Consider the following 57671-nt stretch of genomic DNA (forward strand, 5'->3'; position numbering starts at 1 on the left):
TGTTTTTTAAACTCTTTCTTTCGCCTCAGGTACGTTTTCTTTATCACCCGACGACAGTTAAATATATTACTCGCTTTAATCCTTTTAGTCAAATAATATTTTATGTTCGATTTTTTACTGATACACCAGGTGGTGTTGTAATATTTTTTTACTCTTCTAGTTCGATCTTTTGGTATTTTTTTCATTGTATTAGCATTCTTTAAATGAGATAGTTCAGCTTTTATCAATTTTTTTGTTAAATAGTTGCAAAAAAAATCCAAAATTTTTTTGAATATTTTTTTAAAGCAAACAAAAAAGTGATCATAATGATCACTTCTTCAGAAATTATTTTTCATCATAAGTAGCAGGATCAACATCAAGTAGCGGACTTCTTTCAGCGGTAAAGACTATATCAAGCTTGTACATCGCTCTTGAAGCAATAGTATAAACTAGCTGCGTTTCATCAAGCTTATGATAAGTATCTTTAGATGCATCCCACATTACAACAGCATCAAATTCAAGCCCTTTAGCAAGATATGATGGCACAACTAAATCACCTGGAACAAGGCGTTGGTTAGCTGTTGCAATTAAAGTAGCCTTTTGCCCTTTTTCTTTAAGCATTTCAGAAACATACTTAGCTCCTGCTAAATCTTTAGTAATAATTGCAGTTGTAAATTTATGACTGTCATTATCCTTCAAGATTTCTTGAAGTGCGGCGATAGCTTCTTCGTCTGTCTTTCTTGCCCAGATTGCAGGTTTAGGACCTTGACGGTTAAAAGATTCAACCTTTTCACCTTCTCGCAAAATTTGCTTGGTGAAGTCAGTAATTTGTTTAGTTGAACGATATGATTTAGTAAGTTGAACGACTTCAGTCTTTTTAGGATCGAACAAACCAGAAATCTGTTTAAGCAAACTACGGCTTTCATCCTTAGTAAAGATTGCTTGGTTCAAATCTCCCAGCATTGTAAATTTAGCTCTAGGGAAATTGTATTTAAGGTATGCAATTTGGAAAGCAGTATAATCCTGAATTTCATCAATAAAGGTATAGCGCATTTCATAATTTGTGCAACGGCCAGTGATTAAATCGTAAAGGTAAAGATAAGCAGAAACATCATTCATACGAATTTCCTTATTTCTAAATGAATCCTTCACCATTTCAATATGCTTAGTCCATTCATCTTCAGTGATATTCCACTTGGATAAATCTGTCATCTTAGGAACTGCACGCAAAAAGCTCAAGTATTGTGCACGCATATTAATGAAATTATTGTGGCGAATTCTTTGGAACACCGGTTGAAGTTGCTTAAAGACAATCTTGCGTCCTAAGAATTTCTCTTCATCTGCTTGAGAATCAAATTCTTGATCCGGATAATCATAAAGTTCGTTAAGTTGCTCCTTACTCAAACTTTCAATTGCCTGAGAAACCCACTTTTTCTTAACTTCAGGTGCAATCTTACGATTAAGCATCTTAATTAATTCTTCACGAGTTGCATCGATTCGGTTAGCCAACTTGTAATTTTCATTAAATGAGTAGTAGATTTCACGAATTTTTTCTTTTTCAAAATATGGCTTCTTCTTATCGCGGAAGTAAATATTCTTAAAAATCATGCCACGCTTATTAAGGTGCTTGGCATAGCGAGTTACTAAGTTGAAGAAATTAACAGAATCCTTGAAACTACTGATATTAGTATCAGCAGTTTGATCTTCAAATTGCTTAAATAGATTTTCGACCTTCATCCCTGGAAGACGACGAGAAACAAATTGCCAATAAGTCATCTGAACCATATTTTGCTCACCCATTTCAGGTAAAACATTCTTAATATAGTCATTAAATAATTGGTTCGGGCTGAACATAATCACATCGCTAGAAGTTAAATTACCGCGATAACGATACAAAAGAAAGGCAATTCTTTGCAAAATGGCACTAGTTTTACCAGAACCTGCGGCACCTTGAACAAACAAAAGATCTGATGAAGTATTACGAATGATCTTGTTTTGTTCTTGTTGAATCGTGGTTACGATTGATTTCATCTGAGTACTTGATTTTTCAGATAAAACTTCTAAAAGCATCTGATCACCAATTGATTCATTGGTATCAAACATGTTGACGATCTTCCCATCCTTAATCATGAATTGACGCTTTTTAGTCATATCAACGGTGATTTCACCTTCAGGAGAATTATATGAAACCTCACCTAATTTTCCATCATAATAAATAGAAGAAATTGGCGCACGCCAGTCATAAATTAAGAAATGATCATTTTCATCCGCAAATGAGCCCAGGCCAATGTAAATTGTTTCCGGTTCTGCGGCTTCATTTTCTTTAAAATCTACTCTTGCAAAATATGGACTCTTTTCTAGTCTTTCAATTGTTTCGAGTTGTTTAGCAGAATGTTGCCAGTCATGTTCGCGCTCACTCAAAAGTTGTTGTTGCTGGTGAATTGACAATGCTGTTTCCATTGATGTGGAGTAGCCATCATAGTCTAACTTAACATCATCAAAGAAGTGTGAGTTAAGATCTCTTGCTTCCTTAGAAACATTTTTAATTGATTTTTTCAATTTCTTTTCACGATCAGTGATCATTTTCATAATATGATCGAGATGTTCTTGTTCGTACTTTTTATCGCTAATTTCTTTAGCCAAAATAGTCACCTACTTTTAAAACATGATCTATTAATCTAAAATATAATCTATTAATTTTACCACGGATTAAGAATTGGTTATACTTTTATCTTTTAAAACAAAATAATATACTTTTCTCTTTCAAAAGACTAAAATACTTAGGCATATTTGAAAGACATCGGAGTTGATAAGTTATATGAAAGGATTCTTTCGCTTTTTGCGGAATATAATTTTCCTCGGAATTATTGCATTCGGTATTTGGAGTTATAAAACCGATTCTAATTTCCAAACCGCCACTAATAATGCAATGGCAACTCTTGGGCAAAGAATTACCCAGATAGTTTCTACTGGAAAAATTAATGTTCCTAATCTCAAAGATAATGATCCAAATCAAAATTCGAATGAGAAAGACGCTAATGCAAACAATACGAATACTCGGACTTGGTCTAAGCCTGAGGCTACAGTATATATAGATATTTCGAACAATCCAACTTTAAGAAGTGCAACTGTTGATGCCATTAATGTGTGGAATCGAACTGGTGCATTTACCTTTAAAGAAATTCAAAATAAAGATAAAGCTAACATCACAGTAAGTGTCATGGATGATAGCGGAACAAGCGCAGCTGGTTTAACAACTGAATCGTATAATCCGGTTACCGGACGTCTATATCATGCTAAAGTACAATTAAATCGTTACTACCTTCAAAATCCTTGGTATGGCTATGATCAAAACCGGATTGTTAATACGGCCGAACATGAATTAGGACATGCAATCGGCCTTAATCACACAAAGTCTGTATCGGTAATGTATCCCAAAGGCTCAATGTACACGATCCAGCCCCAGGACATCAAAGATGTAAAAAAACTTTATCACGAGAAATAATAATTTAAACCAATAAGCTATTTCGTTTAGAATATAGTTGTTGGTTTTTTATTTAGGAGAAGATTATGAAGAAAATATATATCGTTCGCCATGGACAAACTTACATTAATCGCTACAATAAAATGCAAGGTTGGTGTGATACCCCATTAACAGAGCCTGGAATTGAGGGTGCGGATCAAGCAGGTGTCGCTTTAAAGGATGTACCTTTTGATATTGCTATTTCAAGTGATCTTAAACGAGCAAGTGATACTTGTGAGCTTATTATGAAGCACAATGTTAATAAAAATGAATTACAACATATTACTACCCCATTCTTCCGTGAAGAATTTTATGGCTATTTCGAAGGTATGGACTCTGAAATGGCTTGGCGTATGATTGGTGGTGGTCATGGCTATGCTACTAGACAAGAAATGTTTGCACATGAAAATATCGACACTATTAAGGATTGGATTAAGGAAGTCGACCCATATCATGATGCAGAAAATGCGGAAGAATACTGGGCTCGAATTGAAAAAGGTTTCGATTTAATTGGGCAACTTGATGGTGCTGAAAATATTTTACTTGTAACTCACGGCTTCACTATTAGAAGTATCTGGGCAAAATATGGTGATAACATTCCACTTGTTCCTGGTCCTAAAAATTCATCAATTACTACTGCAACGATGAGTGATAAAGGTGAAATTAAGATCACTGCTTATAATCAAATGCATTTATAAAAACAAAAAATCTTCCCAGTAGGGAAGATTTTTTTAGTTTATCTATTCTTTTGTAAAACAATACCTTCATAGAGCTTAACTGTAATTAAGTAGTAAATCAGGTAAAGCGCAAGGAAAATTCCAAATGGAATCCAAATCTTATCATATGGATTTGGTAAAAGCGACTTGAAGAATTGAAGTCCAAACAAGACATCAATAATTCCAAGCACTGCAGGAAGAGCAAACAAGACACCAATTTCTTTTCTAATTGAAGATTTTAAAAGCTTACCTTGTGTCCCTATTTTCCAAAGCATCTTATATCTTGGCTTGTCGCTATTAGCACCTGACAATACCTTGAACATCAATGTTGAAGCAAGCATTGCAAGAAAGGCTAAACCTAAGAAAAAGCCCATGAATTCAAACCCGGAAGCAATGCTTGAAACTAAACGGTAGCCGGCAGTTTTATTGTTGCTGATCATCATATCTGCATATTTATTACCTGCTAAAAATGGCTTAACTGCTGCATTTTGAAGTTTTTCAATATTATTGAAATTGCTTCTAAAGTTATTAACTTGAAGTAATTCAGTATGACCTTCCTTGACCTTAATTGCATTATATTGCTTTTGAGAAACCATTTTTACATCAGCTGATAAATATGGAGTAAGCCATGCAAGTTGAATTTTTTCTTCGGAATAATGCTTAGCACCCGGCTTTAATTGATCAGTACTAATACTTAAAGTTTTGTATTTAATTTGACCATCTTTTTGATAACTATGTTGATACTTTAAATTAGCATTTTTAATTTCATTCTTAGAAACATAAATCAAGCCGCCAGTATCTTTAGTTTTCTTATTTAACACATACTTATAATCCAAGCCATTAATCGACTTTACTGAAACCTTCTTAAGGTCTCGATTCACTTCAGGAGTTCTCTTGTAAATCACTACATCGTAGTAGTTTGCATCAAGTGACTGATCCGCAACTCCATTAAAGTTAAGACCAACGGTAATCGCACCAAGAGCTAATGCAAAGAGCAGTGAAATTACCGACAAAATACGAGTGTAATCAGTTAATCTAAACTTGAGTTGCCCCAAAGTAAATGAATTAAGTTTCTTATACTTAAAGTTTTTATTCTTTCTAAGCAAATTCACCATAGCGGTGAAGAATGAATCAAAGACAAAGAATGAACCAATTACGATAGTAAAGAAGCCAATAGTAATGGAATTAGTTTTTAATTGCACATAATTCCCCATCGCCCAGTATCCGGTTGCCAAAAGTCCAAGACCTAAAATTGCTTCAATTAACTTCCAAGTTTTGTTCATCCGTAATTTAACTGGTTTTTGATCTTCATGAAGAAGTTGAATCACATTAGTTTTAACAAGCTTGTGGCGGTTCCAAAGTGCAGCTAAGAAGAATAAAATTGCAAAAAATAATAATGTCCATAACATGGCTGGAATATAAAAACCAACAAACTTGTGAATTTGAAGCCCTAATTGGCTAATCAATAGTTGTGAAACTCCTTGAGTTAAAACAATTCCGATTAATTCACCAATAACTAGTGATAAGACTCCAACAACAAGAGTTTCAAGAAAGATCAAACGACCTATCTTGCTATTTCTTGCACCCAGGATCATATACATCCCATAGTCTTTTTTTCTCATACTAAGCAAAAAGCTGTTGGCATAAACAATATAAACTAACGTAATTAATGAAAGAAGCACAATTCCAAAACCAAAAGTCAATTGAACAATTTGAAATGAAATTTTAAGTGCACCCTTCAAGAATTCTGGATTAGTAGCAATCGCCATGAACATGTAAAAAATTGCACTGGCAAGTGTTAAACCGGAAAAAAGTACCGCATAGTCTTTAAAGCGGCTCTTCAATCCAGTTAAGGATAATTTCCAAAGCATATAAATCTCCTCTCTAATCCTAACGTCTACCTAATTCAGCGATAATTTCTTGGTAGAATTCTTCGCCTGTTTTATTATCTTTTTTAAGTTCTTTACCAATTTGACCATCTTTAATAAATAAAATTCGATTTGCATATGATGCAGAATATGGATCGTGGGTAACCATTAAAATTGAAACGTGATCATTTTTGTTTAAATCTTTCATCGTTTCAAGAAGTTCAGTTGCGGATTTTGAATCAAGCGCACCAGTTGGTTCATCCCCATAAAGAATAGCTGGGTTATGCACAAGTGCACGGGCCGAAGCAACACGCTGCTTTTGACCACCAGAAATTTCTCCTGGATATTTATCCAAAATTTGGCTAATACCTAAGCGACTAGCAATTTCTTCTACCTTGTCGCCAATTTCACGCGCCTTCACATTTTGAAGTGACAATGGCAAAGCAATGTTTTCGCGATTGGTCAAGTTTTCAAGTAAGTTGAAATCTTGGAAAATAAAACCAATTTCTTTACCGCGGAAATCGGCCATCTTATTCTTCTTAAGCTTAGTAATGTCTTGATTATTTACAAGCACGCTACCACTAGTTGGAGTATCTAATGTGGATAAAATGTTCAAAAGCGTAGTCTTACCAGAACCGGAAGCACCCATGATGCCGACAAATTCACCTTTTTCCACAGAAAAAGTCACGCCTTTTAAGGCTTGGTATTGCTTTTCACCTTTTTTGCCGTAAGTTTTGGTTAATTGATCAACCTTTAAAATTTCAATCATAAGTATCCCTCTCATTTTTGTATTACTGTATCATTTATATAATACGCTAATATGATCATAGAAATTTGTCAACAAATTATTTAGTTAAATCACCGATTTTGTTAAAATTAAAGGCAAAGGATGGAAATTATGGCAACAATTAACTTCGATTATTTACAAGATTCACAGACTTTTAGTGATCAAAAAGAAGCGGCAGACCGCCTGGTTAAGCTATATTTGATTGACGATGCTCGAGATGTAATTTTGAACAGTCGATTATTTTTAGAAACTACTATTAAGAAAGTCTTTAATTTAGAAAATCTCGATAAATACTACCCATTAAAAGAAGGCGAGCGTCGAAATTTACGCAATGACACCCAATATTTGCGCGAAAAGCTCGACTTTCCATTGGTAATCTTCAATTTAATGGATGAAGTTCGCCGAATGGGTAATGACGCAGCGCATGATCCCAATTATAAATTTACCAATAATCAAGCTTGGCACTGCCTCATGGATGTGCATGATATCTTGGTTTTCCTAATTAATTCATATGAAAATCAAAATTTAGCTTACATGCGACCAGACATTGCAATGGATGCAGCTGAAAATAAAAACGACCGCTTTCGTAAACGTCAAAAATCCCAAACAAAGACTGATCTTAAAACAGAAAATGTCAACATGGCAAAAGAAGTTTTAGCACATAAAAAGAAAAAACGTGGTTTTAAATCAAGAATCAAACATTTATTTAAACATTAAAAATAGCAGAAGTACCTTCACGGCTACTTCTGCTATTTCTTTATTTTTCTTTTTTACCCAAAGATTTAATCAACTGTTTGTCCCCAACTTTGTGGAAAATTGCATCATGATAGTTGATAACTTTACGGTATTTCTTTTTCTTATACGTGTACTTATACACAAGTTGATAATCAACTTCACTATAATTTTTACCTGCAGGTAAAATTTGTGTCACTTGAACTTCAAGTTTTAAATGTGACTTATCTTTATTAAACAGCTTAATTGCTTTTTGCAAGGCCTTATAGTCTGCATTTTCTTTGCCAGTTTCAAAAGCATCTTCGACTGTCTTAGTATAATTCTCAGTTAAAACCTTTTCTGCCTCATTTTCATCAATTAATCCTGGCCAGTGCGGATTTACAACGTAGTCACCTTCAACATCCTGGTAAACATCGTCTTTTTGATTACCATTATAAGCTGGAAAATTACCGTAATCACTTACGGTGTCATCACTTTTACTAAATTCACTCTCAATTGAACTAGATAAATCTTTTACCTTGTATGATTTAATCGGTTTTCCATCATAACTAGACCTTACATACAATTCCATATTTTGGGACAAAGGATAATTCTTAAAAATTGCTCGTCCATCTTTGTCTAACTTTTTGACTTTACGGTCATTGATATAAACTTCACCATTAGGCACACTGTAAACTTGGAAAGTTCCAGTCTTAATTGTCATGTTGATTGTCTTATCAGACCAAATATTAGTAACTGAGTCAGCCTTTAAATCACGATCCTGAACTTTGGTACTTACAGCAATGTGATATCTACCAGGAAAGACCATCCCTAACCCTTGGTAAAAGTTCTGATCGCCGCCTTCCATCTTACCTAAACTTCGACCATTAACGCTCAAAAATGAATTAGGATGATTGGTTTCAACTTGTGGACGGTAAACCTTTACTCTTAAAACATACTTAGGAAAAATCAAAAAGTGGCTACCACTTTGAATTAACCAAATCTGTCCACCATCCTTTCCTGACTTTAAATTACTTTTCAATTCTTTAACCGCATTTTTATTCTCTTTAAAGTAAGACTGCAGCGGCTTCAAACTTTCATTTGTTACCTTCATATCAGGATTAGCTGCAGAAACATAAGAACTAATATTAACATTAGGCCTTTGTAGATTCTGAACTAATCGATCAATCTGCTTATCTTTTTGATAGTAAAAATCTCCATAAGCATAAAAAATTCCGCCGAAAACGATCAAAAATGCGACCACAATTAACGTTTTATGCTTATTACTTCTTTCAACTTTATTTTTTGCCATTATTTATCCCCAAAATTTTCCCGGTAATAACAAAAGCCAGATCGTTGCAATGATACTTAAGATAATTACTAACCAGCGCAAAACTTCAATTATTAAGTTTAGATCAGTAATTCCTGCATGTACTTTAACTTGACGACCATAATAATATTGATTTACTAGCTCATAAAACTGTCCCATATCATAACCATATTTTGCAAAGTAATCATCAGGGTCAGTCTGATTAGTATTACCCAAGTATTGACTAACTTCGCTATGTGACCAAATTGTACCTAAACCACCGGGTTTATTTTTGGCTGCATCTTCTTTAGCTAAATCTTTTCGAGCATTCGACCAATTTTTCTGAGTAATTGTTACTCTAGAAGGCTTCAAATTATATTCATGAAGCAGTCCTGCCACATAAATTGCGGCCGTATTAACTTCTTTAGCAAAATTTTCCACATCATCTACTTCACAGAGATCAACCTGAAGATAACGTCTATTAGCAGCCTCCCCAGCTCCTGTTGTAGCATTCTTAGAAAGTTGTACAACTTGATTTTGATCTACTACAGCATTAAATGAAATTTTCTTATCTTTTTGTACCCTTTGCAGCTGCTGAGTAAGATTTTTTGAACTGGAGTGAATCACCACACCTTCAGGTCTGGCTTGTCGATATTTAAGATTCGTTTGATAATTAAGCTTACTAATTTTCGCTTGGGTAAAATGATTACTGCTTATATAAGTATTGATATTAGGAATAATTTTAAAATTCAGGCTGACAATTGCGAGTAATACCACAATTCCCAGTAGTCCATAACGAGTTTTGGGATGCGTGCGTAAATAATGGTTTCGCTCAACCCGAGTTTTTCTAAAGCGTCTTTCACTCATATTTTTACTCTTATTCTTACATAATTTGTTTAATCTTTAATAAAAAAACCGTTACCTTAATAGTAACGGAATTTAACTTAATTACAAATTATATTCTTCATAGCTAACTTATGATTCCTTAGCCGCAATTCCATGTTCAGTCTTAACCCATGAGTTTTCATTATGAATCCAGCGCCAATAAGCAATTACTAAGCTGAAAAATAAAACTAGATAGATATATGAAACAATAAAAACAATTGCGAGCAATAAGAAAAAATTAGGTGTCGGCTCATTAAAATGCTTTAAGTCACAGTAATAAACGATTAACTCAATCACGCCACATAAGCATGAAATTACTAAAATTAATCCTAGTAAAGCCATAATTTCTAAACCGTTAATTTTATCAATGTTCATGATTGCATCAGTAATAGTTAAAACTGACATGGTCAGGATAACCAAGTCTGCCATCATACTAAACCAAGGTTGAGCTAAGAAATAGTAGATTCCTAACTTTTGGGTTTTAGAAATCTCCTTGCTGTGAATTACTTGTGGCAAATAGCGTAAACAATCCAGATCTCCTTGTGCCCAACGTCCGCGCTGTCTGATAAACTTTTTAACCGAAGTGAGGGCCTCTTGATAAACATAAGTATCAGTCATGTAATCAACAGTGATACCAACTGCCATTAATCGAATCGTCAGTTCATAATCATCAAGTAGCGCCTGGCCCCAAGGATGAACACCAACTTTTTCCATAACTGGAGTCAAACGAAAAAATTGACCGTTTCCACTCAAGCCAACAGTTCTGGTATACATCCGCATAATTTGCGCCATATGATTAACACTAAAAAATTCCACATCTTGAAAGATCTGGAGAATGTTTTTAAAGTGAGGATACATCTTGACCCTCATTTGTGTAATCGTACCACCATCTGTGAAATAATTATTCAAACAATCGAGTGCATTGTTTGCAAGTTGTGCATCTGCATCAATTACCCCAATAATGGTTTTATCGGGATTTTGATTTTCCTGCTTAATATTAGCCCGAATATAATCAAGACCAAAGTTTAGCACATCTCCCTTACCTGTATGGGCATTGGGTTCAAATCTTCTCAATAAATGAAGATGCGGATTTCTTACCTGCTCGATTTGTTCAACTGAATTATCACTGCTACAGTCATCTACAACTACGACTTCAACTCTTTCAAATTGCAATACTTTCTTTAAAGTACGGACAATAATCGCCCCTTCGTTATAACAAGGAATGATTATATAGTATTTTAATTCTGGATCTACTGCTTTTATTTTTTGATTTCCAGCAAAATACCGCTTATCTAACGGATAAGAAAAGGAACGGAAAATTACTGTTGCCAAAAAATAAAAAAGAAAGACTGTTAGCACTATGACCCACGCAATTGTAAAGGTCGATCTAAAGATTAAGTTAATCACTTTTGGATCCTTCTACGGAAAAGCATCCAAAATAAAAAACTAGTCAATAAACTAACAGCAACTAAAGTCGTTAAAATTGTACAAAACGAACTAACTTGCCAAACTGCAAAAATATTCATCTGATAATCTCTCTTTCTTAAAATTCTGTTATGTTTAAGAAAATTATAGGATAACAATAGTTATTTTACAATATATAACTCAAAATTATCATCAAACTAATATCTTAGCATTAATTTCACGATATTTTAAAATTAGTTATTCAGTAGATTATAAGTTAGATACTGTATTTCACTTTCTCCACATTTCTTACCATTTTTGTTATATCCTAGAAACATGATGAAAAAGAAATATATTTATTTAACCATATTAAGCTGTGGATTATTACTCCTAAGTGCTTGTGCAAAAAATGTCAGAACTCCACAAACTGAAGATAAAAGCAGCATTAAAGTAAAGAAAAACTCGCAAAAAACTAAGCCAGATAAACTAATGCAGCGAGTTAAAAAGATGTCGCTCAACGAAAAAATTGGACAATTATATTTTGTCCACAGTAGTGGCAATTTTGAGCAGGAAAGGCAAGCTATAAAAAAATATCAGCTTGGCGGAATTACCCTTTTTGGTCCAGATTTTCAAAAGCGGACCCACCAGCAATTTCTTGACCAAATCAGTCAGTATCAAACTGTTTCAAAAACCGGTTTACTAGTTGCGACAGATCAAGAAGGTGGAACCGTTTCTCGTTTGAACTCCAATAAGGAAATTAGTGACCGAGCCTATCCAAGTCCACGTGAAGTTTATCAACATGGTGGACTAACCGCTGTGGAAAAGGAATACAGTGATGTGGCAGCTATTTTGCGGAAAAATGGCATCAACATGAATTTTGCGCCGGTAGCTGATGTTGCCAAAAACAAAAGCAGTTTCATCTACGATAGGACTGTTAGTCAAGATTATAATGAGACTGCCAAGTATGTAGCTGCAAGCGTAAAAGCAATTCAAAATAAAAAGGTGGCGGCTACCTTGAAGCACTTCCCTGGTTACGGGGATGCAAGTGATACTCATACTGGCTTTGCCCAAATTAATAAGTCTTTCACTGCTTATAAAAATGAAGATTTGCTTCCTTTCCAAGCTGGAATCAAGGCTGGTGCTGATGGAATTATGGTTTCCCACATTGTTATCAACAGCTTCGATCCAAAAATACCAGCATCTCTGTCACCAAAAATTCACAACTACTTACGCAAACAAATGCACTATCACGGCCTAATCATAACTGATGATCTTCAAATGGGTGCCATTACTCAATTTGCGGAAAAGTATCATACAAATGCGGATGTCTTAGCTCTTAAGGCTGGTAATGACGTAATCCTCGGTGGAAATCCACAAACTGGTATCCCGCTTATTGAGCAGGCTGTTAAGAAAAAGCAGATTTCTAAAAAGCAAATTGACCAATCAGTTTACCGAATTTTGAAATTAAAAGAAAAATTAGGAATTCTAAAGTAACAAAAAAACTTCGATCTTCCCGACTAAAGGAAAATCGAAGTTTTTTCATATTAATATAAGTGCAAAGCTGAACCGAATTGACCAAGTACAGTACTGAAAATCAATATAGTCATAATTGCACCAGTAATGAATTGGAGTACGAGGAATAAAAGATAACCGTACAACTTATCATGAACTGGGTTGGGATCACCTACAACTACTACAGTTAGGGCCATTCCAAATAGTGCAACTGAAAGCCAGATCATAATTGTGGACATTACCACACCACCAGGTCCAGCAAGAAGCATGAAGACGAAGTAAACAACAATGAAAATTGCTGAAAGGTTGCTGGTTTGAACAATGTGATTAGTAAGTTGCAAGAAATTTTTATTTTGGTTGTAGATAACCTTGTATGAAAGGTAAGCTGCACCGATCCAAGCTGCTTGAGTTAAAAGCAAGAAGAAAATCAATTCAAGCGCCATTCCGAAGGTGAATCTTGAAGTACTACCAGCAAAATCTTGACCCAAGATTGAACTAGTTGCTCTTTGAGAACCGATGAATAATCCCAAAGCTACTAGAATATCTTCAGCAAGTAAAGTGATCCAGCCGTACCACTTATCTGCGTTTTGTTCAGCGAAGGGATGCTTCCATGAATTAACAAACCATTGCCACATGTTGTTAACATCAAAGCTCTTCATTGATTGAGCAAAGTCTTGACCAAGACCGGCTACTTGTGATTGAGAATCAATTTTTTCAGTAGCCTGTTCTGAACGCTTAGGTGCGTTAGTTTGTGCAACTGATTCTTCTGATCTAGTTACAGTTTGGGTAATTTCAACTTCTTCTACAGGAACATTGCGGATATCGGTTCCGCATTCAGTACAGAAATTTACATCTGCTTCCATTTTTGCGCCACATTTTGGACATGTTTTCATTATTTTGACTCCCTTTTATTATTTCTAATCCTTCTTAGTCTTATCGTAAATGATCTTACCTTCTCCAACAGATAAAATCTTGAAATTTTCACCATCTTGCTTGAAAGTGATGTGTGGATAATGTGCTACCTGAATGTGCGTATCACTATCATGTTCGAATTTATAATCGATCTTGGCATCAACTTCAAAGACACCATCACCAATTGGATAGGCAATATAAATGTCAGGTTGAACATCCCACGAATCAATCTTATCTGAATTATCGAAAGCATCAGCCAATTTATGGAATGACTTATAATACTTGTTGCTTGAACCATTAATAAATTCATCTGAATCAGGATTCTTAAAGCAATCTTGAATCAAAGATTCCATCGTATCTCTACTTGGCGCACCCTTAAATTGTGGATAAACATTTACCATTGATGAATTAAAATCATTAGTTGCATTTCTGGCCTGATCTAATACATCATCTGAGTCTGAATCATTATCATCATTATATTTGTCATCTTCTACGGCTTGACTAATGTTGGCTTCTTTTGAAGTAAACTTCTTTCCATCAACTTTGTAAACCACATAAGCAGCACTTTCGTCATTATATTGGAAATCTTTAAGATCAAGAACGCCACTAGAAATCTTACCCACATTCTTGTTTCCAATATAAACTTGACCACCATCAGGTCCAAGAATTGCTAAGTTGGCAGTTTTAATGTTGTAGTTATATTCACGATCTTTTTGCCATAAAGAAATGTTAGCATCACTGGCTAAATCATGACCTGAAGCCTTTGCCTTAACTTGAACATTGTACTTACCACCAAGATATGGTCCAATCTTAGCAGAATAACTGCCATCGCCATTGTCCGAAGCGTTTTTAATGAACTTACCATCAACGTAAATCTTGCTATCAGGATGGTTAGTTACAATTGAAGTCGTATAGCTTTCAACATTCAACTTGTACTTAGGGAAAAATAAGAAGTAATTTCCATCCCTAGTCAAGCTAATTCCGCGGATACTTTCACCAGAAATCAAAGTATTCTTTAATGTATCCAAACCACTGTAATTACCATCATAGTATTTAGTTAATGGCTTAACTGTAGATGATGTTATTTTTAATTTAGGGTCATCAGTTACAACTAATGAGGCTAATTTGTCAGTATCTTGATCGCGGATTGCATTAGTAATCCGTGTAACTTGATGAGTTGTGTCATAGTAACGTTGACCCCAAGCAAATAAACCTCCTAGAACTACTACCACTACTGCAACTATAGTTATAATTGTCTTTTTCTTCTTACTCATCGGTGGTCTTACTTGACGCTTCACCTGACGAGTCTTTTGAGTCTGGGGTTGAGCTGCAGGAGCCGACTTAGCAGTCTTATCAGCACTTGATGCCGGCTTTTCTGCTTTCGTCAACTTCACTCCACAATTTTGACAGAAAGCATCTCCCTCTTTTACTTCCTTGCCACAATTTGGACAAAATTTCTTCACTTTCATTCCTCCATACTTTGTCTATTTAACAATATAACATATTAAAGTTACACTTTATTGCGTTATTTTTCAATCCAATTTTTCTAATTGATGTATTTTATTGAAAATTTGTAGTTGTATAGAAAAAAAGAGACAAAAAAGACACCTTCATTGGAATATGAAAGTGTCTTGTAGTTAAGTGCTACGGTATTATAAGTTAACTAATTAAATTGATTTTTTCTAAAATCTTTTGATCATTCTTAATTACATCAGCACAATATTGCTTAATAATTGCGTTGCCAATATCACCGCGGAAAATTTTTTTAATATCCTTGATATTATCATTATCCCAAACTGCATAAGCAGAATAAGCTGAATCATCCGCTTTTATCAAACGATTCAAACCGCCAAGATCATTAATGCAGTTATTGTGAATCATCGTGCGCATATGATCCAACTCGCTAAATAATTGACGGTATTCTTCAGCGCTTTTTTCTGCTTTCCAAGCTTCTTTCTTATTATTAAAACGCAATACGATTTGACTATATTTTTTGAAATCGTCTAGGCAATTTTTTATAAAATCTACTTCAATCTCATCATCGCTATTTAAGTGTGATTCAAGGCTTTCAGGATTAAATTTTACAGTTGCATCAATCTTTTTTCTGTGAGCCTTTTTAAACTCCAACTGAATATTTTCATTATAAGTATTAACGATCTCATTTATATCTGTCGCGTCTTCCAGCATCCCTATCTCTTGCAGGATTTTTCCAACTTTCAAAATATCCACCTTTGGATCGGCGCTACTATCAAGATCAGCCATCAATTGATCGGCCGTTTCTAACTTTTCAATATCTTTGATTGTCATGCAAAATGCCATATTTAAGAATATGGCTCGACCTCCTATCTCTATTATCTGTACCTTAATAAAGCCTAATAAATCCTTACAAATTTTATTCAAAATTTTTCTCTTAGAATTTTTTAGAATGTTGTAAATTTTGGAAAATTAATCCTCTGTCTTTCAAGAGACAAACTTGTTTATCAATAGTTTTAAATTCTTTCACACAAAAACACCTCTACAAAAATAGAGGTGCTTTTCCGCAACGGCCTCACTTAGAGTCCACCGCCACTTTTTTTACCTCTATTTTACATTTTATATAATTACGGTCAATTTTAAACGTCTGTTCTATAGATGAAATTAATATACATTTTATGGTGCTTATTCGTTAGTAATAATTTTTGTAGGATAAATATAAGTGAATTAGTATCTTTATTTATATTTCATTTTTGGTTAGTCCATACTTTGTTGCTCTACCTTGACCATACTTAACAACATAGCCGTCTGCCATCATTTGTTTTAAAAGATTAAGTATCTTAGTTCTACTAAGGCCTGTCTTCTCAGCTAATAAGGTAGCAGAAGTAGTACCTCCTTGTAAAACATCAAATATCCTACTTTTATCTTTATCCAAAAATTGTGGTGAATAATTTAATAATGGAAGAACTATCTTAATTGAATTTTCGAATATCTCAAATTTTGGCTGAGTAATACTATCCTCATAGGATTCACGAATTCTTGCAATACCTGTACCAAATTTCTCAATCAATCCTAATCTAAAAAATACATTTGCAATAACTGGATTCCGTAATACAGATAGTTGCCCTGATAAGTATTCCTCTTTACTTAAACCTGATGGTAGTCCGCCTGGAGAGTTCACTTCTATTCGATCAGGATACATTGACACTTTAATCTGCGAATTCATGTCCCAATTACGGTGCACTAAGGCATTAGCTATTGCTTCTCTAAATGCTTCTTGAGGAATTAGATCAACTAGAATACGATTTTGTCCCTTAATTTCTTCCTGTTGATAATATTGATTATACTTTTTTACTGTCAAATTATATTGATTAATTATTGAAATATCATCTAGTATTTCCCGATCTTGAATTATATTAATATTTTCTCCAAATTTTATTATATCTATACCACGTGAACTATTTTTATCAGCAAGTAATTCTCCAGCTATTGTATAACCTTCATCTTTTTTCTTAAGATCTAAAGTAATTAAAATATCTGATGTCAGTTTCTCAATCCCTAATTCATTTTGAAGTGCTTTTTCTAAAATTTTAAAAGAAAGATCCTGATTCTTGGCAATTAAACTATCGTAACTTCTATTCTCTCCTCTTAAAATCAAGCGTTTTAATTCAACATCATCTACTTCAATTGACGAACTATCATTTCTCTTATAAGCTTTTGCCTTATATAAATAAGGTGTATTTTTACCTTTACAGACGGTTAGAATAATCACATTTGTTTTTTCATCAATTGATAAAGTATATTCCGGATTAGGCTTAATTGAATCATTTATCTTATTTTCAATATCTAAACATTTATCTTTTGGATCCTTAATACCAACAATTTTTCCATTATCGTTAATTCCAAATTCTATTCTTCCAGTACCATAGTTTGCATAAGCACTTACAGTTTTAAGAAAAGTATTAGTAATTTTCTCTTTAAATTCAATATTTTTTGTTTCTCTCATATCGTAATACCTCAATTTAATTGTAACAAAAAAGTGTGTAAAAATGTGAGAAAACTAAATCAAACACATTTACACACTTTTTTATATGATAAATTGAAAATATACGCACAATTATGCGTGTAAAAATGTGAGAAAACTAAATCAAACACATTTATACACTTTTTTGAAAGATACGTAAGGACTAAAACACAATTCTAAGAAAAATTCGTCAATAGCAGTGTAATCCCGAAAAATGTGGGTCACTACAATTCAAATTAATACAAATAAAACCTAACAGCCAAAAAAGCCACTAGGTTTTATCTTTCTTCTAATATTCGATTATAAACTAAACATCTTAAGCCTTCTTCAACAGGCTATGTTTAATTGATTCACCAGCCAAATGTGCACCCTTAATAGTCTTTGTGAGAATTGAGCTGCGCTTACTCTTCTTATCATAAGTCCAGTCACCTTGCGCGGTTGCGATATTTTCAACCTTAGTTGTGTCACCATCAATCTTAATTAAGAATGCAGGTGCCATAGTCGAACGTTTTTTAGGTCCTGAAGCAAAACCACGGTTAGTCATGTAGGATGTCACTAATACCTCATTCTTGCTACCCTTTACAGGCACAGCATAGTATGAATAAGTTGAAGTTCTCCATTTAAATGGTACACTAGCTACCAAAACTGCGGCATCATCATTAAGTGGTTTATAACCATAAGTCAAATGATCTGATACCCAACCAAGCATCGCAACATTATCACCGACTTCATTATTGGCTTGTTTCCATAAATCATCACCAGTACCACGGTTTAAGCGAGTGGTAGCAAATAAATAATACTTACCATTCATTGGAATGATATTTGGACGCTCGATTTCATCAGACACCATCAAGCTGTTAACCAATGGTGGTAAAACTTCAGCAACTTTTGGATTATTTTCATCATCAGTAAGACGAATAATTCCTATAGCCGCATTAGCCCAAGTTGCACGACTCTTCATATCACTATTAGCAGTGATTTTTAAGAAGTTCTCCATTGCCTCTTTAGGTGTACCACCATAATTCTTCCAGTTATAAATTTGATCTTCTCCTTGGTAATTATTGTTACCTGTTGAAGCTTCAAAAATTAAGTAGCGTTGACCATCAACAGAAATCACATGGGCATCACGCATGGCAACGTTATCTGCACCTTTATTCGTAGATTTCCATTGCTCATATGTCTGGTAGTAGTCGCCATCACCTTGGAACAATACATGACGATGACTTCTCTTAGCAATAGAAATCTTGTTTTTCTTCTTATTAACTTTCAACTTTAAATTAACTGTTGAAATCTTTTGATTATTAGTATGTTCACGGGTATCTACATCAGCATAGAATAACTGAATACTGCCGTCTTTGTTTACTGTTGCTGAGCCTGACCATTCTTGATCAGTTGGTTTAGCCTTAAAACCAAAAATTGGGCCAGCACATTTCCAATGGTTAAAGTTATTATCATTATACTTGTTGTATAGTAAATAAATGTGAGCATCGCTTTTCTTTGGAATTCCCATCATGGCAATCATCAACTGATATCCCTTATAGTTGACAACTTTACCAGTCTTCGCATCTTGAACTGGCCAAGAATCCCAAATTTCTAATTTTGCAACTTTACCAGTTTGTGCATCACGAGTAACGGTAGCCGGCATATTCTTAATCTTCTTAGCATTGAAGTAAGGTACTCTGTAACGCTTATCTTGCTTAATCATCTTTTTAGCAACACCAGCATATTGAATATAGGACCAGTGGGTACTAGTATCAATTGGAGTTGCATCAAACTTAATTTTATTTATCTCATCAATTTGGTCTTTAGTTAATGTAGCAGGTTGAATATCAGCTTCTTGTAAAACTTGAAGCGCTTGAGAGTTTAATCCGTAATTATCCCGATTAGTATTTGAAGTACTACTTTGGTTAGCATTATAACTATTGTAACTAGAATTGTTGTTATAAGTACTTTCATTTACTGTATTAGAATTGTCTGTCGTATTAGTTTGAGTTGTAGTATTAGCGTTAATTTCATCAGCAGCATTTTGATTTTGTGTATTATTTTGATCTGCAGTTGCTGAGTTATCTCGATTACTATCATTTTGAGTAGTTGTTTGATTAGTGGCAGGTTGTTGTTCTACTGTATCAGCATGTACTTGATTATTACTTATAAATAAGCCGAGTAAAGCAGCAGCTGATGCAAATGTTATTAACGCATTCTTTTTATTCATCTAATCCAATTTCCTCCAGTTATTTCATTGCTAATCATTATACTATATGCATTAAAAGTTAGAAATATTCTTAATCAAAGTGAAATATTGTAAGCGCTGAAAAAACTGCTTAAATACGAAATCGACCTCTACCCCAATTTTAAGTATACGAAAAAGATGGATAAAAACACCGTCATGTTTCTACCCACCTTTATACTTTAGTGTGTTTGACATAGAGTCAATATCACAATAATATGTTGTATTTTAAATCTACATATCTATTTTTTAAATACTACTTAGTCCTAACCTCAAACACATCACTATGTGACTTAACTTCTTCCCCAGAAGGAACAAGCATTTTTACATTAGCGACATAATCATTGGTATTAGTAATCAAAGTTAAAATAATCGGATCTTTACCTGCTTCTTTAACTTGTTCAAGATTAATTTTTGCTATCTGGGTATCAGGAGTAACTTCGTCACCTTCTTTAACAAGAATATTAAATGGTTTTCCTTGTAATTCTACGGTGTCAAGCCCCATATGAATCATCACTTCAAGACCAGAAGATGTCTTAATCCCTAGAGCATGTTTAGTTTTAAAAATCGATACAACAACACCTGAAACAGGACTATAGATAATACCATCTATTGGTTCTATAGCAAAACCTTCTCCCATCATTTTTTGTGAAAAGACTTCATCATTAACTTCACTCAAGGCTATTAACCTACCATTTACAGGAGAAGCTAGTTGAAGTGTCTGCATTATATGTTTTGATTTACTATTAGTTTTAGGAGGTTCTATGACTTTGTTATCCTTAGGCGCAGTATCAGGATTAATCAAAATATCATTAATCTCTTGACTATAAATATCAGCTTTACCACCTAAAATCGCTTGAACTCCACCTGCAACTTTTAAGACACCAGGAGCTCCCAATTTTTTAAAGACGCCTTCATTAACTTTAGAATTATCTTTTAATGATACTCTTAATCTAGTCGCACAGGCAGAAACAGTTTGAATATTGTCACGACCACCTAAAGCAGCAATAATATCCATTGACTCATCATATAGTTTATTACCAGTCTTAGGACCATTACTCATAATTGCGTCAGCACCAGCATCGGTGTCATCCTTCATTCCTGGAATATTGACATGAAACTTTTTAATACAGAAAGTAAAAATAAGGAAGTACAAGAAGAACCAAATAATTCCCATTAGTAACACATTAGGCCAATTAGTTTTATCACGACCTTGTAAAACCCCAAACAGTAAGTAGTCAATTAAACCACCTGAGAATGAGTTACCAATTCTAATATTCATGATATCGGCCACCCAGAAGGAACATCCATCTAGGAATGCATGAATAACATAAAGCCATGGGGCAACAAATAAGAAAGTATATTCAAGTGGTTCAGTAATACCTGTTAGAAATGAAGTTAATCCTCCTGAAAGGTATAACCCACCATCTTTTTTACGATTTCTTTTTGGTAAACATAAGTACATTGCAAGTGCAGCACCTGGCAAACCGAACATCATTGTCGCAAAACGTCCAGCAAAGAATCTTGTTCCGTATGTAAAAAGACCATGATGGTTAGGATCGGCTAATTGTGCAAAGAAAATATTTTGCGCACCAACTACGGTTTTACCAGCAACTTCAGCAGTTCCACCTAATGCTGTATACCAAAACATTGGATAAATAGTATGGTGTAATCCTACTGCACCAGTTAGACGAAGTAAGAATCCATAAAGGAAACTACCAAAGCTTCCCATTTTAGCAATCGCATAACCAGCGCTGGTCAACCAACTCTGAATTGGTGGCCAAATAATGAAGAAAATTGCACCAATCACAATTGCTGTCAAAGAAGAAATAATTGGAATAAATCTTGATCCACCGAAAAATCCCAAAAATTGTGGTAATTGTGTCTTACGATAATGATTATGTAAATAAGCTACAACTGAACCTATAACGATTGCTCCTAAAACACCAGTATCGATATTATTTTTAGGATCAAACAATTGTAATAAGCCAGAAATAGTAGCTGTGTACACTAAGTAAGCAACTCCACCTGCTAATCCCGCAGTTCCTTTATCTCCTTTAGCAAGTCCAACAGCTAACCCAATCGAGAAAATTAATGCTAAATTACTAAAAACAGCATTTCCAGCAAAGTTCATTACTTTTAAGACTGTTTGTAGCCAAACCTGATTTAGCCAAGGATACGCATTAACTGCAGCATCATTAGTTAATGCACCACCCAATCCTAGAAGAAGACCGGCAACCGGTAAAATTGCAATTGGTAGCATAAAGGCCTGTCCTAATTGCGAAAAGGACTGACCTATTTTGGAAAATCGCTTCGACATATCAATCACACTTTCTTAAAAATCATTTTTTCACTTTGTTAAAAACAGAGGTAAATGTTTTAGCAATTTGTAACGGTCGAGTAATTGCTCCACCAACCACAATACCAGTAGGATTAATCTCTATTACTTTGGCCAGTTGTTCGGGAGTATGAATTTTTCCCTCCGCAATTACCGGCATTCCATCATCAACAAGTGCCTTAATTAAGTCATAATCAGGATGATCAGTCTTTGGACTTTCTTCGGTATACCCTGAAAGAGTAGTACCTACAAAGTCAATTCCATTTTGATAAGCATTTTTAGCTTCTTCAAAATTAGAAGTATCGGCCATAAATAATTGATTTGGATATTTGGCCTTAACTTCATGAATAAATTCACCAATAGTCTTACCATCATGTCTTGGACGTAAAGTACAATCTAAAGCAATTACTTCACACCCAGTTTCAACCAATTCATCTACTTCCTTCATGGTAGCAGTGATATATGGTTTTTCTGGCGGATAATCTTTTTTAATAATACCGATAATTGGCAAGTTCGTTACAGCTTGTATTTGTTTAATATCACGTACTGAGTTTGCCCGAATACCAACGGCTCCAGCTTGTTCGGCGGCTTTGGCCATTAATGGCATTACCCCACCTTCGGCAGTATAAAGTGGTTCACCTGGTAAAGCCTGGCAGGAAATAATTAAGCCACCATGCACCTTGTTAATAAATTCCTCTTTATTCATAATAGTTTTGCTCCAAATTGTGCTTTATTTGGAGTTTTCCTCCTAAGCACAATATACTACGCTAGTGATTTTTGTGCAAGCGCTTTCTAAATGATAACGTATGATATTATTTATATAGAGATGATAATTATGAATTTTTTACAACTTTTAAACGATAATAAAAATAAATTAACAAAAACAGAAGAAAAATTGGCGCAATACATCGCTTCTCACAGTGAAGAGGTGATTTACTCCACAATGAAATCTCTTCGTGAAAATGCAGGAACTGGTGATGCAACGATTGTGCGCCTATGTAAGAAGCTTGGATTCTCCGGATTTGCTCAGCTTAAGATTGCTCTTGCACAGGAATCAATAATTCCGCCTCAATCCCAAAAAGCAGATGATACGTTTTACGGAAATAGCGCTAATACTCTAGTTAATTCAATTCGTAAAACTGAACAACTGATTAATCCTTCAAGCCTAAATAAGGCAATCGGTTTGCTACTAGAAGCTAAGCGCGTCTATATCTTTGGTGTAGGACACTCAGGCGAATCGGCAAAAGACTATGAAAAAACATGGTTGCGTATTGGCTTAATTGCGCATGCAGAAACTGATCCACACTTACAAGTGCAGATTGCTCCTTTACTAAGTGAACATGATGTAGTCATAGGTATGAGTTTATCGGGGCATACCCGTGACACGTATGATTCACTTAAATTAGCAAAACAAAATGGTGCTAAAATCATTACAATTTCAAATGACCTTAATTCCCCAATTTCTCAACTGGGAGATGTGAAATTACAAACTGCTGTTGGTGAATTTATGAACATTGGCTCTGTTGCTGGTCCGGTATCACAACTATATTTAGGAGATTGCTTAGCACGTGGCTATGAAGAACAAACACCAATAGATACTAATAAATTGAAAGAAGAAACACTAAAAGCAGTTATTAAAAAATCAATTTAAAAAAGCAATCCTAGTTGCTATTCTAGGATTGCTTTTTCTGTTGATTATTTATATAACAAATAACTACTTCCCCAATTCATCAAAGAAGCCTTGCTTCTTCAAGATTTCTAAGTAGCGCTTTACAGCATCGGGCCATACTGGCAAGGGCTTAAAGCCGTTTTCTTCTAACTTACTCTTATCTAGACGAGAATTAAATGGACGAACTGCCTTTGATAAACCATATTCTTCAGTAGTGACTGGCGTTACCTTAGTCTTATAGCCGGCTTGACGATAGATTTTCTTGGTGAAATCATACCAAGAAATATAGCCAGTCTTTGTGCCGTTTTCATCATGACCACTTTCTGTTGCTGGCATTAACAAATTTTCTAATTATAATAGTGCATTAAAACATATGCATTGTTCACAAATTTTCCATTTATTTAGTATCAAAACATAATGGCCAAAAATACTTATATAACTCATTTTTTAGATGCGTGACTCTCAGCAGTGATAATTTGCGCTTGTCTAAATACTTTTTCATCACCATTTCTATGAATATGATAAATGAAATCTGGAATTAGACTACTGTTTTGTCTATATTCAGTAATCTTTGCCTCTATCAATAAAGCCGTATCTTCAACATATCTTTTATCATTCACTAGACCATGTAATTCACTTAAAATAGCTTTATCTCTTTTATAATTTTTATTAACAGCAATAATCCATGTAATTAGGGGAACAAAATTAATCATACTATTTGTTATTTGTGCTAAATTAGTTCTTAAAAATATCATAATAAAAAAGCATATTATAATACTTACTATTACCAAACCATTTAGCTTCGTATTTGCTCTCCTACGAATAGTAAAATTCCACTGCAAGTTTTGTTTTTGACATAAGCGAATGACTTCCATCTTTTCTTTATCTTTTAACTTGCTTAGATCATACCAGTTATATAAAGAATTTAATTTTTTCTCGGAAAATTTTTCACATTTCTTTGCAACCAATAATTCATAATCATTATCAATACCTAGAAATCGAGTATCCCAATCTAAAACGAATACATCTATATCAAATTTTAATTGTATATGTGCCGCAAATTTCTTTAATTTAGATACAAGGGTTGTCAACCAATATTGTAATCCTATTGCAAGCAAAGTATATGCATGAAAGATAAGCATTATAATCGGGAGACGTAGGAGCGTCCAATTGGGTATTGTGGAAAGTACTGATATAAGAATTGGAATTAAAACTGTAACTACAAAATTACAATAATTTATGATTTTTGCCTCTGAGTATAGCTTTCGTTGAGTAGCTAATCTCTTAATATTTATAGTATCATTTTGTCGTTCCTGTAACTCTTCAGTAAACATTTAATACCCTATCTAGGAAAATCTTCTCCAAAAATCCCACCCCAAATTTCAATTGCTTTTTGTTCATTGCCAATAATCCGCTGCAATACAGCCTCACTTGCTTCGTAGGCCTTCCTATTAAAAAATGTAAAAATCTTATACCTATCTTCCCAATCTAAAGTATTTATATTTCCCTGAATTTCTTTCGGATCATCTATATCATTCAAAACTTTAGTCGCAATCTCTCTAAAAACAGCTTTTAAATTATCGTCTAATTTCCAATTTCCATTAAAATTTTGGTTATCATAATAATTTAAAATTATAACTTCTAACAAATACGAAGAAATCGTAACAGTCGACTTTCTTGAATTAAGATATTTAACTAACCTGATCAGTTCTAACAAATGACCACCGAACTTTTGATTTAACTTTGTCGTGCGATCATTATCAATTCTAGGATCTGTTCTCTCCCATTTTCCATAACCATTAGGGATTAAATAAAATTCATCAATTGTATAGAAACAAGGTACAATATCGAAATTCCATGGATAAGAACATAATTGTAATGTTATGGCCTGCATATTTCTATGCATTTCCGCCTTTTGATAATTACTTATCTGATATAGTCTACTTTTAAGTAATTCTATAACCTTGCGTGAGTTTAGATACCCATCATCTGTACAACCATATTCTTTATCTTCATTATTAACTGAGATTAAATAATGGTCTTCTTCCTTATGATAAACATATCCGTTACCACTAAATCCTACCATTAAATCTATATCATCCAACGGCTTTTTCTTTGTCTTTCTTGCAAAAGAGCCATAATATAAATTAAAATCAGAATACAAATCAAAGAAATCAGCTGCTTTACCAAATTCAGCTATATTGGTAAGCAAATAATTTCTGCTGTCACGTGCTCTTTTACTTTGACCAGGATCTAAATTTACTTCATCATCTAAAAAATCTCTAAACGCAGAATTTACAGTTTTTGGCATTTATATCTCCTTTCAATACAATATCTGTGGATATTAGCAATGCATAGTACATTATATTGTATTATTGTGTTTTGCACAAACATACATTCTAAAAATGAATTATTAATTTTTTGTTTCGTAAATTGCAATAATAAATTGAATACTTAAGCTGCTTAATAGATATAATCCCATTCTCTTTCAAAAATTTCATCTGAAGTATGATATGATAAGATCCTTCTTGATAGTAAGTTACACCACGCTTCAATACTAATGATCTCGTGAGTAGAATAGTTGTTGAATATTCACCCTTAGGTAAAATCTGTAAATAAACGTTATATCTTACAATAGTTTCTTTATTACAAGAAGTAAATGGATGAGCATAGTAAGCTAAGATTTTATAAGCTTATTCAAGATTATACAGATTCGCAAATTCTGAACCATTATTAGTTGAAAGATTTCATTCCAATGCTCGATTAACTGTGTAAAGATTGAAAAGCTAACATCACACAATCTACTGTTTTATCAGGAATACACATGATTATGATCTCTCGAATCATTCGTTCATCGATTTTTTTAGGACATTCTCCAATGTTTCGATCTAATTTCTTCTTGTTTTCGTAAACACTATGAATTTTAGTATTTTGCTTCAACTTTTCAGGTAAGTCAGAGTTCCTGACCCCTGCTAAAATCTCCTATAACCAATAGCAATTAGTACATACATATGACCAATTATCCTCAAAGAAATGTTTAGTAACATATTTAATGAAATCTGTCTTCCTTTAGAAATCTGACCTACACCTGCAGCGTTGATGATTCAAACGATAAACATCGTTTCTATTTTTTGCTTGCTATGATAAAGCAAAACAATTTAACTTTATAGCTAATAGTGGAAGGCGAGCACCCTAGCTCACAAGCAATAGTCCTCATGGAATAACCGTATTTTATACGAGTTTAAATAACAGCTACTCTTCAAATAATATGTGTTTACCTTTAACACACTGATTCATGTTAAAATATAAAAAGTCCATTTGTGACCTCCAGTAGATGTTTTTATAGCTATTAACATCCTACCCAACTGGTCCAAATGGACTTTTTTTATTTTCTAAAGTGTTTAATTTGATTTTACAATCGGTCGACAAATTTTTATTTCCATTATATTTTTCTAAGGCTAACCACAATTCTAAAATATTGAACAAATCATCATAAATTTAATTACTCATAGCTAATTGCATTAATTTTGATTTTTTTATTTTTACATAAATTTCGTATATATTTTTTATCTAAATCTATTTCTTCTTTATTATAATAAAAAAAGTTTATTTGTTTTAAATTCTTTCCGCTAAAAAGTTCTTTAAATAATTCTTCATCATCTATAACTCTTTCTTCAATTATTTTCTTTTTATTAATTTGCTCTTTCAAAAAGTTTCTATTTTCAAATTCATCAAGTGACCTTACTGGATCTTTAATGCTCGAATTATCTTTATATATAACAGTTGGGGTTAAAGAATGACCAATTATTATAATTTCATCTATTTTATCAATATCACAACCAATCTTTATTTTAAAAGGGACGAATCGCGTCTCTTCGAAATAATCTACCATTAAGTTAATGAAGCCTTTCATATTCTTTGGAATTTTATTGCTATCAAAAAACTCATATTTATACAAATATTCTTTATAACTACTTAACAAGTTTTTTCTAGCTATACTAGCTAGCTTATAACTAATTTTTTTAATTTTTTTCTTTTCAATCCATTCTTCATACTCCTTAGTATAAAAGTACTTTTTATTTAATTTCTCTTCTTTTCTAATAAGTTTCTTTAAACTAGCTATTCCTTGTTCTTTAATAAAAAAATCTAGTCTATTTAAATAAATTTCAACTGGAACTTCTTTTTCAACTTTAAACCTAGATTTATTATTTAAATAAATACAACTATGTATACCATTTAAAAATACAAAATATAATCTTTTTTCCGCCTCATTTAATCCTCGTCCATCTTTTCTTCTTCTGTTAACCCAACGAATAAAGTTCAAAAGATTACGATTGACTTCTTTGGAAACTATCTGTGTTCGCCTAATTAAATTATATTTATCTTCATCTTTGGACAAACCTAAAACTAAATTTTCATTTTTATCAAGTCTGCCATAAACTGAGCCATGAATATAACTAATCTTTTCACTATTAATACCATAAAATTTTTCTAAACTATTTGTATAATTAAAATTTATAATCTTATCTGTATTTTTCAAATACCTTAATACATTATTAGATCTTTTAATATTTTTCTCTCCCATTAAATTTTTTAAATATCTGGCCAGAGCCATTTGAAGCTTCTCACTTTTTCCATAAAAGACATTACTAAAATCTCCACTACTACTCATTTCATTGTCATTCAAATATTTATTCTCCATATCACTCCAAGTAATCAACATTGAATGTTTATATATTTCTTGCTTATCCTTCATTCTTTTTTTAAACCTTGAGTACTCGACTTTATTATCAAATAACTCTTCAGCATACTCACTATTATAAAAATCAACATATGATGTCTTTAAATTTAAATAAAGATCAGATCCATTTGCATTTAAAACAATTTTAGTATTCACAATTACATACCCTTTCTTTTCATAATTATAAAATGATTCTATGATAAATTCTGTTGAATAGATTTCTATAATATTCTATCAATAGTATTTTTACATAAACCACAAAATTCTTACGTTAAAATTTTCTGACACTATTCTTTAGAAATTAAGATTATTGATTATGACTTCTCTTGGTAAATGCTGTTACTCATCTTGATTATTGTCTTACCTGCAGCCCTAACACATCTGACATAACGGCCATGCTTATATAGTCTCCCTGTCTTTATTAGGTTACCACAAGGAGGATTATTAGTAGTTCGACCCAAGACTGGTCTATGGCCAATACAGTCTGGAGTTATAATTGGCTACCTAAACATTTTGCCTTCGATGAATTTAGGAGTGTCGGTCTTCGCTACACTTGATTGCCATTGATAGACAAAGACATAAACTGATTAAAGTGCTTCCTAACAAGCCAAAGGCAAGCATTATTAAATATTATAAGCATTTTTCACTGTACGCAGTAAGTTTAAAACGGTTAAGATGATAGATTCAAATTATTATTACGACATTATTGACCAGTAAACTATTGCCAAACGCATGGATTATTCTGAATTGCTTCCACATTGTGCAGATGCTCGGTCGTTCATTTAATTCCTGTCATATAAGCATAATGAAGCAGTATCACAGCGGAACTCTTGAATATAGTTTGCTCAAAAATTGTACTTAAAACCCTTTGGCAATTTTGAAAAGATCAGTCCACAACAAAATTAGGTTGAAAGAAAAAGACATGATTCTAAAAGAAAAAGCATAAAACTACTATCAAGTAGTTTTATGCTTTTTCAAAAATTATATTTGACTTCTATCAACATCTTTTGACAGATAGCCATTAGTATTTATTTTAGAGTAAAAAATATTCAAATAAGAAATAAATACTAGACCAAGTTTCGTGTGTATTTATAATACTACCGAAGTATTATTCAATATCAAGTATTTTCTTAATTTTTTCAATTCTAATCTCGGATTTTTTATTATCATCTTGATGGTTAGCTACTTTTTCTTGAAGATCATTTAATTCGCCATAAAGTTCATTATTAGTAGGTACCTCACTAAATCCTACCTTGGCTTCAATATCTGCCTCATCATTATATTTAATTCCTTCATGAGAAGGAGCCCAGTGAAAAGTAATATCTAGCTTAGTATGATAATCTTTCATGGATTCTACAAATTCCTTAGATACATCTTCCGTAGTTTGATAAAAGCCACTGTCCCACAAAATCAAATTCAAAAAATCACAATAAAGATCTACTTTAGTGAAATGTGATGTACATGCTTTTGACAAGGCTTGTTTAACTGCCTCAATTTCACCACTTACTTGTCTTAATTTAGAATCTAAAAAATAACCATGGTCTGGATATTCTGATAGTTTACCATTTTCTTTATATAAACTGACGTAGCCCCAACCGGCACCATACCTTTTGGGTTCTTGGTCTTTATAACTACCATCAGTGAAGATCATGACTTGACCATCTTGCAAATTAGCTATATTTTCTTCAATTTTCTCTTCTGCTTTTTGAGAATTCGGTTCTAAATCTGCAGCACTTAATTTTTCAAAAACTACTTCAGCCTCTTCTTTATTCTTAAAGCCACGATAATTATGCTTAGGTAAACTCTGTATTTCAGACCAAACCTTTTCTTCTAATAGTTTAGGCTGATACTCATCGTTAATAATTATCCAATTATTCTTTACAGACATTATTTATACCCTTACTTTCTTAATTTTTAACTTGTTAAACCAATTTTACTACAAATCTCTGCAATACTAATGGTAATACTTCACAATTTGATTTATTAAAGCAAGTATAAAGATATTAAACTAGAACAAGCAAATTAATTAATGTTCAGTCTTAATTCCCCTATAAAAGATTAATATACTTAGCTAATCCTGTATTATTATCAGCTACTCCATAAATTCTTAATAAATAATACGTTCTACGTATTTCTTTCACCTTCCTTAGCCAAATCATCTCCTTTATCTTTTTCCTTATCTACTACAAGCAATTCGCATTCAAAAATATATGCTGGAACTAATGAAATCAATGGTCGCGCTTCAATCTATCCATTGAATTCTTTCTTTTGTTATTAAGTCGAACTTACCAAATGGACTTGTGCATTTTTAATTAATTACATTCCAGATGAAATTCCAATTAGTATTTTTCAAAACTTTAAATAATTTTATATAAAATATGCTGAGTTGATTAGAAGATTCAATGAAATATTTGAAAAAGAGGATTAGCTAAAATCTGTTAAACAGTTAAGTTAAAGTGATGAATTCATTATTAAACTTAAGAGAATAATTATCTTAATAATACCTTCTCCATTTTACATGTTTTGAAAAAGAAACTTCATCTTCTAACGCTTCTTTATTCTTTCTTCTCTCTTCTAGAATTTTATCTTTAGTAAAAGTCTTATTTTGAATATCCAATAATCTACTCTTATTTAAAATATTTATAATCTTCTCAAAATCTTTATAGTAAACAAAAATGGCATCTAATTCTTTACTCCACTTCTTTACCATTGAAGAAGGAAAAACTTGATCTACTAAAAAAACACAATAGGACTGTGAATATAGTTTACTAAAGTAAGAAAAATTATTTTTAGCATGTTCTACGTAAAGATTAGTATACATGCTATCATTCTCAATCTTATAATATTTCAAACTGTGCGGTGACGAAAAAGTTTTGCATTCCATAATTACTACTTTGTCATCTTTATCTCGAAAAATTATATCTATTTCTTTTTTATGAGATTTATCACTTACTAATTTTTCGTTTGATTCTACTTTATAATTAGTCTCCCGTAATTTTCCCATAATATTTTTTTCGAAATTATGTCCCCTAATATTTTCCCACTTCTCACATTTATTCATTAAGTTTGCTATAGTATAAGTTGCATCTAAACTATAACAAATAGGTAAAAAAACAGTATCTCCAAAAATAAATGGAGCATCATAAATATCTCTTTGATAAGTTAATTTCTTAAGCATCTTAGGAATAAATTTTTTATATTTGTTAGGAAAACCAGTCAATAAATCTCTTACTTTATAATAAATTCTTATATTATTTACAGGCTTACCATAATAAATAGGTGTCCCTATTTGCTGATCCAATATTTTTCTCCCATTCCATTGAATTACTTCAATAAATAAAACCCATACATAAATTGGTATCTCATATAATGTTTCTTTACCAAATTTATTATGATCCACTTCTTGATTTTTATCGTTCATATTAATTGCCTCTTTTATATAAAGTTGTCCAGCAATTCCATCCAGAGCAGCTAAAGTAGACTTCTCTACATCTTCTAAGCTATTCAACCGCTTATTATTTCTAACATAGAATTTATTAGCCTCTTGTTGACGTTTTTTTTCATTAATATCTCGAGTGGCTACAAAATTTTTACAAAAGTCATTATGCGAATCTATCAGGAAAGAATCTTCATTTCTATGCCAAATAATTCTTCCATCTCCATACTTCCAAGATGATACGATGTCATAGTACATATTCATATTATTATCTTTTAATCCAGGAGTAAGTTTTTCTAAGTCTTCTATATTATTTAAGACTGGGAGCCTTTTAGCAGCAACTCTAGAGAATGAATCTGTTATAATCTCCATTCGTTGACCTACTGATTGCAGTGCATCTTCTCCATAATAAAAGTTAGTTTGATAAGCCTCTATAATTTGATCAAAAAAAGAGCCGTAATTTAAGCACTTAGAATTTAAAATATAAGTTTTAATTTTAGGCAAATAATTTAAATCTCTTCGCAATAAAAATATCTTATTTTTTATAATTGGACTATCAACTTTTTTTCGTATGTTTCCTAATAAATCATAAAATTTAAAGTATGTTTTTGTTTTTTCTCCTAGATCATTTATTAATGCATTACTACTTTTTAGTAGGTCAATAATCCTTTCCAACTTTTTTATTTTGATTTCTGACTTTTTTATATATCCATCAACTAGTTCATAAAACTTATCTAGATTACCATTCACTATTGAAATACTTCCTATATAATCGTTTTCAATCGCTATACTATTAATTTTACACTTAGCCTTTTTCGACACTAATTTTTCTCCTTAATAAATTAATCCATAAATTTAGTTTTAAATACATTTAAACTTGTTTGATAATCTTTTAAATTTTTCGCCTTTTTCATTTAACAATCGAGGATATCACGTTCCCAATAATCTAAATATTAAAGCATTCCTTGGTAGTGTGGCGCTATTATCTTTATCTCTACTTATCCAATCTCTAATTATTGTAAATATATCTTTCTCGTAAATTAATTGTTCTTATTTTTCTTTTAGTCAAAATAAGAACGATTTAGTTTTATGAATTCATTTAATGTTTTTTTCCAATCCATCTATATCTGTACCTTTCATGTAGATCATTACTTTTTCATTTCTTGAAGAGTTCTGGCTATTTCTGCTAAAAATGTTTCTTCATTATTTCCATCTTTAATTTTAAATTCTAGATCAAATTCTTTGTTGATATTGAAAGTAAATGTATCCTTAAATTTATTTCTTTTATTTTGTTTTTCATGTCTAAAATATTCAATTACAACATTTAATTTTCCAGCTATACCATCGGGTAAATAAATCATGTCATCTTGGCCTGGTGCAAGGGTAGTATCTTCTCAGATGGATAAATCAATATTCTCATTTTCTTCTGTCAGCCAATTACTTGTCATACTCTTTATATCAGCAGTTACTTTTCCAAAATTCTTTATTACTAAATATCTATTCATTGAGTCAACTAAACGATAATGCCTAATTGAAACGACAACATTAGGCCTATTATTTTTCCAGGTTGTCCATGCAGTGTATATCCATGATGATATTGCAATCAGTAATGATACTACTATGCTTATTGCAGAAATCCAATTACTTATATCCACTTCTTAATTCTCCAAATTTACTAATTCTATCACTCAAAATTCCCATTATCATACTCATAAGCTACAATGTCACTTGCATAACCCTCTTCATCTATTAATCTCCGAGACTTTTTAATAAAAGAATCATAATTAAAGAAGTCTGTTCTTTTATTTATGCCTTTTTGCTCAATCAAATAATTGAAAAAGAACATTGCGGTATAATACATAACCTCAAAATTTTCATCAAAGTCATTAAATTTATCACTAAATTCACCATAACTAGATAATTCTTCAAATAGATTAAAAATATTTTGTTTTAATTCTTCAACTTTATTACTATCATTTTCTTCTTCAAGCATCAATTCCTCATAATCATCTTTGAGCAACTCATGCAATAATTGCATAGTCTGAACTTGTTTGCTTACCTCATGTGCTCTCCAAGAACCAGGAGTGGCTATCTTCTGTAATAGTTCTTTAGCTGTGCTATTGGCAATATCTTTTCTAGAAATATCAGATGGTATACTGTCGGATATAAATTGGTCAGGTACATCCAACGCCTTAGCCAAATCATGAATTAAGTATCCCGGAATAAATCGATCTCCTCTTTCATAATTTCCAATTGTAGCCGATGAAATACCCACACTTTCACCTAACTGTTTCTGAGTAAGTCTTCTGATTTTCCGTATTTTATATAAATTTCTTCCAATTACCTTGTTTTTATCTTCCATCTTGCCCTCCTTATAGCAATTAAACTTTGTATGTATAGTTTATATCTCAAGTTGTATTTTATCTGGTTTCAATTTGTTTGATAATCTTGGTCAATTTTGCTATTTAATGACACAAAGAAAACAAAAACGAATATTTCATTACACAAAAAACGGCTCTATAATGTTTCCTATTGATGACTTATCTATAGGCGTCAAATAATCTAGTGTATTGAAAAAGCGTGCGATTTCAAGTGTTAGTAGAATTCGCGCGCTTTTGTGTTCTTTATTTTGAACCGATTGAGAAGCCCTTTATCAGCCAGTCAACCTGCTCATAAGATAAAGCTTGAACTTCATTCCGAGGCCAGGTCATTTTGCCGTTTTCAAATCTTTTGTAGAGTGGCCAGAATCCTTTCCTTGGCCGTCCCAATAAAGGACTTTAAAGCGATCTTTTCTGCCGCCACAGAAGAGGAAAATCTTACCACTAAAAGGATCAAGATCAAACTGTTCTTGGAACAAAGCTCCCAGTCCGGCAATGCCATTGCGCAGGTCGGTAGTCGGTCTTGCCGCAAACGATATAGACCTGTCCCAAGTCGCTAAGCCTGATCATGTTGCGTTGCTGGCGCAATTTGGATTTCTTAGGTCTTTCCGGGTGATTGAGTGCCACGATGGGCTGTTGTTTTTCAAGCATAATTTATTTTAACTTCCATAAATTTAATGAGATTAGAATACCTGAAAAATAAGGACAAAAACAGACACCTGATTATTTGACGCTTACATTAGGTTTGATGAAAAAACACGATTCTAAAAAAGCATCAAACTACCATCAAGTAGCTTAATGCTTCTTCAAAATTATATTTGATTTCTATCGACACCATTGACAAAGAATAAAAATATATAGACAAAACTATTTTTTCTAATAATGAAACTTAAACACCAATTGCAATATTACTATACAGTAAAAACTACATAAAATATTTTTCTTTTGGATAATTATACTCTATATTTTTACCGTTTAATAAATCAAAAAATTTCATAGCAAAGTACAAATCATGAATTGCAATTCCATAATTATATACTAAGATTCGTTGATCATTATTGGTTCTACCCTCTGCTTTGTTGTTTAAAACATCTGTAATGTTAGTAACAGATTTAAATTCATTAAAATATTTAAATCCCTTAATTTGCTCAATTTCATCTGTAAAAACTTTATCAAAAAATACATCACAATTTTGAAATCCCATTGTAGAAATAGGTACAACGGTTACTCCCTTTTTAAAACATTCATTAGAAGCAAAATTTTCTGTTGCCTTAGTAACAGCTGAAATTACAACATCAGAGTTTGAAATAACATCTTCATATGTATCACAAAATACAAATTTAACATTCTTTAAATAAGAAAATTTATTAGCAAATCTTTTTTCTTGATTATGATGCTTATAAAGCTTAACAGTATAATTTTTTTCTTTATCTAATTTAGCAACCAACGTTTTTAAAAAAACTGTCATAATGTTACCTAAACCAATTAGACCCAAAATTTTAGAATCTTTTTTAGAAAAAAGTTCAACAGAATGAGCAGCAACTACTCCAGTTCTAAGCGTAGTAATATATTCAGCATCCATAATCCCTTTAAGAATTCCAGTGTCAGCTTCATAAAGCATAATATCTCCCATCATTGATGAGCGATTTTCTTCTTTTTTTAAATTATGTCTACCAATCATCTTAACTATTGCAAGATTTTCTTTATCATAAAGAACTGGCATAACATTATAATAATTATCATTTTCTTGTGTAATCCGTGATTTAGGTGGCATTTCAAAATCTGATTTATTCTTTAGAGCATAATCAACCCAATTATACCAATCATTTGGATCGAAATTTGCTGCAAATTCTTTAATGGTTTCAAAATCTATAATTTTCATTTTTTCCTCTATCTATTAAACAAAATTGGTAATAAATAAATTGATAATGCAAAAATTGAAACTATTATAGTTATATATTTCCAAATAGCATATTCATGATCAATTTTTACCTTTTCTTTCTTAGTAGGTTCAGCTATTTGATCCACTTGTTCGGCCACTTGATCTAAATCAACTATATTATTATTCTTCTTAATAAAAATAGCATAAATAATTGATAATATGATAATAATTACGGCCGTCGTTAAAGCAATTTGATCAGCAAATATCAACATTACAAGATAAGTAATAACCGTGACAACAACACCCACCATAGCCATTGGAGCCTTGTACGGGCGTTTCATTTTTGGATATTTTTTTCGCAATCCAACAAATGCCAAACATCCTATGATATAACAAATTGCTAAAGAAACAAATGAAACTGAAGCAATATAATTAATTGATCCAGTCAATATCAAAATAATGTTAATAATTCCCACAGTAATAACAGCAATATACGGTGTTTTATATCTTGGATGAATCTTTTCCATAAATTTAGGTAAAGCATTATCTTTTGCCATTGCATAAATGTAACGTGCAGGTGCTGCAATGCCTGGATTTATTGTAGATAGATCCCCACCAAAAGCAATTCCTATACAGAGAAGAATAAGTGGAAAGCCCGTCATTCCTATAATTTTTAATCCATCAGCATAAGGAGCAGTTGCCGTTGATAAAAATCCATAATATTTATGGGAAACTAAACCAACTAAAAACCATTGAAACAATGCATTAACTGCAAAAACTAGAAAAACAGAAATTTTTAATGCCCTTGGTAAAGTATATTGTGGATATTTTGTTTCCGAACCCATTGACACACAAGTTTCAAAACCTGTATAACACCACCAAACTAAACCAAAAATATACATCAACTCTTTAAATGGTGGAAATGAATTCATTTCCAAGCCACCGAAATAACTAAGATGAATTCTAGGAATCATATAAAGAAACCAAAGAATTGAACATCCCCAGAAAAAGAAAACGAATGCCGTTTGTGCTTTTCCTGACATTTCAATTCCCCGATAATTTAATATCAAAAAGGCAATAATTAATAAAACTGCTATTACTCTAGAATCAATTTGGGTGGCCCAACTAAATCCAAATTGTTCAAGTAATATCTTAAAATAATTAGCAAATGACAGAGTTTCCCCTGATCCAATAGCAACAACCGAAACAATGTATTGCCACCCGGCTATATTGGCCCACATTCTATTAAGTCCATATTTAGCATAATTATATGTACCACCTGCTACTGGAATCATCGCCGACATTTCACCATAAAGCAAACACGGCCAAATAGATATTAATAATGCTCCAAAAGTAAATACAATAATCCATGGCCCAACTTTGCCAATTTGGGCCGAACCGGTTGTAAAAAGCCCTACACCTACAACTGTTCCAATTGTCATACTAATAGATTCTTTTAAACCTAATACACGAACAACTTGATTATCTTTTTCCATTCTAATACTTTCTATAAATGATATCTATTAATTACGTATGTTGAATACTTTTCAGCCATTTTTTTCCAATTATAAAGTGATTCCCCCATATTGGCTCCACATGATTCACGATAAACGGCCCAAACGAACCAATAATAAGCAATAATGGCAACATAAGCTAAATAGTGAAATTCTTTTTCTTCACTATATTCATCACCTAAATACTCTTTAATGAACCTAATGGCATCTTCAAAATCGTACATCGCATCAACAATATAGTATCCAACATCAATTCCTGGATCAGAATAACCTGCATATTCCCAGTCAATTAGTAAAACATGATCATTAGGTTCAACCATCCAATTATGACAATAAGTATCACCATGACAAAAACATTTTTTAACACTATCTAGAAGAGTTCGTTTATATAATTTATAAACCTTTTCTTTTAAAGTCTTATTCTTACTAAATACTTTAGAATCTTTATCTTCTATCAATTTTTCCATGGTTTCAGCATCTTCCCATGGCTTCATTCCATAATCCACTTTCACATCAGCCGAATGTAATCTTCTTAAAACTGGAATAATCTTTTTACTATCTTCAAAGTCATTATATTTTGGCTCTCTAAATTCTGGAATATAACGAGATATTTTCCATCCTTCAGTAGAGTCCATATAGATGTAAGTCGGATCCACATCAAATTTCTTCGCTATTAGCAATGACTCTTTTTCATTTTTACGATTAACCACCTTCTCTGTACCAGTTCCTGGATGACGATAAACATAGTCTTCTCCATGAACTCTGAAAACAAAAGAGGTGTTGGTCATCCCTTCTTTTATAGGTCTAAAGTCAACGATGTCTTCTTCTTCACATCTAAATATTAATTTTATATTACGTAAAATTTGACTATTAGCATGTCCTACAAATTTTTGATCAAAATCTCTTAATTGATCAAAATAATCAAATTCAAAAATAGTATTTACAGGATATTCTTTAAAGTAATAATTTGGAAAATTATTTAGATTATCTTTAACTAGCCATTCCCAAAATTGATTATTATACTTCCCTACTTTTTGATCCGATTCTGCAATTTTTATAAATTTTTGAGAAAATTCATTAGTCCAAAATGTATGTCCTAAAAGGATATCCCCACTTGACATAGATTTCTTCATATCAATAATTTTATCTTCATTATCAGTAATTGCATACATTTCATCGGCCTGAGAATCTGATTCATAACCTGCATAAAATGAATTATATTCAAATTTATTAAAAGGATTATTTATAAAGTATTGATCACAAGGACAAATATAAGTATTACTAAGTTCATTTTTGGCCAAATATAAACTTTCAATGTTATTTTTAATATTGTATTGATCATTAATGATTAATTTAACATCATATTTATCTTTAAGATAATAAAACATCTCTTTCTTATAGCCTAAAACAACTGTAATATTAGTGATTTCTGCCTCTTTAAGTTGTTTTATTTCTCTTTCGATAAGCCTCTGTCCTCGTACTTCAAACAATCCTTTCGGATATTCTAGTGAAATAGGAATAAGTCTTGTTGCAGCACCGGCGGCCATAATCACTGCATTTGTTACCTTATAAGGTTGTAGTTTATTTATTCCTTCATCGGTTATCTTATTATTTCTAATTAGACCTTTAGTAATGCAGTTTTGAACTAACTTTTTATTATTTAATACACGTTGAGTTTGCTTATCTAATAAAATAGAAGATCTATTATGCGACTTATTATAAAAATAATTTAATAGCTTAAATTCATTAATATCCATATGTTTCTCCAATAAAAAAGCTACAACAACCTGTAGCTTTTTTCTATTTATCTATATAACTAGAATCTAACTGCGCAAGCTCATAATAATTATCAATTTCCATTATATCAGACTTACTACATGGTCTAATTTCGACCTGATAATCTTTAAAATTCAATTGTAATGGAACCTGCTCCCAAAAGATATCTTTACCATTTTCAGTATTAAAGAATCTTGCCCAATCTCTATTTAACTTTTTACAATCCTCAGGAGTCCAATAAGAAATACCATAGTAATTCCAACAATAAGTATTTCCTTTTTGATAATTTCTTATATAACCATTATCATCCATTTTAAAGCTCCAGTCGTCAGTTTCTAATGACCAAGAACCTAAAATATTACTTGCATATTGATACTTAGTAATGATATCTGGATTAGTAATGTAAAGATCAGCTTCACATAAATATGCTCCACCTATAAAACTATTTTTTAATAAAATTGCTGAAGAAATATTATTGTATTTATCGTAATTATTATTATCAATAAACTTAATAAATGGATATTTTTTTAACAAATCATCAAATTTTTCTTTTTTATAACCTCTAACAATAGTTATATCTTTAATATCTACGGCAACTAATGCATCTAATAAGGTTTCAATAATTCTCTTACCATTTACTGTAACCATAGGCTTGGGCTTATCATTAGTAGCCGGCATCATACGTGAACCAAAACCTGCTGCTAAAATTACGGCTTTCGTTACTCTATAGGGTTCAAGAGACAATAATCCTTTACTACTTATTTCTAAATAATCATCTTTTTTATTTATTAGTCCATCTTTTATCATCTCAGAAATATCTTTAGTAATTTCTGTATTTGAAATAGTCAATGTATCTGATAACTGTCTATGAGTATATGCGCCTGCTCCATATTTTTCTAAAAATCTAAGTACTTCAAATTTATATTTAGTTAACATATTTTATCCCCAAATAATCAGTAAAGCATGCAGTTCACAATATTTATTGATCAACACAACAGTAACTATCCACAATTTTTAGTTAACAGTTTTTTTGTATAAGTCAAAGCCATGTTTATTAATTCGTTCCTCAACAGGTGGTAATTTTCTCCAATCACCATATTCGATTGTTAAATATTTATCATAATTCTTAATAACCTTAAATTTATGACCTTCAAAATCAGCATCAACATAGTGATTAAACCAATTACGAGGAAATACCTTTTTAGCGGCTTTATCATAATTAGCACCAATAGAGAAACCAATTGTATCGCTTACAACATCCGTATTCAAAGTATTTAACTTTTCAATCTTATTCACTAAATTATTTCGTAAACTATTTCGATTAGCGTATAAAATACTTCTAAATATCTTATGCAATTTAGAATCTTGATTCTTTATTCTATTTCCAGCAAACAATAATCTTAAATTTAAATCAACCTTTTTTAAATACTTAATATATTTATTTTGATTAACTGGAACACTATTTATTGGAAAAATATCTACCCAACTTCCGCCACTATCTTTCATGAACTTAAAATTTGCAACAGTTGTATTATCTTCTAACTTTAAATATGGATATATATAATTTTCCTCATTATTTTTTTCTTCTGAATACCCATGTAGTATAAAACGACCATTTTTATTAATTTCATCACCTAATGAAATTAACTTTTTATAATCAACATATGGCATAGCAACGTCAATGTCATCGTCCCATGGAATAAATCCTTTATGCCGTATAGCACCCAATAAAGACCCAGCATGGAGAGTATACTTTAAATTGTACTTTCTACAAATTTGATCAAAATATACTAATGTTTCAAGTAAAGCTTCTTTTATTTCTATATCATTTAATTTTTTTAGTGCCATTTGCATATCCTAATCTCTTTTCATAACCTGCGTTTTAAACAAACCTACAATTTCTCGACGTATTAAATCAATAATTGTAGCAACTATATAAATAATAATTGCTATCAGAATCTCGTATATAATAATATATGAGCTATTTTCATATTGCTGTGCTCTAATTATTTTTCCCCACAAAATTGGAAAAAATACTGTTTGACAATGAATCAAATAAACAGCAAAAGTCGAAGCGGCAATTGTATTTATAAACTTACTATGTTTTATATCTATATTCTTAAAAATTAAAAATAATGATATGCCCGCTATCGCCTCTAATGGACTAGATGTAGTTAAGAATGCACTCCATGATTTTGGCCTAATAATATCTAATATGGTTATAGATAAAATCATTAAAATTACGGATAAAATAAAAGTTAATATATAATATTTCATATTTGCTTTAGAAAAATCTTCTTTATATTTTTTTATATAACCACCTATAAAATAAATATACAAAAGATTAAATATAGAATTATTGTTAGTGACTACCGTTATATTTTTTAAATATGGTAATAAGGATAACATCACAAATAATATTATAATAAAGATATTGTATTCTTTTTTATTCATTTCTCTAATAAGTTTATTAGAAAATGGTATTAATATATACATACCGATATATGCTGAAACATACCAATAATTCCCTGTTAAAACTGGTAGGAAAGATTTTAAACTAAACTTAAAATTTAGTGGTGCGGTATTAGTAAAGACTAAAATTAAATAAATAGCTATTGAATAAAATAAAGTTAGTCCCCATATATTTTTTAATGCTCTTCTTTTAAAATTAGATGTACTTAGAAAATAAGCAGATATTAATGTAAAAGCCCATACTCCCATTTCTCCGCCAATCCATAAAGATTGAATAGATACTTTATGTGCCAATGGCATCGTTGAATATGAAAATTTGGTTTGCCAAGTAGTATGCCCTAAAACAATCAAAAACATACTGACTATTCTTAATAACTCCAAATTTGATAATCTTTTTTTCATTTAAAAACTCCAAAAATATAAATTTAATTCTTTGCTAGCTTTGAGATTAATAAATCCTTAAATTGCTTAACTATAGGAGTTCGTAATAATATAAGTAAAAATACATAAACAATAATACCTACAAAAATTTCTAGTAACATCATTAACCATGATTCTTTTAAATATCTATTCATCCAGAAGACTACTATAAACATAAGTAATCCTGAAATAAAATATTTCCAAGAACCTTGAAATAATAATTTATAACTTAATGAATGTCTCACAACCCATAATTGATACAAAGTTACAGCACATTCAGAAATAACAGTAGACCACATCGCTCCATTAAGTCCCCAAAGCTGAATTAAAGGTACATTTAAAATAATATTCACAAAAGCACCCACTGTTACTGATACAGTAAATTGCTTTACTCTATTGAGTGGAAGTAAATACTGAACTCCGATGACATTACTCCAAGCAATCATAAGTATAACAATTGCTTCAATCATCATTGCCTTACCCACCGGTTCATACCCTGGCCCATAATACATTGGAGCCAAAGTTAAAGATATTGCTGCAACTCCAAACATCATTGGATACGCAATCGCAGAAACAAAGTCAAACGATTTATAAAGCATAGCATTAACTTGTTTCATACTTCCTTTGGACACTGCATTAGCAACATGAGGAAGCATAACTGTTCCTGTAGCTGTCACTAAGGCCAAAATCAATTTAACTAAATTATCAGAATATTGATAATAACCAGATGCAGTTTCACTAACCATGCCGCCAAGCATAGTCTTATTTAATTGCACATATACTTGGGTAGCAATTTGTGGAATAAATAATTCAATCATTGGTAAAAAATGGGGCCAGGGATTTAACGACTTAATATTAATTTTAGGTAAATCTCTTCTAACATTAGGCCATAAGGTTAAATTACCTAATAATGTTGAAACAGCTAAAACTATAATGTATAAAGTTACATCATTAGGATTTTTAACAAGTAGAAAAATAGCAATCATTGAAACTATCTTTACAAAAGAATTCTTTAGAACTGTAACTTTAAAGTCTTCAATTCCCTCATAAAACCAAGAAATGTCAAAGGCAACTGCAATTAAATTAATTGATTGTGCCCACATGTAATTTGACTGACGAGTATAAAAAATCATGAAAACTTCAAATGCAATACATGCAATTAATGTCATGATCGTTTTAACAATTTGGATTTCCCAAAATGTTTTTGCCATCTTTTTACTATTTTCTCGTACATAAGCTATTTGTCGATTACCATAATATCCTATACCCATATTAGCAATTAGTATAAAATAATTAATTATAGAATTAGTAAATGCATTTGCACCTACACCTTCTGGACGTAAAACACGACTAACATATGCAGAAGTAATAAGCGGAACAATAATTGCAAGAATTTGATATTCTACATTATAAAGATAGTTTTTTATAACCTTCATTAGGCTTAATCACCTAAATTTTCACTAACTGCTTTCAAAGCAGCATCAATCACTTGATCCATGTTGTAATACTTATACTGACCAAGACGTCCACCAAAGATAACTTTATCTTGCTTCCTAGCTAATTCAGCATACTTAGTATACAAATCATTATTTCTATCATTATTTACTGGGTAATAAGGTTCATCCCCGCGATGCCAATCAGTAGGATACTCTCGGGTAATAATTGTTTTATCCTTATCGCCTTTTCCAAATTCAAAATGTTTGTGTTCAATAATACGAGTATAAGGAATTTCAGCTTCAGTATAGTTAATAACAGCATTACCTTGATAGTTGCCAACGTTCTTTTCTTCAGTTTCAAAGCGAAGTGAACGATATTCTAGTTCACCTAATTTATAATCAAAGAACTTATCAATCATACCTGTGTAAACTACTTTATCGTAGTTCTTAAGGTATTCATCCTTCTTATCAAAGAAATCCGTATTTAACTTAACAGTAATGTTAGGATTAACTAACATCTTTTCTACCATTTGAGTGTAACCTCCAATGGGAATGCCTTGATAATCATCATTAAAATAGTTGTTATCATAAATTAATCGAACTGGAAGTCGCTTAATAATGAAAGCAGGAAGTTCAGTGCATTTTCTGCCCCATTGTTTTTCAGTATAACCTTTAATTAACTTTTCGTATATATCTCTACCAATTAACGAAATAGCCTGTTCTTCCAAGTTTTGGGGTTCTTTACCTGCCATCTCTTGACGCTGTTCATTAATCCTATCGAGAGCTTCTTGTGGAGTTCTTACTCCCCACATTTCGCTGAAAGTATTCATATTGAATGGCAAATTATACATATGTCCTTTGTAATTAGCCACTGGACTATTAGTATAACGATTAAAGTCAGCAAATTGATGAACATAGTCCCACACCTTCTTATTAGAAGTATGAAAAATATGGGCACCATATTCGTGAACTTGAATACCATCTACTTCTTTAGTATAAATATTACCTGCAATGTGATCCCTTTTTTCAATTATTGTTACTTTGTTTCCACGTTTTGCAGCTTCATGGGCAAATACTGCGCCAAACAAACCAGATCCAACTACTAAATAGTTCATAATTATATCCCCTCTACTTCATATCCTTAGCAAAAAGTAAACTTAGAAATTTCCAAATTATAATTGATAAAATGATTGAAATAATGTCAAATGCCTCGTAAAACTTATTAGAAAAGAACGAGAAAGCAATACATGGTGCGATAGTTCCACCATAAAACAATTTATAAAAAGGAGCAAAATTATTACTATTTCTTTTTGCTGCCTTATAGATCCATTGAGATACTGCAGCCATTACAAATATTAATATGGCTACTCCTTTATAACCAAAATCATATAACCATGGATAAAATGTAGTATAAACGTTTCCCAAGTTATACCCATTTATAAATTGAAATGGTAAATCTAAATTATAAATTGGGATTCTCAACCCGACATGTTTTATAAGGAACAATATAATTTTATAAAACGTTTGTTGTCCAAATATATCTCCAACAATAGGAAAATTAGCTGTAGTTATAAATCCATTTAAATTTTTTAGTTCCGCTCCAACATATATTGATATATAATCAAACATCCTACTAGAAGCCACATTTCTTCCTACCAATGTGGCTGACCATTGCAAAAGTAAAAGCACAGCTATTACACTTAATATAATAATTGATATATACTTTCTATTTTTCTTAGAATTCCAATTACTCTTCCTTTGCTGAATCATTAGCGTAAAAACTGCTAAGCTAATTAATCCGTATATAGTTCCACCCCTTGAACCACTCAACATGGGACTAAAAATTCCGATCAAGGCTTCTAAAAATAAAATCCAACTGAAATGTTTTTTTAAAGTCAATTCTCTTATAAAGAGATATTCTCCCAAAATTCCTACATTCTGATTAAAAGTTTCCATTAACCCGATATACGTAGGTAAAGAGTAATTTACTATTACATAACCATTAGCACTTTTATTTATTAGATTTATAGCATTAGAGATATTAGATTGACCAGTTACTCTTTTTATTTCTAATACTATTATTAGAATAAAAAATAATTGTAAAATTTCAATTCCCAATAATTTTAAATATCCTTTATCTAATAAAAATATTTTTCCAAATTTATTTAGATTTTTTTGAGTAGTTTTTTTGGATAAAAAATCTATTAAGTAACAAACGATAATGAATTCCAAAATACCTAAGCAAATCACCAAATAAGTTTTTAAATCAAAACTATTACCCCAATTATTAATATTAAGCATTAAAAAAAATGAAGCAAATAAGAAAGACAAACTAAACAAAAAACTTGGAGAGATCCAATCTTTATGATTTGCAAAATAGGCTACTGCTGTTAGTATTAAAGTTGTAAAAAATAAATAATATATCATATTTGTTTCCAACCTTTGCAACTATTCTTCATCTTCATTTACTTTTTCAATTGTGGGATTAAAAAACATACCTGCAATAGTTCCTTTCAATTCTGTTTTTATTCTTAAAAACTTATAATTTTTTGAATAAAGTAATACCTTAGTTGGTTCAATAATGCTACATTTTACTATCCATTTTACTAAATCCTTTTTACTTCTTCTTTTTCGTTCGGTAAATACAGCATTCCTTCTAGAATAATAATACCTACCAATTCTTTTTTTATCAGCTTCAGTAATGATATCTACTCCAATGTTACTCTTAATCTTATGCTCTACTATAGAATTATTAACTAAATAACCCTCAAATCCATTTTGAGTAATTCGCAATGTATATTCAACATCGTCTCCCCAAATAAAATAATCAGTTATTGGTAAACCGATCTTTTCAATAACTTTTCTGGGAAACATAATAGAAACAAATGAAGCATATTCTACTTTGGTTAATCCTTTATCAGACAATTTATTCCATTCATTAGCTGGTGAGGGAACATTCATTACAGCAGGAGTTCCATCTTTCCATCTAGCATTACTTACTAAAAAGCCTAAATCATTTATTAAATCAACATTTTTTGTTAGTTCATATAAAGCACTTTCACTAGGAATAGTATCATCATCCATTATCCATACATAATCGGATTTACTTCTCTTTATAAATTCATGTATTCCGAAGTTAAATCCACCTGCTCCTCCTAGATTTTTATTCATATGAATAGGAACAATCTTAGGAAATTTTTGTGATAGCTTTTTTAAAAAATTCCACGTATTATCTGTAGAATTATTATCAATGACAAAAATGTTTTCAACTGGATAATTCTGTTTTAATATTGCATGCAAACATTCCTTTAATAAAGTCAATCTATTAAAAGTTACAACAACACAATCTACTTTTCTTTTCATTTTAACAACTACTCACTAATTAATTCTTTTTCCACTCGTTTGGCCTCAACATCGATATCATATCTCTTTTTTTCAAAATTAGAATGGATTTCATCATTACTTATTCTGCTATGATATTTATGAATCCTTTTAATATCTTCTATCCAAAGCTTTTTTGAAGTTTCTAAACTTTGAAATGATATATTATTATTTATTGTAATTTCTTCTGGACTTACACGATCAGATGCTAAAATAGGCAATCCATTGGCCTGTGCTTCAAGTAACGCAACACTTAATCCTTCAAATAAAGATGGGAACAATAACATATCAAATGAACTATACCAGCCGGCCATATCCTTTTTTTGCCCAACTAATAAAATGTCATTTTGTAATCTACGAGACTTTATTATATTTGTGATTTCTTCTTTATCTTCACCATCGCCTACTAAAACTATTTTAGCATTAGGAATGAATTTTTTGATTTCGGGTGTTAAACTTATAATAAATTTTTGATTTTTTTGAAAATTTAATCTACCAACATGACCTATTACGAAGGCATCTTGGAGTCCAAGCTCATGACGAATTCTATTACGTTTTTTATCATCAAACTTGGTTTTATTTATATCAATAGCATTTCTAATGATTTTATAATCTAAGTTATCTGGAAACATCCATTTTCCTGCAACATTAGAACATGCCCATAAATCTGTTGCATAATTACCAATTTTGGCTCGATTGGCATAATGTAATTTTTTATAAATTTTACCTTTAATTCCAGGTATAAATATTTGCGAATTATGACTGTGTACAATAATACGTTTTATATTGTATTTTTTTGCTAACTTAACACTATAAATATTTGATAAATCGTTTGCATTAAACCAAAAACTATCATAATTTGATGCTATTTCTTTAAAAAGTTTATCCATCTCTCTATAATACCGAAATGGATTTTTCCCTCTTTTAGAGGTATAAAATACGTTTCCCCCTAATTTATCTATTTCATCATGATATTCAATAAGATTTGAACTATTGCAAATAAAATCCAAACGTATTTTATCTTTATCAAATCGACGATAATAATTCATTATTGCACTTTCCAAGCCACCATGAACTGTTTCATCAGTAAAACCGTATACTAATACTTTATACATATCAATAAAATCCCTAAAATCTAAATTTTTATTACTCTATATAGTCTATTCTAGGATGAAAATTATGACCATCCTTTGTTCCAATAAATATAGTTGTTAACCTTTGCCATTTGTGATCTGGAGCCTTACTAATTACACGTTCTATATGCAAGCCTAGTCGTAAATATTGATAAACTTTTTCTTTAAATCCTGCTTCTCTAAATAAAACAACTTCATTTCTATATGCCAATCTATATCTGTTTATACGTTGAAAATCATCTATAGCTATATTAGACCCTGAATTATTTTTAGTTTTATGAACTACTACACTAGTATTAACTAAGTAAGATGGATACTTATTAGATATTCTTTGACTATACTCCAAATCGTCCCCCCAAATAAAAAATTCTTTTATTGGAAGGCCTATCTCTTTAACTACTTCACGTTTCAGATAAAATGATACAAAAGTACCCATTTTAATAGGAACTATTTCGCTATTAAAATCTTCTACCTTCTTTGAAATACTTATTTTTGGTATATTCATTTTACAGATATTATTATCTATCCACAAAACTTTACTACAAAGGAAACCATAATTACCACCTATCTTTTTATCGATCACTTTAAGATTTTTCAATGCATCTTTTGTAGGCAAACAATCATCATCCATTAACCAAAAAAACTTATATCCTAGTCTATAGGCTAATTTTATTCCCTCATGAAATCCACCTGCACCACCAATATTTTTTCCTGTAGCATGATATATTATTTCATGAGATTTTTCTAAAGATTTTAACATTTCTGAGGTACCATCTGTACTCATGTTATCAATAATAATAATATCTACTTTTTCTGTTTGTTCCTTCAACTTCTTAATACATTCGCTTAATAATTTTTTTCTATTATAAGTTACTACAATAGCCGCTGTATCACTCATTATATCTTACATACTCCTAATGATTATTTAAAATGTGTTTGCGTACGAATTCCCATTTTCCTTTTTAAAAGAAAAACAGCTTTCTTAAAATTATTTTTTCCACCCAGCTGTTCCCATTTAACTTCAGTATATCTTTGCTTTGTAGTATCGAGCCATACATCCATAAGAAGTTCAGAAATATAACCAAATACTCTTTTTTCCTGTACAGAATAATCAGCAATATCAACTCGATTTTCTACTTTCTTCAATACACAAAAAATAAATTCACAATATGAATTAAAGGTATCTCGCTTCATCACAAACATGTTAAACATATGCGCTTTCCTTCTTCTCATAATAGTATCAAAAGAAGAAAGATAGTCAGGGTAAAACTCTTTAATCACTTTTCTAGTTTCATCTAATGGCTCTTTATGATGTGCATGAATATAATGTGAATAATTAGTCTCAATGTAATAATTTCGTACCTTAGGTAAAATTACATCATACTGCTTTAGTAAGTCTTCAATTTTTTGAACGTTCATTACATTTTCCAAATTATAAGGCTTAGTATCAAAAAAGAGACGACGATAATGGACCAATCCGATAGCATCAACATCTTTTAAATTTTTCCAAGCCCAATAAACTGCAGTAAGTTCATTGTAACTTGGATTTTTAAATGAGATGTTATCTCCTTCGTCATCTCTTTGATACTCTATTCCAGGTTTATAATTTTTAACTGCACCAACTAATACTGGCAAATATCCTTCAGCCTTTGGCATAGGAAATTTTTTATGTGCAGCAACCATTATTACAGTTTTTATTTTAACCACTCAACTTTCCAAATAGGGAATCCTTAAAAAGCTCCATCTTTCTTCAAAATGCTGATACAACAAGCAAAGAAAACTTTTACATCATACCAATAAGAGGCATTTTCAACATAGCGCAATTCAATATCACAACGTTCTGGATAGCCAATGTTAGCACGCCCACTTGCTTGCCATAAACCTAATGCACCTGGTTTAACTGATAAAAACTCATTAATTCTATTACCATATTCAACCATTTCTTTTTTTACAATAGGACGTGGCCCTACTAAAGCCATTTCTCCAATTATAATATTTAAAAATTGAGGTATTTCATCTAATGATGTTTTTCTAATAAAAGCCCCTACTTTAGTAATTCTAGGATCTTCGCCTTCCGGCAACTTAAAGCCATTGTCCACATATTTTTTATACAATTCAGGATTACTTTGCAAAATTTTATCAGCCTGATAAACCATTGATCTAAACTTGAACATACCAAATGGTTTACCATTTTTTCCGATTCTTATTTGCTTATAAAACGGACTATGACCATCTTGAATAAATATAATAATTGATAAAACTAAAATAAGTGGAGATAATACTACTAAAGCAACAGAACTAACTATTATATCCGTAACTCTTTTAAAGAAATGGTATATACGATGAGTATTAATATTCTCACTTACATCTTCTTTATCAATCATACTACTCTCCATCATAAGATTGTCGTGTCCTCTCTATACAATAATATTTCTTCAATGTTTCTTCTAAAATAACCAAAACTTCTTTTTCTTCTTTGTTGTTAAGGGCTGCCAGTTCAATTGAACATTGTCGCCATTAACAATTGCTTGCGCATTATCGCGATATTCTTGAGCCTTTTCACTTCCAAACTCATTGCTCAGCTTTTGCAAAGCTTCGCTATATTCATAATCTCGTTTGGGTAAGTCGTGAGCGTCAGACGCAAAGCAAGCACATTGTCCTGCTTCAATGAATTTACGGCTCATTTCTTCAATTTCTTTACCAAAAGTTCCAACATAAGAACTTGCAGTAATTTGAACTAAACATCCCTGCTCAATTAATCCCTGCAAGATTGACGGATTCTTCAAGATCCGACTATTTCGCTCAGGGTGAACAATGATTGGTGTGATACTGCGCTGCATGACTTGAAAGATCATATCTTTGGAATAAGCCGGCACATCATCACTTGGAAATTCCAACAACATGTATCTGCCATCTTCATCCAAGAACAAGATGTCATCATCATCTAAAGCTTGAGGAAGATCACCAGAGATTCTCACCTCTTGCCCAGGAAATACTGTTAATGGAATTTTGGCCTCATCAAGCATTTTTTGGAAGTTATCAGTTAAGCGAATCACATCTTCTTTATGATTTAAATATCTTCCATTTAAGGTGTGGGGAGTCATAACTGCATGAGTTATGCCATCTTTAACAGCGTCCTTAGCTAATTTCATTGATGTTTGCCAGTCTTTTGAACCATCATCAATCCCTGGCAAGATATGACAATGAATATCAACTAATACCATTACCTCTTAAACCTTGAAAGAAAGCCTTTCTTTTCACTTTCACCGTAACCATAGCCGTATCCATAACCATAGCCATAACCGTATCCTGCATTTTCAGAAGATACATCATTCATGACATAGCCTAAAATTCTAACCTTAGCGAACTCAAGCATATCAACTGCTCTTGCAATAGCTTGCTTTTGAGTCTTACCTTGACGAACAACAAGTACAATACCATCAAGGTGACTTGCAAGTTCTTGAGTATCGGATACTTCAAGAACAGGTGCCAAGTCGATAATAACTAGGTCGTAGTGACTCTTTACCAAGTCAATGAAAGTTCTCATTCTTTGCGAACCAATTAATTCGGCGGGGTTAGGTGGGATTGGACCTGCAGTTAAGATTGAGAGATTTTCGATTCCACTTTCTTCAACGACATCTTGTAAGTTGATCTCCTTAGCTTCTGATGTAAGCACAGTAGTTAAGCCAGTGTTGTTTCTTACATTGAAAGTCGAATGCAAGGTTGGACGACGAAGGTCTCCATCAATTAACAAGGTTTTAACACCTGATTGAGCGTAGGTGATTGCCACATTAGCAGTTATAGTTGATTTACCTTCACTTACATTAGCCGAAGTGAAAGCTAATGTATTAATTTTATGATCAACCGCCATGAAATTAATATTAGTTCTAATAGTTCTAAATTGTTCTGAGACAACACTTTGTGGGTCTGCAACAGTAATCAATTTAGCACCCTTTTTCATAGTTTCGTTAGTGCCACGTCTTTTTCTAAAGATTGCCATGTTTGCATCCCCTCCTATACCCTACGTCTCTTGTTTTGCTTTTTATTAGTATTCTTATTCAACTTGAATGAAGAAGATACATTGAAGTGAGCAACTTGACCTAAGTCGATTAAGCCTAAGTTTTGAGTTAAGTAATCATCGTCACGAACAGTGGTATCAGACATTTCACGAATAAGGATTACTGCAAATGACAATACTAACCCAATTACAAATCCTGCAATAGTAATCATCTTAACTTTAGGTGCAGTTTGATTACCCATAGTTGCTGGAGCAACAATAGTAACGTTGTTAACATTCATGATTCCTGAAATTCTGTCTCTGAACACACGAGCAACTGCGTTAGCTTCAGCTTGAGCCTTCTCTGGCGTATTAGTAGTTGCACTAATTGAGAAGACTTGTGATTGTTGTTGAGTTGAAACAGATACTTCCTTAGCTAATTGCTTAGCTGAGACTGAATATGACTTACCATCTCTTTCAACGACAGCAGGTTGAGCTGCACGAACTAATTTACGGGTGCCATCTGCATCAGTTGTATACTTGGCAGGCTTAGCTTTCTTAACTACCTTAACTGGATTTTCCAAACGTTTAGAAGCTTCTTGCAAAATAACTGGACTAGTTACGATATCCTTATAGGTAGTAACTAACTGCATGTTAGCTTGTTGAGTAGTATAAGCCGCATTTGGATCATTCTTATTAGCCTTTTGGTTAACTAAGATTTGAGCAGATGAAGTGTACTTAGCTGGCATAATGAAATCTGCAACAGCAAAGGCAAGTACACCAAGAGCCACACTCCAAAATATGAGTGCCCAAATATGCTTACGGCAAATTCTCAATAACTGCATCAAGTCAATTGTATTTGTAGTAGTTTCTTGTTCTTTCATTAATACATCCCTAATTCATATTGTAACCAGAGTCATCTTTGATTACGGTCTTAGTTGGAACTTCAAGTGCATTGTTAATCTTGTTAGATACACGTTGACGTTCCTTACGGCTTACAACTTCGATTTCCATTAAGCCAAACTTAACATTGTTGGTTTCTTTACTTACACCTTGCGCATGATCAGATTGAACATGGTTAGTAGCCTTACGGTAATCCATTCCGATCTTGTACATTTGATTCATAGTTAAGTCAGTTTGCATTTCATTTGAAATTGAATCTAAGAAATCTTTATTAAGCAAGGTTGCTGGTGAAATGGACTTCTTAAGTAATGCTTGCACTACCAAACGATCACGTTCTTGACGACCATAATCTTGCTTAGGGTCCCCATGACGAAGTTGCGCAAAGGCTAATGCGCCTTTACCATCTAAGTGGTAAGTTTTACCCTTAACGAAGTCATGCCCCATATTACTAAAGGTCAATGGTGAAGTTACATCAATTCCACCAACTTGGTTAATAGCCTTCTTAAGGCCACCCATATTGATCAAGATGTAACCATCAACTGGGATACTGTAATACTTATCGATTGTCTTAATAGTTTCTGAAACGCCGCCTAAAGTATAAGCAGAGTTCATCTTAGTAACACCATAAGACTTGAAGTCTGGAAAGATTACAGCCGAGTCACGTGGAATTGAAGTGATGTCAGTTGTATTCTTTTCAGGATTAATCGATAGCATCATCATGGTATCGGTTCTACCTTTCCAGTGACGACCCATCGCACCAGTATCAGTACCTAATAATAGGATATTAATAGGTTTCTTTTCATTTAATAGATTGTCTAATGTTCTACCTTTATTACTCTTAGTCTGCTTAGCAACCGGAGTATACATATTATCTGCAGTGTCGCGGAGATTCTTATATACCATTCCGCAAACAAAAACTCCAGCAACAACTAAAACGGCAATCACAATCCAGAAAACGCGCCAGAATTTCTTCCTTCTACGTTTACTTCTGTGATGGTGGTGATGTTGATGCTGGACTTGCTTTGGTTTGTTGTCTTCTGTCATACTTTCTCCCCAATTTTGTCATTTAACTCTTAACATTATATAACGATCTAAAGCTTTTTTATAGTCTTTATCGCAATTAAGCCGCTTACAAGTCGAAGAAACTAGCAATTTTATCATATTATCGCCATAAAATTCATTTACTTTTCTATTTTCAGCAAGTGTACTATAATTGATAGACTATAAAATTGAAAGTAGGTGAATGTATGATTGACAATCAACCAAAAAAGGTAAAAGCATTTATCGCTGGGGTAAATCTCAACGATCCAAACTTCGACTACTATATGACCGAGTTAGCTAACCTAACTGAGGCTAATAATATGAAAGTAGTTGGTCAAGCTCAGCAAAATCTCGAAAACATCGCCTCCGGAACATACTTCGGTGTCGGCAAGATCAACCAAATCAAAGCGATGGCCCAGGGATTAAAAGCCAAGGTCTTAGTCTTGAATGATGAACTAACACCAGTGCAGATTCGTAATCTTGAGAAGATGACTAAGCTGCGAGTAATTGACCGGACTGAATTAATTTTAGAGATCTTCGCAAGTCGTGCCCGTACTAAGCAAGCTAAGTTGCAAGTTCAACTCGCTCGCTTGCAATACGAACTTCCTCGACTTCACCCTTCAGAAAACAATCTGGACCAGCAACGTGGTGGTGGATTCGCCAACCGTGGTGCCGGTGAATCTAAACTAGAAATGAATCGCCGAACAATTGGTAAACAGATTTCTGCAATTAAGAAGGAGCTTAAGGCTGTCGAAAGCCAAGAAGAGATCAAGGCAAACCGTCGTAACCAAAGCCGCATCCCTAAAGTTGCACTCGTCGGTTACACCAACGCCGGAAAATCAACTACAATGAATGGCTTGCTCAAGGCTTTCTCAGATGAAAGTTCAGATAAACAAGTCTTCGTCAAAAACATGCTCTTCGCAACCCTTGATACCAGCGTGCGTCGAATCGACATGAAAAACAATTTCAGCTTCATATTGTCAGATACTGTTGGTTTTATTTCCAAGTTACCTCACAACTTAGTTGAGTCCTTCAAGGCAACCTTGCAAGAAGCAAAAGATGCCGACTTGCTCATCAACGTGGTAGATTCATCCGACCCTAACATGCTTCAAATGATCAGAACAACCCAAGAAGTGCTGAATGAAATTGGCGTTAAAGGAATTCCGATGATTACAGCCTACAACAAGGCCGATCAAACCGATCGTAATTATCCGCAAATCGAAGGAAATGATATTCTCTACTCAGCAGTTGACGACAAGTCGATCAAGATGCTCGCTGATTTAATTGTTAAGCGCGTATTCGCAAGTTATGACAAACTAAATTTAAAGCTTCCGTTATCTGATGTCAAGCTTCTTGCATATTTGCACGAGCGTGCTCAAGTAACTAGCGAAAACTATAAGTATGATGGTGTTTATGTCACTGCCAATATTGCACCAGATGATCTTTCCCGCTTTAAACAATATGAAATTTAAGAAAAAAGTTGTCAATTTATGACAACTTTTTTCTATGCAGTTATTTTTAGATTATTGAGTAATTCATGTTAAACTTAGTAGTAACGATTCAAACACAAAGAAGGACAACATGAAGATCAAACAAGCTTTTCTAACCTTAACTGCCAGCATCTTAATTGCTGGTGTCGGCGTGACCTCATCTCAACAAGTTAGCGCCGCAAAATATAGCAAGAGCGAATCACGGAGCGTGAAGAGCTTCCAAAAGAAATACCGCGCGCTTAACAAGAAGGTCTACGATCAGATTAATTTATATGAAACGGTGCCGGTTTTTACTGAAAAGTTCAACCCTGGTACGCTTGAGCCCGACTACATCAAGACTTCGATGAACTACATTAATTACTACCGCTCTTTGGTTGGTTTACCTAGCGAAGACAATCCTGAAAAAGACAACCTTGATGCACAGATTGGAGCTGGAACACTTGCCGCAATTAAGGCAGCTCCTGACTTAAATGCCCATGGCCTACTCAACTACAAGCGTCCTGAAATGATCAGCAAAACTGACTGGGAGACTGCCGAAGACGCAACGCTTGGTAATATTAATTTTTTAGAAGGTAACTCTTCTGCTAGTGCTGGCGAAATCGTAACTGATTTACTTCAAGACAAAAACAACTTAGCTGGCAGCGGTAATACTGGTCACCGTGCACTTTTATTATCAGCACGCGCAACCCATATGGGAATCGGGGCCGCTTATGGCGAGAACGGTATGCTCTATTCAGTTGAAAATGGTGTCTTCGCTGACGACATTCTTCGCGACCCGGCTAAGAGTGTAGTGACATATCCAAGCAAGCAGGTCTTTCCAATTGAACTTTTAAGTAATAATACCCCATGGTCCGCATATTTTTCTTCTAAAGAGATCAAGTCTACGCCTACGATCTACATTAAGGATCTGACGACCAAAAAAACTTACCGCGCAACTCGTGTTAAGAATTTTAAGAATGCGCATTATAGTGATGGCTACCGGACCGCGATTTCTTTCTACCCAGGCAAGACCAAACTGGTTAACACGCACAAGTATCAGGTTAAAATCGGAAGTTATTACAGTTATAGCTTTAGATTATTTAGACAAAAGTAACAAAAATCCCTAGTTAGATTGAATACTCTAACTAGGGATTTTTCTTTGTATTTCATTTTTAAAGCACACGCTTAGCAAGTGTTGGGTAGTAATATGAACTAATTGTTTGCAAAATAGTTCCTTGGTCAGGTGTTGCAGCATTAACATATTGGTTATTACCAATATAAATAGCTACGTGGTAAGGTGCATCAGTCGAACCCCAGAACAATAAGTCACCTGGTTGCAAACTATTCATTGAAACAGTTTGACCAACTTTACTTTGATCTTGACTAGTTCTTGGCAAGTTCACACCTGATTGAGCATAAACATATTGCACAAGACCAGAACAGTCAAATGAGTCAGGACCAACAGCACCCCAAACGTAAGGCTTACCAACTTCTTGTTTTGCCAAGTTAGTAATTGCAGTCTTCTTATCTGGAGCCTGGCTAACTGCACTAGTATTAATTGTTTGGGCAACAATCTTCTTGGCCTTTTGCACATTAGCTTTTTTCTTCTCAATCTTAGCTTGAGATTTTTCTTTTTTCTTTTGATCAGCCGTAACTTTAACAGTGGTCATCTTTTCTTTAGCTTTTTTAGCAATTGAAGAAACCTTCTTAGTTGATTTCTTTTGCGTATTTGCGTTAGCTTCTGGAGCTTCACTTGCTGCCTGATCAACATCAACAGTGTAACGAGCTTGGATCCATTCGTTATCACCAACCATGTACCAAAGATCACCATCTTTATCAACGGCAGTCTTCACAA

At 32.4% G+C, this 57671-nt stretch carries 51 protein-coding genes and 2 pseudogenes (1 of these 53 running past the window's edge); 7 read left to right on the plus strand and 46 right to left on the minus strand.

The genetic code is table 11. The features are described 5' to 3' along the window. A partial coding sequence (locus tag NFR82_RS04300; protein ID WP_251717058.1) for a hypothetical protein occupies window positions 1-185 on the minus strand: 185 nt, incomplete at its 3' end. Between the two features lie 139 nt (window positions 186-324). After that, the gene (gene helD / locus NFR82_RS04305) at window positions 325-2568 is read right to left on the minus strand and encodes an RNA polymerase recycling motor HelD (protein ID WP_251717116.1); all 2244 of its coding nucleotides are present in this window, start codon (window positions 2566-2568) and stop codon (window positions 325-327) included. Window positions 2569-2797: 229 nt separating this feature from the next. Here helD and NFR82_RS04310 point away from each other — a divergent pair, with 229 nt between their 5' ends. Together NFR82_RS04310 and NFR82_RS04315 are read left to right on the plus strand one after the other, a co-directional pair. Then, the gene (locus NFR82_RS04310; RefSeq protein WP_251717059.1) at window positions 2798-3484 is read left to right on the plus strand and encodes a M57 family metalloprotease; all 687 of its coding nucleotides are present in this window, start codon (window positions 2798-2800) and stop codon (window positions 3482-3484) included. A gap of 65 nt (window positions 3485-3549) precedes the next feature. After that, complete coding sequence (locus NFR82_RS04315) at window positions 3550-4200, plus strand: histidine phosphatase family protein (RefSeq protein ID WP_251717060.1); 651 nt, start codon at window positions 3550-3552, stop codon at window positions 4198-4200. A 38-nt stretch (window positions 4201-4238) separates the two neighbouring features. Here the strand turns inward: NFR82_RS04315 and NFR82_RS04320 are convergent, their stop codons facing one another. After that, window positions 4239-6089, minus strand: a complete 1851-nt coding sequence (locus NFR82_RS04320) for an FtsX-like permease family protein (protein WP_251717061.1) — start codon at window positions 6087-6089, stop codon at window positions 4239-4241. A gap of 19 nt (window positions 6090-6108) precedes the next feature. Continuing rightward, window positions 6109-6855 carry an ABC transporter ATP-binding protein gene (locus NFR82_RS04325; protein WP_251717062.1) on the minus strand — a complete coding sequence of 249 codons (747 nt, stop codon included), beginning with the start codon at window positions 6853-6855 and terminating at the stop codon, window positions 6109-6111. 129 nt (window positions 6856-6984) lie between these two features. Here NFR82_RS04325 and NFR82_RS04330 point away from each other — a divergent pair, with 129 nt between their 5' ends. Beyond that, window positions 6985-7590: a DUF4145 domain-containing protein gene (locus NFR82_RS04330; protein ID WP_251717063.1), complete on the plus strand. Its 606-nt coding sequence runs from the start codon at window positions 6985-6987 to the stop codon at window positions 7588-7590. Window positions 7591-7630: 40 nt separating this feature from the next. Here the strand turns inward: NFR82_RS04330 and NFR82_RS04335 are convergent, their stop codons facing one another. The 3 genes from NFR82_RS04335 to NFR82_RS04345 all read right to left on the minus strand — a co-directional run bounded on the left by NFR82_RS04335 (window position 7631) and on the right by NFR82_RS04345 (window position 11185). Then, window positions 7631-8896: a TcaA 3rd/4th domain-containing protein gene (locus NFR82_RS04335; protein ID WP_251717064.1), complete on the minus strand. Its 1266-nt coding sequence runs from the start codon at window positions 8894-8896 to the stop codon at window positions 7631-7633. Between the two features lie 3 nt (window positions 8897-8899). Then, entirely contained in the window at window positions 8900-9760 is an 861-nt protein-coding gene (locus tag NFR82_RS04340; protein WP_251717065.1) for an N-acetylmuramoyl-L-alanine amidase, read from the minus strand. Window positions 9761-9868: 108 nt separating this feature from the next. Further along, window positions 9869-11185, minus strand: a complete 1317-nt coding sequence (locus NFR82_RS04345; RefSeq protein WP_251717066.1) for a glycosyltransferase family 2 protein — start codon at window positions 11183-11185, stop codon at window positions 9869-9871. 504 nt (window positions 11186-11689) lie between these two features. On the opposite strand from NFR82_RS04345, the gene NFR82_RS04350 reads away from it, so the two are divergent. Beyond that, entirely contained in the window at window positions 11690-12676 is a 987-nt protein-coding gene (locus tag NFR82_RS04350; protein ID WP_251717067.1) for a glycoside hydrolase family 3 protein, read from the plus strand. A 50-nt stretch (window positions 12677-12726) separates the two neighbouring features. Here NFR82_RS04350 and NFR82_RS04355 read toward each other — a convergent pair whose 3' ends face one another. From NFR82_RS04355 to NFR82_RS04385, 7 genes are all read right to left on the minus strand, one after another. Then, window positions 12727-13587 (minus strand): zinc ribbon domain-containing protein, encoded by an 861-nt coding sequence (locus NFR82_RS04355; protein ID WP_251717068.1) that lies wholly within the window; start codon window positions 13585-13587, stop codon window positions 12727-12729. A gap of 24 nt (window positions 13588-13611) precedes the next feature. Beyond that, window positions 13612-15069: a TcaA second domain-containing protein gene (locus NFR82_RS04360; protein WP_251717069.1), complete on the minus strand. Its 1458-nt coding sequence runs from the start codon at window positions 15067-15069 to the stop codon at window positions 13612-13614. Between the two features lie 196 nt (window positions 15070-15265). Continuing rightward, entirely contained in the window at window positions 15266-16006 is a 741-nt protein-coding gene (locus NFR82_RS04365) for a DUF3232 domain-containing protein (RefSeq protein ID WP_251717070.1), read from the minus strand. A 313-nt stretch (window positions 16007-16319) separates the two neighbouring features. After that, window positions 16320-17585: an ATP-binding protein gene (locus NFR82_RS04370; RefSeq protein WP_251717071.1), complete on the minus strand. Its 1266-nt coding sequence runs from the start codon at window positions 17583-17585 to the stop codon at window positions 16320-16322. A 334-nt stretch (window positions 17586-17919) separates the two neighbouring features. Then, window positions 17920-19815, minus strand: coding sequence for a glycoside hydrolase family 68 protein (locus NFR82_RS04375; protein ID WP_251717072.1), 1896 nt, complete (start codon window positions 19813-19815; stop codon window positions 17920-17922). Between the two features lie 271 nt (window positions 19816-20086). Then, window positions 20087-22150, minus strand: a complete 2064-nt coding sequence (locus tag NFR82_RS04380; protein ID WP_338146996.1) for a PTS sugar transporter subunit IIABC — start codon at window positions 22148-22150, stop codon at window positions 20087-20089. 22 nt (window positions 22151-22172) lie between these two features. Beyond that, window positions 22173-22874: an N-acetylmannosamine-6-phosphate 2-epimerase gene (locus NFR82_RS04385; RefSeq protein ID WP_251717074.1), complete on the minus strand. Its 702-nt coding sequence runs from the start codon at window positions 22872-22874 to the stop codon at window positions 22173-22175. 129 nt (window positions 22875-23003) lie between these two features. On the opposite strand from NFR82_RS04385, the gene NFR82_RS04390 reads away from it, so the two are divergent. After that, the gene (locus NFR82_RS04390) at window positions 23004-23819 is read left to right on the plus strand and encodes a MurR/RpiR family transcriptional regulator (protein WP_251717075.1); all 816 of its coding nucleotides are present in this window, start codon (window positions 23004-23006) and stop codon (window positions 23817-23819) included. 63 nt (window positions 23820-23882) lie between these two features. Here the strand turns inward: NFR82_RS04390 and NFR82_RS04395 are convergent. From NFR82_RS04395 to NFR82_RS04545, 31 genes and pseudogenes are all read right to left on the minus strand, one after another. Next, a pseudogene (locus tag NFR82_RS04395) lies at window positions 23883-24182 on the minus strand (sugar nucleotide-binding protein); the annotation flags it as partial. A 95-nt stretch (window positions 24183-24277) separates the two neighbouring features. Further along, complete coding sequence (locus NFR82_RS04400; protein WP_251717076.1) at window positions 24278-25171, minus strand: S-4TM family putative pore-forming effector; 894 nt, start codon at window positions 25169-25171, stop codon at window positions 24278-24280. An 8-nt stretch (window positions 25172-25179) separates the two neighbouring features. Beyond that, window positions 25180-26148, minus strand: a complete 969-nt coding sequence (locus NFR82_RS04405; protein ID WP_251717077.1) for an SMODS domain-containing nucleotidyltransferase — start codon at window positions 26146-26148, stop codon at window positions 25180-25182. Between the two features lie 152 nt (window positions 26149-26300). Then, window positions 26301-26813: pseudogene (locus NFR82_RS08910) on the minus strand (transposase family protein); the annotation flags it as partial. Between the two features lie 148 nt (window positions 26814-26961). Further along, window positions 26962-27054 carry a helix-turn-helix domain-containing protein gene (locus tag NFR82_RS08915; protein ID WP_420908739.1) on the minus strand — a complete coding sequence of 31 codons (93 nt, stop codon included), beginning with the start codon at window positions 27052-27054 and terminating at the stop codon, window positions 26962-26964. A gap of 285 nt (window positions 27055-27339) precedes the next feature. Further along, complete coding sequence (locus tag NFR82_RS04415) at window positions 27340-28734, minus strand: AbiH family protein (protein WP_251717078.1); 1395 nt, start codon at window positions 28732-28734, stop codon at window positions 27340-27342. A 952-nt stretch (window positions 28735-29686) separates the two neighbouring features. Then, a complete protein-coding gene (locus NFR82_RS04425) occupies window positions 29687-30466 on the minus strand; it encodes an RNase H family protein (protein WP_251717079.1) in 780 nt (259 codons plus the stop codon). A gap of 606 nt (window positions 30467-31072) precedes the next feature. After that, entirely contained in the window at window positions 31073-32836 is a 1764-nt protein-coding gene (locus tag NFR82_RS04430; protein ID WP_251717080.1) for a hypothetical protein, read from the minus strand. Window positions 32837-33162: 326 nt separating this feature from the next. Then, a complete protein-coding gene (locus NFR82_RS04435; protein WP_251717081.1) occupies window positions 33163-33375 on the minus strand; it encodes a hypothetical protein in 213 nt (70 codons plus the stop codon). A 33-nt stretch (window positions 33376-33408) separates the two neighbouring features. Continuing rightward, a complete protein-coding gene (locus NFR82_RS04440; RefSeq protein WP_251717082.1) occupies window positions 33409-33669 on the minus strand; it encodes a hypothetical protein in 261 nt (86 codons plus the stop codon). 29 nt (window positions 33670-33698) lie between these two features. After that, a complete protein-coding gene (locus tag NFR82_RS04445) occupies window positions 33699-34376 on the minus strand; it encodes a helix-turn-helix domain-containing protein (protein ID WP_251717083.1) in 678 nt (225 codons plus the stop codon). A gap of 262 nt (window positions 34377-34638) precedes the next feature. Next, on the minus strand, window positions 34639-34782 hold the full coding sequence (tnpB, locus tag NFR82_RS08835; RefSeq protein WP_277612420.1) for an IS66 family insertion sequence element accessory protein TnpB: 144 nt from the start codon (window positions 34780-34782) through the stop codon (window positions 34639-34641). After that, window positions 34722-34871: a transposase gene (gene tnpB / locus NFR82_RS04455; protein ID WP_251717084.1), complete on the minus strand. Its 150-nt coding sequence runs from the start codon at window positions 34869-34871 to the stop codon at window positions 34722-34724. The genes tnpB (NFR82_RS08835) and tnpB (NFR82_RS04455) overlap by 61 nt, the downstream gene beginning before the upstream one ends. A 446-nt stretch (window positions 34872-35317) precedes the next feature. Continuing rightward, window positions 35318-36274: a hypothetical protein gene (locus NFR82_RS04460; protein WP_251717085.1), complete on the minus strand. Its 957-nt coding sequence runs from the start codon at window positions 36272-36274 to the stop codon at window positions 35318-35320. An 8-nt stretch (window positions 36275-36282) separates the two neighbouring features. Continuing rightward, window positions 36283-37770 carry an APC family permease gene (locus tag NFR82_RS04465; protein ID WP_251717086.1) on the minus strand — a complete coding sequence of 496 codons (1488 nt, stop codon included), beginning with the start codon at window positions 37768-37770 and terminating at the stop codon, window positions 36283-36285. 11 nt (window positions 37771-37781) lie between these two features. Continuing rightward, window positions 37782-39545 (minus strand): phosphotransferase, encoded by a 1764-nt coding sequence (locus NFR82_RS04470; RefSeq protein WP_251717087.1) that lies wholly within the window; start codon window positions 39543-39545, stop codon window positions 37782-37784. A 43-nt stretch (window positions 39546-39588) separates the two neighbouring features. Next, window positions 39589-40500 carry a sugar phosphate nucleotidyltransferase gene (locus NFR82_RS04475; protein ID WP_251717088.1) on the minus strand — a complete coding sequence of 304 codons (912 nt, stop codon included), beginning with the start codon at window positions 40498-40500 and terminating at the stop codon, window positions 39589-39591. Between the two features lie 78 nt (window positions 40501-40578). Then, window positions 40579-41418, minus strand: a complete 840-nt coding sequence (locus tag NFR82_RS04480) for a LicD family protein (protein WP_251717089.1) — start codon at window positions 41416-41418, stop codon at window positions 40579-40581. Window positions 41419-41421: 3 nt separating this feature from the next. Continuing rightward, window positions 41422-42438, minus strand: a complete 1017-nt coding sequence (locus NFR82_RS04485; RefSeq protein WP_251717090.1) for an acyltransferase — start codon at window positions 42436-42438, stop codon at window positions 41422-41424. 23 nt (window positions 42439-42461) lie between these two features. Then, entirely contained in the window at window positions 42462-43892 is a 1431-nt protein-coding gene (locus NFR82_RS04490) for an oligosaccharide flippase family protein (RefSeq protein ID WP_251717091.1), read from the minus strand. 5 nt (window positions 43893-43897) lie between these two features. Beyond that, a complete protein-coding gene (gene glf / locus NFR82_RS04495; protein ID WP_251717092.1) occupies window positions 43898-45007 on the minus strand; it encodes a UDP-galactopyranose mutase in 1110 nt (369 codons plus the stop codon). 13 nt (window positions 45008-45020) lie between these two features. Then, complete coding sequence (locus tag NFR82_RS04500) at window positions 45021-46319, minus strand: O-antigen polymerase (protein WP_251717093.1); 1299 nt, start codon at window positions 46317-46319, stop codon at window positions 45021-45023. Between the two features lie 21 nt (window positions 46320-46340). Continuing rightward, complete coding sequence (locus NFR82_RS04505; RefSeq protein ID WP_251717094.1) at window positions 46341-47255, minus strand: glycosyltransferase family 2 protein; 915 nt, start codon at window positions 47253-47255, stop codon at window positions 46341-46343. A gap of 8 nt (window positions 47256-47263) precedes the next feature. Beyond that, entirely contained in the window at window positions 47264-48388 is a 1125-nt protein-coding gene (locus tag NFR82_RS04510; protein ID WP_251717095.1) for a glycosyltransferase, read from the minus strand. Between the two features lie 31 nt (window positions 48389-48419). Beyond that, complete coding sequence (locus NFR82_RS04515) at window positions 48420-49304, minus strand: glycosyltransferase family 2 protein (protein WP_251717096.1); 885 nt, start codon at window positions 49302-49304, stop codon at window positions 48420-48422. Window positions 49305-49327: 23 nt separating this feature from the next. Further along, the gene (locus NFR82_RS04520) at window positions 49328-50104 is read right to left on the minus strand and encodes a DUF4422 domain-containing protein (RefSeq protein WP_251717119.1); all 777 of its coding nucleotides are present in this window, start codon (window positions 50102-50104) and stop codon (window positions 49328-49330) included. Between the two features lie 32 nt (window positions 50105-50136). Next, on the minus strand, window positions 50137-50790 hold the full coding sequence (locus NFR82_RS04525) for a sugar transferase (RefSeq protein ID WP_251717097.1): 654 nt from the start codon (window positions 50788-50790) through the stop codon (window positions 50137-50139). A 63-nt stretch (window positions 50791-50853) separates the two neighbouring features. After that, entirely contained in the window at window positions 50854-51630 is a 777-nt protein-coding gene (locus NFR82_RS04530) for a tyrosine-protein phosphatase (protein ID WP_251717098.1), read from the minus strand. Next, entirely contained in the window at window positions 51630-52406 is a 777-nt protein-coding gene (locus tag NFR82_RS04535; protein WP_251717099.1) for a CpsD/CapB family tyrosine-protein kinase, read from the minus strand. Before NFR82_RS04535 ends, NFR82_RS04530 begins: the two co-directional genes overlap by 1 nt. A 14-nt stretch (window positions 52407-52420) precedes the next feature. Then, entirely contained in the window at window positions 52421-53287 is an 867-nt protein-coding gene (locus tag NFR82_RS04540; protein ID WP_251717100.1) for a YveK family protein, read from the minus strand. Window positions 53288-53297: 10 nt separating this feature from the next. After that, window positions 53298-54350: an LCP family protein gene (locus tag NFR82_RS04545; RefSeq protein WP_251717101.1), complete on the minus strand. Its 1053-nt coding sequence runs from the start codon at window positions 54348-54350 to the stop codon at window positions 53298-53300. A 203-nt stretch (window positions 54351-54553) separates the two neighbouring features. Between NFR82_RS04545 and hflX the strand changes: the two genes are divergently transcribed. Together hflX and NFR82_RS04555 are read left to right on the plus strand one after the other, a co-directional pair. After that, window positions 54554-55819: a GTPase HflX gene (hflX, locus tag NFR82_RS04550; RefSeq protein WP_251717102.1), complete on the plus strand. Its 1266-nt coding sequence runs from the start codon at window positions 54554-54556 to the stop codon at window positions 55817-55819. A gap of 109 nt (window positions 55820-55928) precedes the next feature. Then, window positions 55929-56930 carry a CAP domain-containing protein gene (locus NFR82_RS04555; protein WP_251717103.1) on the plus strand — a complete coding sequence of 334 codons (1002 nt, stop codon included), beginning with the start codon at window positions 55929-55931 and terminating at the stop codon, window positions 56928-56930. 58 nt (window positions 56931-56988) lie between these two features. On the opposite strand, the gene NFR82_RS04560 is transcribed toward NFR82_RS04555, so the two are convergent. Further along, window positions 56989-57671, minus strand: the 3' portion of a protein-coding gene (locus NFR82_RS04560) for a C40 family peptidase (protein WP_251717104.1). It continues 226 nt past the right edge of the window; only the last 683 of its 909 coding nucleotides appear in the window; the start codon falls outside the window, past its right edge; it ends in the stop codon at window positions 56989-56991.

Source organism: Lactobacillus agrestimuris (genome assembly GCF_943193025.1).
Classification (GTDB): Bacteria; Bacillota; Bacilli; order Lactobacillales; family Lactobacillaceae; genus Lactobacillus; species Lactobacillus agrestimuris.

Coding starts and splice junctions, on each gene's coding strand:
- helD (WP_251717116.1), bottom strand. CDS start 2,568: ATGAAAATGATCACTGATCGTGAAAAGAAATTGAAAAAATCAATTAAA.
- NFR82_RS04310 (WP_251717059.1), top strand. CDS start 2,798: ATGAAAGGATTCTTTCGCTTTTTGCGGAATATAATTTTCCTCGGAATT.
- NFR82_RS04315 (WP_251717060.1), top strand. CDS start 3,550: ATGAAGAAAATATATATCGTTCGCCATGGACAAACTTACATTAATCGC.
- NFR82_RS04320 (WP_251717061.1), bottom strand. CDS start 6,089: ATGCTTTGGAAATTATCCTTAACTGGATTGAAGAGCCGCTTTAAAGAC.
- NFR82_RS04325 (WP_251717062.1), bottom strand. CDS start 6,855: ATGATTGAAATTTTAAAGGTTGATCAATTAACCAAAACTTACGGCAAA.
- NFR82_RS04330 (WP_251717063.1), top strand. CDS start 6,985: ATGGCAACAATTAACTTCGATTATTTACAAGATTCACAGACTTTTAGT.
- NFR82_RS04335 (WP_251717064.1), bottom strand. CDS start 8,896: ATGGCAAAAAATAAAGTTGAAAGAAGTAATAAGCATAAAACGTTAATT.
- NFR82_RS04340 (WP_251717065.1), bottom strand. CDS start 9,760: ATGAGTGAAAGACGCTTTAGAAAAACTCGGGTTGAGCGAAACCATTAT.
- NFR82_RS04350 (WP_251717067.1), top strand. CDS start 11,690: ATGTCGCTCAACGAAAAAATTGGACAATTATATTTTGTCCACAGTAGT.
- NFR82_RS04355 (WP_251717068.1), bottom strand. CDS start 13,587: ATGAAAACATGTCCAAAATGTGGCGCAAAAATGGAAGCAGATGTAAAT.
- NFR82_RS04370 (WP_251717071.1), bottom strand. CDS start 17,585: ATGAGAGAAACAAAAAATATTGAATTTAAAGAGAAAATTACTAATACT.
- NFR82_RS04375 (WP_251717072.1), bottom strand. CDS start 19,815: ATGAATAAAAAGAATGCGTTAATAACATTTGCATCAGCTGCTGCTTTA.
- NFR82_RS04380 (WP_338146996.1), bottom strand. CDS start 22,150: ATGTCGAAGCGATTTTCCAAAATAGGTCAGTCCTTTTCGCAATTAGGA.
- NFR82_RS04385 (WP_251717074.1), bottom strand. CDS start 22,874: ATGAATAAAGAGGAATTTATTAACAAGGTGCATGGTGGCTTAATTATT.
- NFR82_RS04390 (WP_251717075.1), top strand. CDS start 23,004: ATGAATTTTTTACAACTTTTAAACGATAATAAAAATAAATTAACAAAA.
- NFR82_RS04400 (WP_251717076.1), bottom strand. CDS start 25,171: ATGTTTACTGAAGAGTTACAGGAACGACAAAATGATACTATAAATATT.
- NFR82_RS04405 (WP_251717077.1), bottom strand. CDS start 26,148: ATGCCAAAAACTGTAAATTCTGCGTTTAGAGATTTTTTAGATGATGAA.
- NFR82_RS08915 (WP_420908739.1), bottom strand. CDS start 27,054: ATGAGGACTATTGCTTGTGAGCTAGGGTGCTCGCCTTCCACTATTAGC.
- NFR82_RS04425 (WP_251717079.1), bottom strand. CDS start 30,466: ATGTCTGTAAAGAATAATTGGATAATTATTAACGATGAGTATCAGCCT.
- NFR82_RS04435 (WP_251717081.1), bottom strand. CDS start 33,375: ATGATTTATTTACCCGATGGTATAGCTGGAAAATTAAATGTTGTAATT.
- NFR82_RS04445 (WP_251717083.1), bottom strand. CDS start 34,376: ATGGAAGATAAAAACAAGGTAATTGGAAGAAATTTATATAAAATACGG.
- NFR82_RS04460 (WP_251717085.1), bottom strand. CDS start 36,274: ATGAAAATTATAGATTTTGAAACCATTAAAGAATTTGCAGCAAATTTC.
- NFR82_RS04465 (WP_251717086.1), bottom strand. CDS start 37,770: ATGGAAAAAGATAATCAAGTTGTTCGTGTATTAGGTTTAAAAGAATCT.
- NFR82_RS04470 (WP_251717087.1), bottom strand. CDS start 39,545: ATGGATATTAATGAATTTAAGCTATTAAATTATTTTTATAATAAGTCG.
- NFR82_RS04475 (WP_251717088.1), bottom strand. CDS start 40,500: ATGTTAACTAAATATAAATTTGAAGTACTTAGATTTTTAGAAAAATAT.
- NFR82_RS04480 (WP_251717089.1), bottom strand. CDS start 41,418: ATGCAAATGGCACTAAAAAAATTAAATGATATAGAAATAAAAGAAGCT.
- NFR82_RS04485 (WP_251717090.1), bottom strand. CDS start 42,438: ATGAAAAAAAGATTATCAAATTTGGAGTTATTAAGAATAGTCAGTATG.
- NFR82_RS04490 (WP_251717091.1), bottom strand. CDS start 43,892: ATGAAGGTTATAAAAAACTATCTTTATAATGTAGAATATCAAATTCTT.
- glf (WP_251717092.1), bottom strand. CDS start 45,007: ATGAACTATTTAGTAGTTGGATCTGGTTTGTTTGGCGCAGTATTTGCC.
- NFR82_RS04500 (WP_251717093.1), bottom strand. CDS start 46,319: ATGATATATTATTTATTTTTTACAACTTTAATACTAACAGCAGTAGCC.
- NFR82_RS04505 (WP_251717094.1), bottom strand. CDS start 47,255: ATGAAAAGAAAAGTAGATTGTGTTGTTGTAACTTTTAATAGATTGACT.
- NFR82_RS04510 (WP_251717095.1), bottom strand. CDS start 48,388: ATGTATAAAGTATTAGTATACGGTTTTACTGATGAAACAGTTCATGGT.
- NFR82_RS04515 (WP_251717096.1), bottom strand. CDS start 49,304: ATGAGTGATACAGCGGCTATTGTAGTAACTTATAATAGAAAAAAATTA.
- NFR82_RS04525 (WP_251717097.1), bottom strand. CDS start 50,790: ATGATTGATAAAGAAGATGTAAGTGAGAATATTAATACTCATCGTATA.
- NFR82_RS04530 (WP_251717098.1), bottom strand. CDS start 51,630: ATGGTATTAGTTGATATTCATTGTCATATCTTGCCAGGGATTGATGAT.
- NFR82_RS04535 (WP_251717099.1), bottom strand. CDS start 52,406: ATGGCAATCTTTAGAAAAAGACGTGGCACTAACGAAACTATGAAAAAG.
- NFR82_RS04540 (WP_251717100.1), bottom strand. CDS start 53,287: ATGAAAGAACAAGAAACTACTACAAATACAATTGACTTGATGCAGTTA.
- NFR82_RS04545 (WP_251717101.1), bottom strand. CDS start 54,350: ATGACAGAAGACAACAAACCAAAGCAAGTCCAGCATCAACATCACCAC.
- hflX (WP_251717102.1), top strand. CDS start 54,554: ATGATTGACAATCAACCAAAAAAGGTAAAAGCATTTATCGCTGGGGTA.
- NFR82_RS04555 (WP_251717103.1), top strand. CDS start 55,929: ATGAAGATCAAACAAGCTTTTCTAACCTTAACTGCCAGCATCTTAATT.